Raw genomic sequence first — 55809 nt, 5'->3', positions numbered from 1 at the left:
ATCAGGTCGATGTTCCGCGACGGATCGCGCAGGCCGGGCCGCAGGTTGATGCGAAAGCCGCCCACGTCGTAGTCGGTCATGGCCGTCATCACGCGCTGCAGGCTGGCGGTGGTAAAGCTGCGGCCCGCGCGCCGCACCGCTTCGCCCACCACCTTGGCGGCAATGAAGCCTTCCAGGCCTTCGTACGAGGGCGTCTGGTCGGAGTTGTCGACGGCGGCACGGTATTCCTTGACGATGGGAATGGCCGAAGGCCGGGGCGACGGCACCACTTGGGAGATGACGATGCCGCCGATGTCCTTGCCGAGTTCGGCGTAGAGCGGATCGATGCCCACGATCGAGAACGCCATGAAGCTGCCCGTGTAGCCGCTCTTGCGCAGCTTGCGGATGGCGTTGGCCGTGGTGCCCGAAAGCGACACCAGCACGATGGCCTGGGGCGTCTGCTGCAGCACGGTCTTGAGCGCCGCGTCGAGCTTGTCGCCGCCCATGGGAACCATGGCGGTGGCGACCAGCGGCGGCACCTTGAGTTCGGTGATGGCCTGCTGCACGGCCGCCAAGCCGGCGCGGCCCATGGCGTCGTCGTCGCCCACCAGCGCAATGCGCGTCTGCCCCACAGTGGCGCACTGGCGCACGATCTTCAGCGCTTCGTCGATCATGCCGGGACGCACGTGAAACACGTTCGGATGGCTCGCCTCGCGCAGCGAGTCGGCTGCGGCAAAGGGCGCGAACAGCAGGTTGCCCTGCTGGGCGGCAACGCTGGCGCCGGCATCGCTGCTTGCGGTGCCCACAAAGCCGAACAGCATGTCGGCCTTGTCGGCACCCAGCAGCGTGCGGGCGTTGGCTGCGGCACGGGTGGCGTCGTAGCCGTCGTCGAGCTGCAGCAGCTTCAGCTGGAGCCCGCTGGCCGCGTTGCGCTCATTGAAGTCGCCCACGGCAAGCCGGCTGCCGGCCGCAAAGGCCAGGCCGATCTCGCCGGCCGCGCCCGTCAGCGGAACCGATTGGCCCAGCAGCACCACGCGCGCGCCTGCGGCGGCCTTGGTGGGTTGCGAGAGCGCCGGGAGAGAAAGGCCGCCGCCCAGCAGCAGTGCGCTGGACGTCTTCAGTACTTGCCTGCGAGAGCTGTTCATTTGCCACCCTTTGTCTACATTAGTAAAAAAGTGTAGCAATTTCGGTGCCCACCGGGAAGCGGCAGGGGTGTAAACCCTCTGCTAGGCGGGGCCGCGCCGGAAGACCAGGTCCCACACGCCGTGGCCCAGCTTGAGGCCGCGGTTCTCGAACTTGGTCAGCGGCCGGTACTCCGGCTTGGGCGCATAGCCCTCGGCCGTGTTGCGCAGCAGGGGTTCCGCCGAGAGCACTTCGAGCATCTGCTCGGCGTAAGGCTGCCAATCGGTGGCGCAGTGGAGGTAGCCGCCCGGGCGCAGGTGCTCGGCAAGTTTCTTCACGAACTCGGGCTGGATCAGCCGGCGCTTGTTGTGGCGCTTCTTGTGCCACGGGTCGGGAAAGAACACATGCACGCCGGCCAGTGAATCGGGCTGCAGCATGTGGTCGAGCACGTCGACCGCATCGTGGGCGCAAATGCGGATGTTGCCGATCGATTGCTCGCCGATGCGCTTGAGCAGTGCGCCCACGCCGGGCTCGTGCACTTCGCAGCAAAGAAAGTTGGTCTCGGGCATCACCGTGGCAATGTGCGCGGTGGCTTCGCCCATGCCGAAGCCGATTTCGAGCACGGTTGGCGCGGCGCGGCCGCCGAAGGCCGCCGTCAGGTCGAGCGGCTCGGGCTTGTAGGGCAGAAGGAAGAGCGGGCCCAGTTCGGCAAAGGCGCGCGCCTGGCCTTCGGTGGTGCGGCCGGCGCGCTTCACGAAGCTCTTGAGGCGGCGGTGCAGCGGGTGCGGTTGGTCGGCCGCGTCGTCGCTCGGCGGGGAATCGTTGGGCACGGTGTCGGGAAAGGTCATTACGGCCGCGAATTGTAGAGACCGCGCCATTCCGGCACCCAGCCAGCCAGTGCCGCAGCGCATGAGGCGCCTTGCGCAGCGCCTAGGCCGAGCACACGCGCGGCGGCCTCGAGCGAGGCCAGCGCGGCCTCGGGCGTCGCGGTGTCGATGGGGGTGGCGCCGTTCTGCTTTGAGAGCTTGTCGCCATCGGCGCCGCGCACCAGGGGCGTATGCAGGTAACTTGGCGTCGGCATGCCGAGCGCGCGCTGCAGCAGGATCTGGCGCGCGGTGTTGTCTGCCAGGTCTTCGCCGCGCACGACGTCGGTCACGCCTTGCTCCGCGTCGTCGACCACCACCGCGAGTTGATAAGCCCACGGGCCATCGGCGCGGCGCAGCACGAAGTCGCCGACCTCGCGGCTGACGTGCTGGCATTGGCGGCCGAGGCGGCGGTCAGCCCAGCAGAGTTCGCCCGACGGAAGCGCCGGTTGCATGGCTTCGAATTTTTCAGTGGCAAAGCGCCACGCCCGCGCGGGCTTGCCGTGCAGACCATTGCGGCAAGTACCGGGATAGACCCGCTCTCCATGTCGCGTGTGCGGCCGGCCGAGCCGGACCAGCGCCTCGTCGATGTCCTTGCGCGAACAGCCGCAGGGATAGGCGAGGCCGAGGGCCTGCAGCCTGGCAAGCGCCGCTTCGTAATTCACGGTGCGCTGCGTCTGCCACACCGGCGCTTCGTCCGGCAACAGGCCGCAGTCGGCCAGTTGCCGGAGGATGTGCTCGCCCATGCCGGGCAGGCAACGCTCGGTGTCCGCGTCTTCGATGCGGATCAGCCAGCGTGCCTCGGGTCCGCGGGCGCGCACGTCGAGCCAGCTTGCAAGTGCGGCAACCAGCGAGCCGGCGTGCAGCGGGCCGGTGGGCGAAGGCGCGAAACGGCCGGTCTCACGCATCCTCGAATCAGATCACTGCAAGCGCCAGCGAGAGGCCCGAGAGGAAAGCGTCTTCCACCCGGTGGCCGGTGCACCAGTCGCCCGCCACGCCGATGCGTGCCTTGGCGTCCCACAGGTGGCTCTTGCCCACCGGGACTTGCGTCTGGGCTTCGGTCCAGCAGCGTGCTTGCGCGTGCGTGGGCGCGGCATGGATGCCGGTGATTTCGGAGAACGCGCGCAGCAGCTTGGCTTCGACGCGCGCGGCGTCGTCGCGCAGGTGCTCTTGCGACCAGGTGGCGCTGGCCTGCAGCGTCCAGCGCTCGACGCGTTCGCGCCCGGGCTTGGACGATTCGCGCGCGAGCCACGCCACGCGGTGGTGGGTGCTGCGGGCCGCATTCCATTGCGGGCCGAGGTGCGACATGTTGGCCTGGTTGGCCTGCGGAAAGGCGATCATCAGCGTCCAGCAGGGCGCGATGCGCACGGGCTCGATCTTCTGGCTGATGCTGGCCGAGAGCTTGCCGTCGCCCAAGAGCGCACGCGTGCGCGAGGGCGGCACTGCCAGCAGCACGGCATCGAAGCCCGAGTACACATGCTGCGAATCGTCCGCACCCGCGGTGCGCAGTTGCCAGCGCTTCGGGTCGAGCGCGTCGGGTTCGATCTGCGTGACTTGCGTGCCGGTCACGAGGTTGCCGCCCAGCGGCCCGGCCCAGTAGGCCACCAGCGCATCCATGCCGGGCTGGGCGACCCAGTGCGATTCGCGGCCCGGCAATGCCGCTTCGGCCACGCGGCCGTGCGCGTCGAGCACGCGCACGAGGTTGGCGCTCCATGGGCGGCAAAGGCTGGGCGTGGCTTCGAGCGCCAGCGCAAAGCGGGCATCGCGCACGGTGAAGTACTGGGCGCCGCTGTCGAAGCGGCCGAAGGCCGTATCGATGCTCGCCATGCGCCCGCCGGGGGCGGACTCGCGTTCGAAGACCGTGACCTTGTGGCCGGCCTGCACCAGCGTGCGTGCGCAGGCCACGCCGGCTATGCCGGCGCCCACGACGGCGTAGTGGCGCGGGGCGGCGGGGGTTCGGTGGCGGTCGGTGGCCTTTGCCGTCTTGGCGGTTGCGCGAGTGGTCATGAGGGACTCTTTTCTTGTGTACGGGAAACGATGGATGTGGTTGCACTCTACATCGGTCTGGAAGCGGGGCCTCCGACCGGGCAGCCTCAGCGCCCGCGGTGCCGCTCGAGCAGCGCCCGCCGCGTGGCCTCATGGTCGAACTGCGCGAGCCACCATTCGAGCGCGCGACCCGGCCCGCCCGCGCTGCGCACGCGCCAGGCGCAATGCATGGTTGCGAGCGGCGGCTGGCGTTCGGTCTTGCGTTCGACGAGATGGCCGGCTTCGATGTAGGGCCGTGCCATGGGCTCAGGCAGAAAGCCGCCGCCCAGGCCGTGTAGTTGCGCGTTCAGCTTGGCATGCATGCTCGGTACCGTGAGCACGTCTTGTCCGCCGACCAGGTTGACCGTCATGCTGGGCCCGCTGCGCACCGAGTCGGCAGCGGCCACTGCACGGTGCTGGCGCAGCACCGCATCGGTCAATGGCTCGGGCAAGCGCGCGAGCGGATGGTGCGGCGCCACGGCATAGACGAAGCACAGCTCGCCGATCGGCCGGCTGCGGATACCGGTCGCAGTGAAGGCCAGGCTTGCCGCGTCGAGCACTGCGCCGATGGCGAGGTCGGCCTCGCCGCTGGTCAAAGCCTCGATGGTGCCGAGCAGCGTTTCATCGCGCAGCTTGAGCCGCGTAGGCGGGTTCAGCGCGAAGAAGGCGGTGGCCAGGTCGAGCAGCGGGTCGCGTGCAATCACGCTGTCCACGGCAATGGTGAGCATCGGCTCCCAGCCGGTGGCAACGCGCTTCACGCGGTTGGCCACGGCATCGATCTCGCCGAGCAGCCGCGCCGCTTCGCGCAGCAGTTCGGCGCCCGCTTCGGTGATGCGGGCCTGGCGGGCGCTGCGGTCGAACAGCAGCACGTCGAGCGCGTCTTCGATCTGGCGCACGCGGTAGCTGAGCGCGCTGGGCACCAGGTTGAGCGCGCGCGCCGCACCTGCAAAGCTGCCGGTGCTGGCCACGGTCTGGAGCATCGAAAGCGCGTCGGGGGTCAATACGTCTCTGGCGCTGGGCATGGCGGCTCCGTTGGATGCTCGATCGATTGATCAAATAATTTGAATGATGCCATCAAAACCCGGCGCTTTTACGGCTGGGGTGCGGACCTAAAGTTCTTCACATCCGCTGCGCATCCGGCGCGGCATACGAAAGAAGGCCCGAGCATCCCCACGGGGCAGGGCCAAAGGAGTTAGACGATGTTGCAAGTCCGTAAATCACAGGAACGCGGTTATGCCGACCATGGCTGGCTGCGCTCGTTCCACAGCTTTTCTTTTGCCGGCTACTACGACCCGGCCCACATGGCCTTTGGCAACCTGCGGGTGATCAATGAAGACCGCGTGGCCGCGGGCGCCGGCTTTGGCACCCATGGGCACAAGGACATGGAAATCATCAGCTACGTGCTCTCGGGCGAACTGGCGCACAAGGACAGCATGGGCAACGTGGAATCGATTCCGCCGGGCGACGTGCAGCGCATGAGCGCGGGCCGCGGCGTGATGCACAGCGAGTTCAACCACAAGGCCGACGAGACCACGCACTTCCTGCAGATCTGGATCGAGCCGAATGTGCGCGGCATTGCGCCCGGCTACGAGCAGAAGAAATTCAGCAATGACGAAAAGCGCGGCAAGCTGCGCCTGGTGGCCTCGCCCGACGGCGCCGACGGTTCGGTGACGGTGCACGCCGATGCGCGCCTGTTCGCCGGCCTGCTCGACGGTGACGAAAAAGCCAGCCTGACGCTCGATCCGCAGCGCAAGAGCTATGTGCACCTGGTGCGCGGCGAGCTCGAAGTCAACGGCCAGAAGCTGTCGGGCGGCGACGCCGCGATGCTGCAAGGCGAATCGCAACTGACGCTCGGCGCCGGCAAGGATGCCGAAGTGCTGGTGTTCGACCTGGCCGCTTGAGCAGGCGCGCTCTTTGCTCTTGTTTCTTTTCTCTCAATTTCACTTTCACAACCGAGGAGTTTCATCATGACAACCACTGCAATCAACGCAACCGCCACATCCAACCCCACCGCCGCGCAAGACACGCTGGCACTTGTAGGCCGCGTGCTGCTCGCGCTGCTTTTCGTGCCTGCGGGCTTCAGCAAGCTCATGGGCTTTGCGGGCACGGTGGGGTACATCTCGTCCGTCGGCGCGCCGTTGCCGCAGGTTGCGGCAGTCATCGCAATTGTCGTGGAGCTGGGCCTGGGCCTGATGCTGCTCGTCGGCTTCAAGACGCGCCTCGCGGCCGTGGTGCTGGCGGTGTTCACCGTGGCGGCATCGGTGCTGTTCCACAATTACTGGAGCATGCCTGCGGACAAGGCCTTCGTGAACCAGCTGATGTTCTTCAAGAACATTGCCATTTCGGGCGGTTTGCTCGCCTTTGTCGCCTTCGGTGCCGGCCGTTTCAGCATCGACAGGAAGTAAGCAGGCTTTTGCCCGGGCTTCGCATCAACGACCCTCGTCACCACTTCAGGAGAACCATCCAATGCCAAACATCGTTGTCGTCTTTCATTCCGGCTACGGCCACACCCAGCGCATCGCCCAGGCCGTTGCCGATGGAGCCGGCGCGCAACTGCTCGCCATCGATGCGGAGGGCAACCTGCCCGAAGGCGGTTGGGAAACGCTGGCCGCGGCGGACGCCATCGTCATGGGCTCGCCGACCTACATGGGCGGCGTGAGCTGGCAGTTCAAGAAGTTTGCCGATGCGTCGTCGAAGGTGTGGTTCACGCAGGGCTGGAAAGACAAGCTCTTTGCGGGCTTCACCAACAGCGCCACCATGAACGGCGACAAGGTCACGACCCTGACGTACCTATGGACGCTCGCGATGCAGCACAGCGGCATCTGGGTCAGCCTGGGCATCTTGCCGACCAACAACAAGGCGGCCACGCGCGACTCGCTGAACTACGTGGGCGGCTACGGCGGCCTGCTCACGCAGTCGCCGTCGGATGCGAGCCCGGCCGAGATGTTCAAGGGCGACTTCGACACCGCGCGCGCTTTCGGCGAGCGCGTCGCCGAAGTGGCAAGATCGCGAGTCTAGAACTTACCCCCCAGTCTTCGCGCACTTCGTGTCGCTTCGCCAACCCCCTTCCAGGGGGCGACACCAGTGGCCCGGCAAAGCCGGTTCCACGGTGTCTCACGAAAAGACAGTGACGAAGCTGGCATACAACGGAGCCCCCAGATGACCGACACCACCGCACAGACCCAACTGCTTCAACCGCACGACAAGGACCTGGGCGGTGGCTTCAAGGTGCGGCGCCTGCTGCCCGCGGCGCAGCGCCGATCGGTCGGGCCCTTCGTCTTCTTCGACCACTTCGGCCCGGCTACCGAGCAGCCCGGTGCCGAGCACGATGTGCGGCCGCACCCGCATATCGGCCTTTCGACGGTCACCTATCTTTTCGAGGGCGCGATGATGCATCGCGACAGCCTCGGCAGCGTGCAGGAAATTTTGCCCGGCGCCATCAACTGGATGACGGCGGGCCGCGGCATCGTGCACTCCGAACGCAAGCCCGAGCGGCTCAAGGCCGATACCTACGTGAACCATGGCCTGCAGCTTTGGGCGGCCTTGCCGCAGGCGCATGAAGAGGTCGAGCCGAGCTTCGAGCACACGCCGGCCAGCGCCATTCCCGAGCTTGTGGAGCAGGGCGCGCAAGTGCGCGTGCTGGTGGGCGAGGCCTTTGGAAAGCGCTCACCGGTCCAGACGCTGTCGCAGACGCTTTACCTCGACGTCGCGCTGCTCGCTGGCGGCCGCTTCGAATTGCCCGCGCTGGCACAGGAGTTGGCCGTCTATGCCGTCGATGCCGATGCGCGCGTCAACGGCGAGACCATTGCGGCACACACGATGGTTGTGCTGCCAGACGGCCAGGGCGCAGTGCTGAGCGCCGACACAGCGGTGCGTTTGATGGTGATCGGCGGCGAGCCGCTCGATGGCCCGCGCTACATCACCTGGAACTTCGTCTCCAGCCGGCGCGAGCGCATTCTGGAGGCCGGCTCCGACTGGGCCGCCCAGCGCATGGGCCATGTGCCCGGCGAGACCGAATTCATTCCGCTACCGGGCAAGCCCTTCGGCGTGCGCGAGCCGGACGTCGGCACCACGCCGGTCTGACGAGCTCGCAGCGAACAAGGCCCCGCGCCGCGGGGCTCAGTTCTTTCGTTCCAGGTCGGGATCTTCGGCAGCGCGCGCACTCGCATCGGCCGCACGCGCACTGAGGTCGGGTGCCAGCGCGCGCCGGCCGTCGAATACGAAACAGTCGCCGTGATAGTGCGCACCGCCGACTTCTTCGAAATATTTCAGGATGCCGCCTTCGAGCTGCAGCACGTTCTCCACGCCTTCCTCGCGCATCAGGATGGCGGCCTTTTCGCAGCGGATACCGCCGGTGCAGAAGCTCACGACCGTCTTGCCCGCGAATTCGGCGCGGTGGGCTTTCAGTGCGGGCGGGAATTCGGTGAACTTGGTGATGCGCCAGTCGATTGCGCCGTCGAAAGTGCCTTCGTCGACCTCGAAGTCGTTGCGCGTGTCGAGCAGCGCAATCTCGCGGCCGGCGTCGTCATGCCCCTGGTCGAGCCAGCGCTTGAGCGTGTGCGCGTCCACGCCGGGTGCGCGGCCGGCCGCCGGCTGGATGGCGGGATGGTCCATGCGGATGATCTCGCGCTTGAGCTTTACCAGCATGCGGCGGAAGGGCTGCGTGGCCGAGCAGCTTTCCTTGGTTTCGAGGTCTGCAAAGCGCGGATCGGCGCGCAGGCTGGCCACAAAGCTGTGAACGGCGTCGGCTGCGCCCGCCAAGAACAGGTTGATGCCCTCGGGCGCCAGCAGGATGGTGCCCATGAGGCCCAGCGCCTGGGCGCGCCCGCGCAGGTCTTCACGCAGCACGGGGCTGTCGTCGATGGCTACGAACTTGTAGGCCGCAATATTCAAAATCTCTTGCACGGGGCGGAATTGTAGGTGCCGCCGGGCCGCCCCAAGGCACCGAGCCTCCCCCTCGGGGGGTGGCGAAGCACACGAAGTGGCAAGCCGGGGGGCTCAATTTAGGGGATTGCCAACCCACATCGTGGAGTGCCGGTTTCTACAATGGGAGGATGTTTGTTCACCTGCGCCTGCACACCGAGTTTTCCGTCGTCGACGGCACCAACCGAATCGACGAAGTCGTCAAGGCCGCCGCTGCCGACAAGCAGCCCGCGCTGGCCATTACCGACCTGAACAACCTGTTCGGGGCGATCAAGTTCTACAAGCAGGGGCGCAGCAAGGGTGTCAAGCCGGTCATCGGCGCCGAAATTTTCGTCGAGGGGCTGGGCAAGGAGCCCGGCGTGCTTACGCGCATCGTGCTGCTGGTGCAGAACATGGAGGGCTACCTGCACCTTTCCGAGTTGCTGGCGCGCGCCTGGACGCAGAACGTGGGCCGGGGGCAATCCCAAGCCGCCTGCAAGCTCGAGTGGCTCGAAGAACTGCAGGGCGGGCTGATTGCGCTTTCGGGCGCGCAAGCCGGCCCGCTGGGCGCGCCGCTCTTGCAAGGGCAGGAAGAACGCGCCGCCGAATTGGCGCTGCAACTGGCGGGCATGTTCCCGCACCGCTTCTACATCGAACTGCAGCGCGCAGGCCGCCCCGAGGACGAGCCGCATGTGATTGCCGCCGTGAAGCTCGCGGCCCGGCTGCGCCTGCCGGTGGTCGCCACGCACCCCGTGCAGTTTGCCGAACGCCAGGACTACGAGGCGCACGAGGCACGCGTCTGCATCTCGGAAGGTGAAATCCTGGGCAACCCGCGCCGGGTGCGCAAGTTCACCGAGGAGCAGTATTTCAAGTCGAGCGCCGAGATGGAAGCGCTCTTTGCCGACGTGCCGAGCGCACTGGCCAACACGGTCGAGATTGCCAAGCGCTGCAACCTGACGTTGGTGCTCGGCAAGCCGCAGCTGCCCGACTTTCCGACGCCCTTCATCAGTGAAGGCGTGCGCATGCCGATCGACGAGTTCTTCCGCCAGGAGTCGTTCGCGGGACTTGAAGAGCGGCTGGTGCACCTGTATCCAGACCAGGCCAAGCGCGATGCCGAGCGGCCGCGCTATGTGGAGCGGCTGGAGTTCGAGATCAACACCATCTTGAACATGGGGTTCCCGGGCTACTTCCTGATCGTGGGCGACTTCATCAAGTGGGCCAAGAACAACGGCTGTCCGGTGGGGCCGGGCCGGGGCTCGGGCGCGGGCTCGCTGGTGGCCTATGCGCTGAAGATCACCGACCTCGATCCGCTCGAATACAAGCTGCTGTTCGAACGTTTCCTGAACCCCGAACGCGTTTCGATGCCCGACTTCGACATCGACTTCTGCCAGGGCAACCGCGACCGCGTGATCGACTACGTGAAGGACAAGTACGGCCGCGAGGCCGTGAGCCAGATCGCCACCTTCGGAACGATGGCCGCGCGCGCCGCCATTCGCGACGTGGGCCGCGTGCTGGACATGAGCTACATGTTCTGCGACGGCATCAGCAAGCTCATTCCGAACAAGCCGGGCCAGCCGGTCACTATCCAGTACCCGCCCGAGCCGAAGGTGGATGGTGACAAGAACAACTACGCCATCGAGATGGAGCCGCAGCTTGCGGCCCGCATCGAGAAGGAAGAAGAAGTGCGCATGCTGGTGGAGCTTGCGCAAAAGCTCGAAGGCATGACCCGCAACATCGGCATGCACGCGGGCGGCGTGCTGATTGCGCCCGGCAAGCTCACCGATTTTTGCCCGCTGTACCAGCAGCCCGGCAGCGACTCGGCCGTGAGCCAGTACGACAAGGACGACGTGGAGGCCATCGGCCTCGTGAAGTTCGACTTTCTGGGCCTGGCCACGCTCACCATTCTCGAGATTGCGAAAGAGTTCATCGTCAAGCGTCACAAGGGCCAGGAGAACTTCGCGTACGAGAACATCAAGCTGGACGACCGCGAGACCTACAAGCTGTTTTCCGAGGGCAAGACGGAAGCGGTGTTCCAGTTTGAAAGCCGCGGCATGCAGGGCATGCTGAAGGATGCGCGGCCCACGCGCCTTGAAGACCTGATTGCGCTCAACGCGCTGTACCGGCCGGGCCCGATGGACCTGATCCCGAGCTTTGTGGCGCGCAAGCACGGCCGCGAAGAGGTGGAGTACCCGCACCCGGCGGTGGCCGAAATGCTCTCCGAGACCTACGGGATCATGGTCTACCAGGAGCAGGTGATGCAGACCGCGCAGATCCTGGGCGGCTACTCGCTCGGCGGCGCCGACCTGCTGCGCCGCGCCATGGGCAAGAAAAAGCTCGAGGAGATGGCCGAGCACCGCGAGAAATTCCGCGCGGGCGCGCTCAAGACCCACGGCATTCCGCAGGACAAGGCCGACGAGATCTTCGACTTGATGGAGAAGTTCGCGGGCTACGGCTTCAACAAGTCGCACGCCGCCGCGTACTCGCTGCTGGCGTATCACACGGGCTGGCTCAAGGTTCATTACACGGCCGAGTTTTTCTGCGCCAACATGACCGTGGAAATGGACGACACCGACAAGCTCAAGGTGTTGTTCGAAGACGCGCAGAAAAACTTCGGCATTACCTTCGAGCCGCCGGATGTGAACCGCGGCAACTACCGCTTCGAGCCGGTTACCGACAAGGTGATTCGCTACGGCCTGGGTGCCGTCAAGGGCACGGGCCAGCTTGCGGTCGAGGCCATCGTTCGGGCGCGCGAAGAGGGCGGCCCGTTCAAGAGCCTGTTCGATTTTTGCGTGCGCATCGACCGCCAGCGCATCAACAAGCGCACGGTCGAGGCGCTCATCAAGGCCGGCGCGTTCGACGCCATTCAGCAGAACCGCGCTTCGCTCATCGCCTCGGTCGACCGCGCCTTCGAGTTTGCGGTGGCCACCGAAGCCAACGCGGCTCAGGTCGACATCTTCGGCGACAGCGAACACGGCTCGGCCACGCAGGAGCCCGAACTGGTCGACGCCACGCCTTGGGGCGTGAAGGAGCGGCTCACCTACGAGAAGACGGCCGTGGGCTTCTACCTCTCGGGTCATCTGTTCGACGAGGTGTCGCACGAGGTGCGGCGCTTCTGCAAGCGCGAGATCGGCGACCTGATGGACACCCGCGAGCAGCAGGTGATTGCGGGCATCGTGAGCGACTTCCGCGTGATCAATGGCCAGCGCGGTCGTCTGGCGATCTTCAAGCTCGACGACAAGTCGGACTCCATTGACGCGACAGCCGACGAGGCGCTGATCAACGCGAACCGCAACACGCTGAAAGACGATGAGTTGGTGATCGTGAGCGGCCGGCTGCAGCCGGGCCGCGGCGGTTTCGAGGCGCGCTTCCAGGTGCAGCAGGTGTGGGACCTGGCCACGGCGCGCTGCCGCTTCGGCAAATTCCTGCGCGTGGCGGTCAACGGCAAGGCACCGGACATCGCGCGCCTGGTGAAAGACTTTCCGCCACGCACGGAGCAAAGCGAACACGGCGATCTGGTGCAGGGGCTGCCGGTGCGCCTTTCGATGGCGCGGGGCGGTGCGCAGGTCGAACTGCAGCTTGGCGAGCGTGCCAAGTTCTTTCCGACCGATGCCGCGCTGGCAAGCTGGACGGCGCAGGCCGAAGCCGGAAAAGCCTCGGTCGTCTACGAGTGAGATGAACGAGGCGACCGACTGAGCGCCAAGGCGGCCAGGCGCGTGTAGCGCCAGCCCGCCCTTGTTAGCGCTTGGGCCGCAGCGAGACGATCAGCGACGGGAAGATGCGCCCGTCGGAGTCGCGCGGCAGCTTGTCGGTCTTGCGCAGGCCGCGTTCGGCGGCTTCGTCCCAGCTGGGCAGTCCGCTCGACCGGGTCAGCTTGACGCCGACGATGGTGCCGTCGGGCGCCAGATTCACTTCGAACTCGGCGGCAGGATTGCCATTGACCGTTTCCGCATCGGGGAAGGTGATGTTCGGACGAACGGCCGCTGCGATGCGCCCTGCATAGCCGCTCGAAGGCCCCGACGAACGCAGGGCGGTTCCCTTGGAATCGTCGCTGCCGCTCGCGCCCGCAAGGCCCTGCATGCGCTTGAGCGTGGCGGCGCGGTCGGCGGCGGCCTGCTTGGCTGCCGCTTCCTGCTGCTGTTTCTTCGCTTCGGCCTGCTTGGCCTCGGCTTCCTGCTGCTTCTTCTGCTGCTCGGCGAGCTTTTGCTGCTGGGCCTTCTTGCGCTCGGCCTCGTCTTCGGCGCGCTGCTTGGCTTCGAGCTCTTTCTTGCGCTGCTGTTGCTGGCGCTCGAGCTCGCGCTCCTTCTGCTCTTTTTCTTCCTTGAGCTTTTTCTCGCGCTCGAGCGCGATGTCCGGTGCGCGCGGCGGCGGTGCGGGCTCGGGAGCCTTCACCTGGGGTGGTGGCGGCGGCGGCGGGGGGGCCGGCGGCGGCGGTGCGGGAGCGGGCGTGGGCGCTTGCGGTGCGGACAGGCGCGGCGCGGCCTGCTGCACCGTGGAAGACCACAACTCGGCATCGACCGCGCCTTCGTCGGCGTCGCTGCGCCAGCGCACTCCCCACGTCAGCGCCGCGATCAGGAGTGCATGCGCGACCAATGCAAGCAGCACCGCGCGCGGCGTGCCGCGCTGCGGCGGTGGTGCGAACTCGGGGCGATCCAGGGCGAGCGACATGCCTTATTTGCCGCCCGTGGTGGTGACGGACAGGCCCACGCGCTCGATGCCGCTGCGCTTGAGTTGGTTCATCGCCTTCACGACGGTTTCGTACTTGACGGACTTGTCGGCGCTGATGACCACAGGGCGCTGGTCGTCGCCGCCCTGGGCGGTCTTGGCCGCGGAGCCGATCTGGGTCATGGGGATCGACGCGCCGCCGCTGCCGCTGGACGAGTCTTTCTTGATCTGCACTTCGTCATCGCTCTTGATGACGATCTCGATGGGCTTGTCGGGCTGCTTGTTGGCACGGTCGACCGAGGGCAGGTTGATCACGCTCGGCGTGATGAGCGGCGCGGTGACCATGAAGATGATCAGCAGCACCAGCATCACGTCGATGAACGGGACCATGTTGATCTCGTTGATCGTGCGGCGGCCTCGGCCCCGGGATGAAACGGCGGGCATGCGCTGGGCCTCCGTTCAGCGGTTGCCCGGAGTCGCCGAAGCTGCCGTCGCGCTCGCGGCCGGGTGGGCCGACAAGTTGCGCTGCAGGATGTTCGAGAACTCCTCGATGTAGGTCTCGAGCGCGATCGCGATCTTGTCGATCTCGCGCGCGAAGCGGTTGTAGCCCACCACCGCGGGAATGGCGGCGAACAGGCCGATGGCCGTGGCCACCAGTGCCTCGGCAATGCCGGGGGCCACGGTGGCCAGCGTCACCTGCGCGAGCGCGGCCAGACCGGTGAAGGCGTGCATGATCCCCCAGACGGTGCCGAAGAGGCCGACATACGGCGACACCGAGCCCACGGTGGCCAGGAACGACAGGTTCTGTTCGGCCGCATCGAGTTCACGCTGGAAGCTCGCGCGCATGGCGCGGCGGGCGCCGTCGAGCAGCGTGCTGGCATCGCTCACGTGGCGTTCGCGCAGCTTCTGGTATTCGCGCATGCCCGAAGCGAAGATGCGCTCCATGGGGCCGGCGAACTTGGCGTTCTGCGCGGCCGAGGCAAACAGCTCGTTCAGGCTGGTGCCCGACCAGAACTCGCGTTCGAAGTCATCGTTCAGCGCGCGCATGCGGCGCAGCGCAAAGTATTTGCGGATGATCGCGGCCCAGCTGGCAATCGAAACAATCACGAGCAGCAGCACGACCAGTTGGACCACGAAGCTCGCGTGGAGGAGGAGATTGATGATCGAGAGGTCTTGGTTCATGGCTTGAAAGGTTGAGTCATGGAGCCGCCGGAGCGCTCGAGGGTTCCCGAAACTTGGGTCGGTATGCGCGCGGGGCGCAATGTGGTGGCGTCCACCCAGCCGATGCGGATGGTGCCTTCGCACAGAAGGACGGGCGCCGGGGCGCCTGTTCGCTCTTGCTCTGTTTTTGATAGCACCTGCTGACCGATTATCAACGACGCCGTACCCATTTGTCGGAGATCGGCTGTAACCAGCAGTTCGTCGTCGAGACGGGAGGGGCGATGGTATTTGAGCTGCGTTTCGCTCACCACGAACTGGCCGCCGGTTTCCTCGCGCAGCTTTCGCTGCTCCACGCCCAGCGAACGCAGCCATTCGGTGCGCCCGCGTTCCATGAACTTGAGGTAGTTGGCGTAGAACACGATGCCGCCGGCGTCGGTGTCCTCCCAATACACGCGGATCGGAAACGCGTAGCTCATGGGGCCGGGTTCGCGATCATCGCCCGCAGGCGTTCGATGGATTCCTCGAGATGAGCCATCGAGCTGGCGGTGGAAAAGCGCACGAACTTGCCGGTTTCGGCGGTACCGAAATCGCGGCCGGGCGTCAGGGCCACATGGGCGCGCTTCATGGTTTCGAAGGCGAAATCCCAGCTGCCCGAAATGCCGAGCTTCTCGGCCACGCTGGTGCAGTCGGCCCAGGCGTAGAAGGCACCATCGGGCACCACCGGCACGCTGAGGCCCAGCGCATTGAGCTGCGGAATGAACCAGTCGCGTCGCGCCTTGAACTCGGCGCGGCGGCGTTCGTATTCGGCAATGCTCGGATCCTCGAAGCAGGCCAGCGCCGCGTATTGCGATACGGTGCTGGGGCAGATGAAGAGGTTTTGCGCCAGCCGCTCGACCACCGGCACCAGCGCTTCGGGCACCACCAGCCAGCCGAGGCGCCAGCCCGTCATGTTGAAGTACTTGCTGAAGCTGTTGATGCTGATGACGTTGTCGTCGATGGCCAGGGCGGTCTGGCCGAAGGCATCGTCGTATGAGAGGCCGAGGTAGATCTCGTCGATCAGCGTGATGCCGCCGCGCTGCGACACCACGTTGTGGATGCGGCGCAGTTCGTCGGGCGCAATCGAGGTGCCCGTGGGGTTGGAAGGCGAGGCGAGCAGCACGCCGCGCGTCTTGTCGGTCCACGCGGCTTCGACCTTGGCAGCGGTGAGCTGAAAGCGCTCGTCGGCCGTGGTCGGGATCATCACCGCGGTGCCTTCCGCGGCACTCACGAAGTGGCGGTTGCAGGGGTAGCTCGGGTCGGGCAGCAGGATTTCGTCGCCCGATTCGATGAGCGCCAGGCAGGCCAGCTGCAGCGCGGCCGATGCGCCGGCGGTCACCACGATGCGGCGCGCCGGCACGTCGACGCCGAAGCGCTGCGCATACCAGCCGCTGATGCGCTCGCGCAAATGGTCGAGCCCGGTGGCCTGCGTGTACTGCGTGGCGCCGGCACGCACCGCGCGTGCGGCGGCTTCCTGCACCAGCGGCGGTGCGGTGAAGTCGGGCTCGCCGATGTTCAGGAAGATCATCGGCCGATCGGTGTGGGCCAGCTCGCGCGCAAGCACGCCGGCGGCCTTGGCGACTTCCATCACATAGAACGGTTCGATGCGCTGCGCGCGCGCCGAAATTCTCACGTCCTGGCCTTGCCGGAAGTGCGGTCGGCCTCCACCTCGGCCGCGCGCAGTTGCGGCGCCAGGCCGTTGAGCACGGCGTTCACGTACTTGTGGCCGTCGGTGCCACCGAATTCCTTGGCAAGCTCGATGCACTCGTTGAGTACCACGCGCCATGGAACGTCCAGGCAGTGCTGAAACTCGTACACGCCGATCCACATCACGGCATGCTCGATGGGCGAGATCTCTTCGAACTTGCGGTCGAGCAACGGGCGGATCAGCGCGTCGAGCTGCTCCGCGCCTTCGATGGCGCCATGCAGCAGCGCGTCGTAATGTGCGGCGTCGGCCTTGTGGAAGCCCGCGAGGTCGCGCGTGAACTGGTCGATGGCGGCCGCGTCGTTGCGGCCCACCAGGTGCTGGTAGAGCGCCTGCAGCGCAAATTCGCGCGCGCGGCTGCGGTTGGACTTGGCCGAAGCCTTGCGTGCGCCGGTGCTGGTGAGGCCGGTGCGCACTTGCCGCACCGGGCGCGGCTTGGCGCCGGCTGCCTTGTTGTTGTCTTCGGTCATGTCAGGGAGGCCAGCAGCCGCGCCATCTCGACGGCGACCTGGGCTGCGTCGCGGCCCTTGTCGGTCTGCCGGGCGACGGCTTGTTCCAGGTTTTCGGTGGTGAGGATCGCGTTGGCGATGGGAATGCGATGGTCGAGCGCGATGCGGCTCACGCTCGCGCCCGATTCGTTGGCCACCAGTTCGAAGTGGTAGGTTTCTCCGCGGATGATGCAGCCCAGCGCCACGAGCGCGTGGTAGCCGCCGCGCACGGCCATCGCCTGCAGGGCCACGGGCACTTCGAGCGCGCCGGGAACCTGCACATGATGGATGTCGTCTGCCGCCACGCCGAGCTTTTCGAGCTCGGCCAGGCAGGCCGCGGCCAGCGCGTCCGTGATGTCGGCGTTGAAGCGTGCCTGGACGATGCCGATGCGCAGCCCTTTTCCGTCGAGCGGCTTTGCATCCGCTCCCTTGTTTGCATCTTGCATGTCGTGTCAGTCTTTCGTGAGGTAGCCGGCAATTTCGAGGCCGTAGCCCGCAGCCATGCTCGGCATGCGGCGGGGCGTGCCGAGCAGGTTCATCTTGTGCACACCGCATTCGCGCAGGATTTGCGCGCCGATGCCATAGCTGCGCAGGTCCATGCGGCCGCGCTCGGGGGCTTGCGCGGGGCGCGCGGTGCCGTCGAACTGGGCCAGCAGTTCGCCGGCGGTTTCGCCGCAGTTCAGCAGCACGGCCACGCCCTTGCCTTCGTTCGCAATGTGCGCCAGGCTGGCGTCAAGGCTCCACGAGTGCAGCGAGCGGTTGATTTCGAGCGCGTCGAGCACCGAGAGCGGCTCGTGCACGCGCACCGACACCACGTCGTCCGGCGCCCACGTGCCGCGCACCAGCGCAAGGTGCACGCCGCGGCTGGGCTTGTCGGTGAAGGCGTGGGCGGTAAAGCTGCCCCACGCGGTCTGGATTTCGCGGCAGCCGACTTTTTCGACCAGCGATTCGGTGCGGCTGCGGTGCTCGATGAGCGCGGCAATGGTGCCGATCTTCAGACCGTGCTCGGCCGCAAAAATCTGCAGGTCGGGCAGGCGCGCCATGGTGCCGTCTTCGTTCATCACCTCGCAGATCACCGAGGCGGGCGAGCAGCCGGCCATGGCTGCCAAATCGCAGCCGGCTTCGGTATGGCCGGCGCGCATCAGCACGCCGCCGTCCACCGCCTGCAGCGGAAAGATATGGCCCGGCTGCACCAGGTCGCTGGCCACGGCATTGCGCGCCACGGCGGCCTGCACGGTGCGGGCGCGGTCGGCGGCCGAAATACCGGTGGTCACGCCTTCGGCCGCTTCGATCGAAACGGTAAAGGCTGTCGAGTGCTTGGCGCCGTTGCGGGAGACCATGGGCGGCAACTGCAGCCGCTCGCACATTTCGCGCGAGAGCGTGAGGCAGATCAGCCCGCGCGCGTGGCGGGCCATGAAGTTGATTGCCTCGGGCGTGATGTGGTCCGCCGCAATGACGATGTCGCCTTCGTTCTCGCGGTCTTCCTCGTCCACCAGGATCACCATGCGGCCGGCGGCAAGCTCGGCCACGATCTCCTCGACCGGGGAAATCGGCGCGGGTGCCCGCGAGCCGCGAGGCGCACCGATAGGGGTGACGGAGGCGTTCATTCGGCGGTGTCCTTGGAATACGTGGAAGGAGTTGGCACCAGGACGCCGGCCTGGAGCATGCGCTCCACGTAGCGCGCCACGGTATCGATTTCGAGATTGACCTTCGAGCCGGCCTGGAGGCTGCCGAGGGAGGTGTTGTCGACGGTGTGCGGAATCAGGTTGATGCTGATTTCCGCGCCGTCTTCGATGTCGCTCACGCTGTTGACCGTCAGGCTCACGCCGTTGATCGTGATGGAGCCCTTGTAGGCCAGAAAGCGCGCCAGTGCGGGCGGTGCGACCACGCGCAGCTCCCAGCTTTCGCCCACGGGCGCAAAGTGGCTCACCGTGCCGATGCCATCTACATGGCCCGAAACGATGTGCCCGCCCAGCCGGTCGCTGGCGCGCAGCGCCTTCTCAAGGTTGATGCGGGCGCCTTGCTCGGTGAGGCCGGCGGTCTTGTCGAGCGATTCGGCCGAAATGTCGATGGTGAACAGCTGCTGCGCCGGATCGAGGGTGGTCACGGTCATGCAGGCGCCGTTGAGCGCAATGCTGTCACCGAGGCCTACATCGTCGAGATATCCGTCGGGCACCGAAATGCCGAGTCTTTTGCCGTAGGAGGAGGAGGGGCCGAGGTCGTGGATGGCGGCGATGCGCCCCACGCCGGTAATGATTCCGGTGAACATTTGCACATTTTCGCAGATGCGGGGGCCCTCGGCCTTTCCGCGGCGCTTTGGCCGTGCAATCGGCCTCAGCTTGCCCGAGCCGGGCCGCTAGAAGCTGTCGCGCCCACGCACGCGCGAGACGACCCGCAGGTCGGGCCCGAGCATCTGCACAGACTTGAATTCGAGCGCCAGTGCGCCCTCCAGCGTGGTGAGCGGCCCTTCGGCGTGCAGGTGGCTCGCCATGTCGAGGCCGCTGCCGATCAGCTTGGGCGCCAGGTAGACCAGCAATTCGTCGACGCAGCCTTCGCGGATGAGCGAGCCGTTGAGCTTGTGGCCGGCTTCGACGTGCAGTTCGTTGACGCCGCGCGCTGCCAGGTCTTGCAGCATGGCGGCCAGGTCGACCTTGCCGCCTGCATTGGGCAGGCAGGTCACGGTGGCGCCGCGTGCCTCCAGGGCGGCAGCGCGAGCTTCGTCGCGGACAGCCGTGTAAATCCATACGGGGCGGCCTGCTATGAAAACATGAGCGTCAGGCGGGGCCTGCAAATGGCTGTCGACGATCACCAGATGCGGCTGGCGCGGCGTCTCGACCATGCGCACGTCCAGCCGAGGGTTGTCCTCGAGCACCGTGCCGACGCCGGTCAGCACCGCGCTGGCGCGAGCGCGCCATGCGTGGCCGTCGGCGCGGGCGGCCTCGGACGTGATCCATTGGCTGACGCCGTTGGCAAGGCCTGTCTTGCCGTCGAGCGAGGCCGCCACCTTGAGACGCACCCAGGGCAGCTTGCGGACCATGCGGCTGAAGAAACCAATGTTGAGTTCACGCGATTCGGCCGCGCCGGGGCCGGTTTGCACTTCGATGCCAGCTGCCCGAAGGCGGGCGAAACCCTGTCCAGCGACCAGCGGGTTCGGGTCTGCAAGCGATGCCACGACCCTGCCGACGCCGGCCGCGATCAGCGCGTCGCAGCAGGGGCCGGTGCGCCCGTGGTGCGAGCAGGGTTCGAGCGTGACGTAGGCCGTGGCACCCACAACCGAATGGCCTTTGGCCGCAGCGTCGCGCAGTGCCATCACTTCGGCATGCGGTCCGCCGGCTTGCTGCGTATGGCCCTGGCCCAGCACGCGGCCCTCTGCATCGCACAGCACGCAACCCACGCGCGGGTTGGGATCGGTCAGCAACAGCGCATCGGAAGCCAGTCGCAATGCGGTGGCGATGTGCTGCGCGTCTTGTTCGGGGAAAGGCATGGGCTGCGAGAAGAATTATTTAACACCGGGGCCGCTGGATCATACGAGCGGCGGTCAAAAGCGGATGAACGGCAAACGGTCTGCAGAGAGCCGCACCTACGCTCCAGTTTCGATGCAGGAATAAAGAAGCAACCGAAGTTGCAGCACAGGGGAGGACATCGAAAAAATGGCTACATCAAGGCAGGCCGCCACGGGCTTTTCGCTCGTGGAGGTGCTCGTTTCCATCGCGGTGCTGAGCGTCGGCTTGCTCGGCTCCATCGGCATGCTGCTCACGGCTGTGCGCACGGGCAAGGAAGCCGCAACTTTCGCTGCGGCAGTCAACCTCGCTCGCGACCTCTCCGAAAAGGTTCGAATGAACCCGGGCGTCGCGGCAAGGAACGACGCGGCCAATACTTACCTCGTCGTTAACTGGAGCGCGGATGCCGGCACGGGCACCGCCCCGGGAGAATGCGCGGCGGCAGGCGCGGCTTGCGATCCTGAAAGCCTGGCTGCCTGGGACATGAGCGAATGGAAGCGCCGCGTTGCCAAGGCATTGCCTGGTGCCCGCGTCAGCGTGTGCTTCGACGACAACCTTTGGAACGCGTCGGCCGGTGAATACACATGGCCATGCAGCCAGTCAGGCCGCAACGTGGTCGTCAAGCTCGGCTGGGTGCCGCACGTCGATGCCGCGGACGCGAAGCACGACGGCAAGCCGCAGCGGGAGTTGCCGCCTCGACTGGTGATGCAGCTGGTTTCCGGCTAGGGAGCGGCGGGCATGCGAGTTCCTTGTTACCCAAGACGCCGGCGCCAGTGCGGGATGACCTTGGTCGAGCTGATGGTCGCCGCCGCGATCGGCCTGGTGGTGGTGCTGGCCGCCATGGCCACCTTCCTTGGTAGCCGGCAGCTCTTTACCGCCAATGCAGAAGCGCAGGCGGCGGAAGATTCGCTGAGGTTCGCGGCTGCCGTCGTCAGGGGCATCGTGCGGCAAGCCGGCTATTCCGACTACGCACCGGACCGCTTGGGCTCCGACGGCACCGTGGTCATCGGCAGCAGCGCAAACCTGATGGCCTCGCATGACGATCCATCCGACCTGGACATCGTCGGCGCGAGCAATGCTCGGGTCGGTTCCATGGATGAAAGCCACGGCAGCCACAACAGCAGGGGCGTGAACGGGAGCGACTCGCTGCGGGTGCGGTTTTTCGGCCGCAGCCGCGCCGGAGGCGGCGACAGCGAACCCGACGGCACCATGGTCGATTGCATGGGCATTGCCCAAGCTGGGCCTGCGGACGACGTACCGTCGCTCGACGATCGTGCATGGAGCTTCTTCTTCGTGGCGGAAGCCACCGACAAGGAGCCCGAGCTTTATTGCAAGTACCGCAGCGACAAGCAAGGCGCGTTCAGGTCCGAGCCGCTTGCGCGCGGCATCGAGGTATTCAAGGTCGTCTACGCCTACGACGGCAATGGCGACGGCGTGCCTGAACGCTGGCTCGATGCGGTGCAACTGGAGGCGCTGGCGGGCTCCACCGCCGGCATCAACGACGAGTGGCGCAAGGTGGTCGGTCTTCGCATCGGCATGGTTGCGCGCAGCGGCCCTGGCATTGGCGGAGCACGAACGCAGGTTGAGCTTCTCTATCCACTCGGCGCCGACTTTCCTGGCGCGAGCTTCATGCCGCCGGCGGATGGCAGGTTGAGGCGCACCTCCACTTTCACGGTCATGCTGCGCAACGTCATGAAGGAGCCGGCGCCATGAGCCGGAGCGGCCCTTCGCCGCAGCGAGGCTTCTCGTTGATCGTGGTGCTGCTGATGCTGCTCATCGCGATGGTGCTGGGCATCGGTGCGGCGCAGGTCTCGCTGGTCGGCGAGCGAAGCGCACGCAACGACCGCGACACCGAGATCGCGTTCCAGGCCGCCGAAGCGGCGCTGGTCGACGCCGAGCGAGACCTTCTCGGCCCGAACCCAAGCGCGGCGCAGCGACTGTGTGTCTTCAACGGCAAGGATGTCTCGGCCTTTGTTGCGGGATGCGGCGGCACGGGCATTCACCAAGGGTTGTGCGCCCAAGCCGAGGACGGCGCCAACCCGGCCTGGATGACGGCTGACTTCGCAGCCGAAAGCACAACCTCGGTCGCCTACGGCACCTTCACCGCGCAAACCTACGCAACGGCCGGTGCGGCCGCAGGCGCTCGCGGCGGCGCGCTCTCCGCACGCGCTCCGCGCTACATCGTGGAAGCGGTGCGCAACCTCGGCGGGTGGCAGTCCAGCCAGCTCCAAAGCGCAAGCGCGCGAAACGCCTCGCATCTTTTTCGCGTCACGGCCATCGGCTACGGCGTACGAGACGAGACGCAGGTGGTGCTGCAAACCAATTTGTACAAGCCGGCCGCCAGCCCAGGTTGCCCGTCCTGACTTTCCCCTCTTTTGCTGAAACGGAATCCGAATGCGTTCTCCTGAAAGTCGCGTGCGCTTGGCGGCAGCTGTTGCTGCATGGGTGCTCTGCATCGGTACCTCGGTATTTGCAGCGGAGAGCGGCGTGGCGCCGGCTGTAGAGCTCCCGAGCGAGCCGCTGTCTTCCATGGCGTCGCGCGTCGACCCGAACATGGTGCTCGACCTTGCCCTGGAGTTCTCGAACACCGGGGCGGCTTATCGCGGCAGCTTCGACTGGAAGAGGGCCTACCTGGGCTATTGGGATCCGATGGCCTGCTACGGCTACGCCCCCGCCGATGGCCACTTCAAGCGCCTGTCCCCGGCAACCCGGCTCGCCGGCGGCGAGATCGCGTGCGCGCATCAATGGAGCGGCAACCTGTTGAACTGGGCCGCGACGTCCACCGTCGACGTGCTGAGGCTTGCATTGACAGGTGGCGACCGGGTGGTGGACGAAGCCGACCGTACCGTGCTGCAACGCGCAGTGCTGCCGCAAGACTTCTATCGGAGCAGCCACTTTCCCGACAAGACCGTGGCCGGCAACCTTGACAAGCTCACGCCGCTGGTGGCGGGCAGCAGTAGCGGGTTGCGCTCGGCGGGCACGCTTCACTTCAATCATTGCGGTGACCGCATGTTCGTCGGACCGAGCGCAAGCGGCAGCTGCGCCAGCCCCGGCACCGACCAGAAATACGGCCCTGGCGCGGTGAGCGCTCCGTACTTCGCGCGGGTCGAGGTCTGCACCGCGGCCGAAGCGGCGGCGCGCGGCGACCTGTGCCTCAAGTACCCGAGCGGCAATTTCAAGCCCGCCGGAGAGATACAGCGCTACGCCGACAGGCTTCGCTTCGCCGTGTTCGGCTATCTGCTCGACAACGACCAGGCCCGTTATGGAGGCGTGTTGCGCGCCCCGATGAAATACGCCGGGCCGAGAAAGCTGGAGGCCAAGCTCGACAGGGTGGACAACCCCCAGACCGAATGGGATGCCAGGACCGGCGTCTTTCTCGGCGATCCGATATCCACCGCGCAGGGCGGCCGCTCCGGCGGAATCATCGGCTATCTGAACCGCTTCGGACGCGCCGGTGCGTACAAGAAGTTCGACCCAGCGGGTGAGCTGTACTACGAGTCGCTGCGCTATCTGCAAGGCAAGGTGCCCACGCGGGATGCAATCGCGGGCGTCGCAGCTGGCGACGATCCGCGCAAGGACGGGCTGCCGGTCTACAACGACACTGCGCAGTGGCGCACTGACGGCCACAAGAGCTGGGACCCAGTGGGTGCGAGCTGCCGCAAGAACTTCATCCTGGCGATCGGAGATCTCGAAACGCACGGCGATCGTTCCTTGCCCGGGCTGCCGGGCGGGGGCCGCAGCTTCAGCAACGCGTCGTTCGAGCCCGACACTTCCTACTGGACCCGCCTGGTCGGCGCTTTCGAGAACCGCGAGTCGCTGTCCTATACCCACCCTTCGGGAAAGGCCGGTCTTGCAACGACCGGAAATCGCGGCCTTCCTGCCTTCAACTACAAGGGCGGCGCGCAACTGACGGCGAGCACCATCGCAGCTGCGGAAACAGGCGCCGACAAGGGGTCGTTCGGCATGGCGGGCCTGGCCTATTGGGCGAACACCCAGAAGATTCGCGCCGACTACCCCGACGTGCGGGTCCAGACCTTCGGCATAGACCTGGACGCGGGCGGGCAGGGGACCATCGGGCAAGCGCAGCGCGGCAGCGCGCTTCATCTGGCGTCGAAGTACGGGGGCTTTGCAGACAGCAACGCGGACGGCAATCCGTTCAGGGCCTCAGGCGGCGGTGGCCAGACCGACGTGGCGGGCAATTCCGAATGGGCCGAAGGCATCGACGACGATGGCCAGCCCAAGCCGTCCAACTACTTCCTGGTGGGCGAGCCGCGGCAATTGCTAGGTGCGATCCACCGGATTTTCGAGTCGGCAGCAGCGCCATCAGGCGGGAGCACGGCGAACGCGGCCGTTTCGTCGGACCGCATCGCGGAAGCCGGAAGCAGCCTCTACGTGCCGCGGTTCAGCGGACGCCGCTGGTCGGGCACGCTGCTGTCGTATCCATTGGCTTACGACGCCGCTGCGGGCACGGTGCGCCAGGCCGATGAACCCGCATGGGACGCGGGAGCCCTGTTGACCGGCAATGCATCCGCTCAGCCGGCACTTGTGGCGCGCGATCCCTCGGACAGGAACATCTTCACCCTTTCGTCGGCAGGCAGAGGCACGCCTTTTCGCTGGGAGTCGCTCGACAACCTAGCGCGAGGCCATTTGAACTCCACGCCTTATGCGGTGCCCGCGGCATCCGATGCACTGGGAGCCGACCGGGTGGCTTATTTGCGCGGGGACCGCCGCAAGGAACTGTCGGCGCCGGGTGGAACATTCCGCGTGCGTGACTCGGTCATGGGCGATGTTGCCAATTCGAACCCGCTGTTCATGGGCGCGCCGGGCCCGCATGTGCAGGATGCCGGCTATCGCCTGTTCCTGGAGGCGAACAAGGCGCGGCCCCCGGCGGTGTACGTCGGCGCCAACGACGGCATGCTGCACGCCTTCTCGGCCGCCACGGGAAGCGAGCTCTTCGCCTACGTGCCACGCGCCGTGTTGCCGAAGCTCGGGGGCTACAGCTCGCCAGACCATGTGCATCAGTCCTATGTCGATGGGTCCCCCGCCGCAACGGAAGCCAGGATGGCCGATGGCAGCTGGAAGACAGTGCTGGTTTCCGGAATGGGTGCTGGGGCAAGCGGCGTCCTTGCGCTCGATGTCTCGAACCCCGCTGCGTTTTCAGCTGACAAGGTTCTGTGGGAGTTCACCGGTCTCGACGACGAGGACATGGGCCATGTGCTCCACGCGCCGCGCATCTTGAAGTTCCGCCTTTCCGCAGCCACACGCACCGGGGCCGCGGCCTATGGGTGGTTTGCCGTGGTTCCCTCCGGCTTCAACAACGCCAATCCGGACCGGCGCGGGGCGCTGTTCCTGCTCTCGCTCGACAAGCCCGCTGGCGCTGCCTGGAAGCGGGGCGTCAACTATCACAAGGTCGTGCTGCCGGCTCCAGCGGACAAGACGCTGGCAAATGCCCTTGGCACGCCCGGCGACTACGCAGCAGCGGACGGATCGGTGCGCTGGCTGTACGCAGGCGATACGCAAGGCAACCTGTGGAAATTCGATTTCACCGGCCGTGCGCCATGGAACGAGGACAACGCACTCGGGTTGAAGGGCCTGCCGCTCATGGTTGCGATGTCATCCGGTGCGGGCGCAAAGCGCCAACCGATCACCGTGGCGCCGGAGGTGGGGGCAGGGCCGAACGGCGGCGCCATCGTGCTCTTCGGCACCGGCAAGTTCGTGAGCGCCGAAGACATCGGCAGCGCCAGCCATGCGGTGCAAACGCTCTACGGCGTGTACGACTCGGGCACCGCCATTTCCGCGCACGAAACGCGCACCCAGCTTCAGGCGCGCACCGCGGCCGCTGCGGCCGGCCAGGCACTGCCGGCCATCGTGGGCGAACCTTTCGTCTACGGCACCGGAAACCGCAGCGTGGCAAGCCGCCGCGGCTGGTACTTCGATCTTCCCGGGTCGCTCGACTCTGGCGAGCGGCAGGTGACCCGGCTGGCGCTCAGCGATGGCTACCTGTTTTTCAACACGCTGATACCGAATGGCAATGCCTGCGACGCAAGCGGCGGCGGCCGCAGCTGCGCGGTCAATGCAATGACAGGGCTTTCGAAGGGCGGGACCTGCGTGCCTTCAACGGTGGGTTTGTTGTCGTCGCCTTTGCTCGTTGCGCTTGGAGAAGGGGCGTATGCCTCACCTGATGCGTTCGGGCGCCGTTCGGCCACGAAGAAGCTCTCGGCAATCAACGTCGGCTCTGGAGGCAGCCCTGGCGGGGCCGCCATTTCGACTGTGCAGCCGGTGGAAGGCGGCCAGGTTTCGCAGGTAGCCGGGCGCCTGAACTGGCGCCAGATCGTCGATTTTCAGGGAGCAAAGCCATGAAAGCCGCCACGCCGGCAAACGGCACCGCCACTCGCATTCGCGGCTTCACGCTCATCGAATTGATGATCGTGGTCGCGATCCTCGCCATCCTGGCCGCCATCTCCTATCCGTCGTACATGGACTTCATGCGCAAGGGCTGGCGCACCGAAGCGCGCTCCGCCCTGATGCAGCAGATGCAGCAGCAAGAGCGGCAATACACCATGGCCGGGCAGTACAAGCGCTACGAAGGCGGATCCGGCGAGGGAGGTGCGGGCGGCAAGTACCTCGTCGAGAGCGGCAATTGCGAGGGGCAGGGCACCATCGAGCGCTGCATCAGGCTCACGGCAACCCCGAAGCCCGGCTACGCCGATCCGGAGGTCGGAGCCCTCTGGATCGACAGCATGGGAGACAAGGGCTGCAATGGCACGGCGGGCGCCAGGTGCTGGCAATGAGGAGTGGCCGGCGATGCGCCATGTGCGCGAGCGTCGCATCAGGCGGATTCACCCTCGTCGAATTGATGGCCGTGGTGGCCATCATGACGATCCTGGGCTCGCTAGCCGTTCCCGCGTTTCGCGATCTGCTGCTCAACCAGCGGCTTGCCGCAGCTTCGAGCGGTTTCGTGGCCGCGCTGAACCTGGCCCGCACCGAGGCCATCCAGCGTTCGCAGAAGGTGCATGTGGGCGCCCTCGCGGGCAGCGACTGGTCGAGCGGCTGGGCCGTGCAGGCCGGGCCGGAAAGTGCAATGCAAACGGTGCGCAAGTTCGAAAAGCTTCCGAACGGGGTGAGCGTCGACGCAGCGCTTGGAGATGGATTCGTGCGGGGGCTGGACTACGACAGCAATGGCTTCTCGCGCCGGGCGGGCGGCACGGGCTTCGGCGCCGGATGCCTGACGCTGAAAGCCGAGTCGGGCCGCAGAGCTTCGATTGTGGTGTCCGCGTCGGGCCGCGCCAGGGTCTGCAACCCGGATGTCCGGGGTGAGTGCGGAAGCGGCGTGTGCGGCAGCGTCGGCAAATGAACGGGCGCCGGGGCTTGCCGCGACGCCGCTTGCTCAAATGTCCCGCAGCAGCTGCCTGAACTCGTCCACGTCCTCGAAGCTGCGGTACACCGAGGCAAAGCGCACGTAGGCCACCTTGTCGAGCTTCTTGAGCTCGCGCATGACAAGCTCGCCAACCTTGGTCGAATCGATTTCGCGCAGGCCGCTGGCCAGCAGCTTCTGCTCGATGCGCAGCAGCGCGTTGTCGATCTGCTCGATGCTCACCGGCCGCTTGCGCAGCGCCAGCATCATCGAGGCGCGTACCTTGGTCGAGTCGAAGTCGGCGCGGCTGCCGTCCTTCTTCACAACGACCGGAAAGTTCACGTCCGGGCGCTCGTACGTTGTAAAGCGCTTGTCGCAGGCGCTGCACTGGCGGCGCCTGCGCACGAAGTCGGCGTCTTCCGAAACACGGGTCTCGACGACCTGCGTTTCAAGATGACCGCAAAAAGGGCATTTCATGCGGCCAGGTCTTGCGGACGATCAGCGGTAGACAGGGAAGCGGCTCGTGAGCGCATGCACCTTGGCGCGCACCGCATCGATGTTGGCCGCATCGCGCGGGTTCTCGAGCACGTCGGCCACCAGGTTCGCCGTGATGCGGGCTTCTTCGTCCTTGAAGCCGCGCGTCGTCATGGCGGGTGTGCCGATGCGAACGCCGCTGGTCACCATCGGCTTTTCAGGGTCGTTGGGGATCGCGTTCTTGTTGATCGTCATGTGGGCGGCGCCCAGCACGGCTTCGGCTTCCTTGCCGGTAATGCCCTTGGAGCGCAGGTCGACCAGCATCACGTGGCTTTCGGTGCGCCCGCTCACGATGCGCAGGCCGCGCTCGGTGAGGGTGTCGGCCACGATCTGGGCGTTCTTGACCACCTGCTGCTGGTAGGCCTTGAACTCCGGCGTCATGGCTTCCTTGAAGGCGACAGCCTTGGCGGCAATCACGTGCATCAGCGGGCCGCCTTGCAGGCCCGGGAAGATGGCGCTGTTGATGGCTTTCTCGTGCTGCGACTTCATCAGGATGATGCCGCCGCGCGGGCCGCGCAGGCTCTTGTGCGTGGTGGAGGTCACCACGTCGGCATGCGGCACAGGGTTGGGGTAGACGCCCGCGGCCACAAGGCCTGCGTAGTGGGCAATGTCGACCATGAAGATCGCGCCCACGTCCTTGGCTACCTTGGCGAAGCGTTCGAAATCGATGCGCAGCGAATAAGCCGAGGCGCCGGCGATGATGAGCTTGGGCATGTGCTCGTGCGCCTTGCTCTCCATTGCGTCGTAGTCGATGGCTTCGTTGGCGTCCAGGCCGTAGCTCACCACGTTGAACCACTTGCCGCTCATGTTGAGGGGCATGCCGTGCGTGAGGTGGCCGCCTTCGGCCAGGCTCATGCCCATGATGGTGTCGCCGGGCTTCAAAAAGGCCAGCATCACGGCCTCGTTGGCCGATGCGCCGCAATGCGGCTGCACGTTGGCGGCGTCGGCGCCGAAAATCTGCTTGATGCGGTCGATGGCCAGCTGCTCGGCCACGTCGACATGCTCGCAGCCGCCGTAGTAGCGCTTGCCCGGGTAGCCTTCGGCGTATTTGTTGGTGAGCTGCGAGCCCTGCGCGGCCATGACGGCCGGCGAGGCGTAGTTTTCGCTCGCGATGAGCTCGATGTGGTGTTCCTGGCGTGCGTTTTCGGCCTGGATGGCAGCCCAGATTTCGGGATCGGTCTGTTCGACCAGGATATTGCGTTGGTACATGGCAGTCCTTTGAAGACGAGGTCCTTGTTCTTCAACCAAACAAGGGCTGCCCAGGCGAACGGCTGAACGCCTGAATGGATGCCAGGCGGCACGCTTCCCAGTGGTATTCCACGTCAGCGCATGGCACCTTTGGAGGTGCTGCGCCTATCGCCAGTCGCGTACGGAACGGAGTGTAGCTCACCCCATGGTTTTGCCCATGGGGCAGGGGCTCAGGAAACCTCGGAAAGCAGTGCGACTTTTTGAGGATCGGCCACCACCGGCTCGGCAGCTTGCTCCGGCTTCGGCGGTACAGCGATGGGGATCGGCTGTGCGCGGACGATGGGCGCGGTCGTGGTCGGCGGGTTGCGGCCGTTGGCCACCTGCAGCAGCCGCTCGTGCTCGGCCAGCACCTTGTTGGCATAGCCGCCGTCGTCGTCGAGATTGGCTGCGCCCACGTAGTAGCGCAGGCCGCCTTCGAGCGAACCGGCGCGGGCGATGCATTCCTGCAGCACTTTCACGCCGACGCGCATGTTGGTCACGGGGTCGAAAGCGGTGAGCGTGCCGCCGGCGCTTTCATATTTGTCGCCGTGAACGCGGGTCATGACCTGCATCAGGCCCTGCGCGCCCACGTGGCTCTGCGCGAACGGGTTGAAGCTCGATTCGACCGCCATGATGGCCAGGATCAGCGTCGGGTCGAGCTTGGTGCGCTTGCCCAGTTGGTACGCCTCTGCGACGAGCACGCTGAGCGGCTCGGCCGCCACGCGGTACTTCTTGCTGAGCCAGTAGGCCACCGCGGCTTGCTGCTTGGGCAGGTCGCCGGGGCTCGCGGCCGTGGTGCGCACGATGGCCGTCGGCTCCAGGTCGGTTGGCTCGGGCGCAGGCTTGCGCGACTGGAGCCAGCCCATGAGCTGCTCTTCGCCGGTCTGGCGCAGATCAGGCCGCGCCACCAGGGCGAGAGCCGCGAACACAATAGCCAGGCCGACCAGTGCAAACCCGTTGTGGGTGATTTCAAAAAAGCCGTCTGCCACATCGGACGCAAAGGTCCTTAGCCCGCGGGCTGTGGCATCAAACGCCTTGTTCATCGCTCTTCCTTTCTATGCGGCACCTGATCGCAGCGCCCGGAGGACGACGGATGAGGCAGCGGCGCTTGATTGGTACGAATCAGGCTCCGCGCGTGGAGGTGTAGGGGTGAGGGCGCGGCGACCTGATCAAGCCGTGGGAATTCGGCAGCGGGTTCAGGGGCCCCTGCTGGGTCTGGGGCAGGCCAGGGGCAGGCGGATTCTAGCGTGGCTAAATACTCGGTCAAGCATAAGGATTCATTCCCTTATGTGATTACATATTTAAACAAATCCAACTTTTTGATTCGAAGCAACAGGGAAATCCCTTGGATGCGGGCATTGCAATGCAAGCGTGCGGCGCCTAATCTGAACACGCCTGAGTTCTCAGGCGGTTTTCCGAAATCCGGCAGCCCGAGGTGCAAGTCAAGGGCTCGAACGATGGAGGATCCACGGCGGCAATCTCTTGCTGCCAGCACGGCAGGAACCATTGACTTCCGGTCGCGCGAAACGATGGCATGGGTCTTATGCCCGCCATCAAGCCCGGTAATGAGACTTTCGTCGAATTGCCGGGCTTTCTTGTTTCTGGCTTTGCTTCTCTTTGCGGCACACTCCCGCGATGGATGTAGCTTCGCTCAAACAAAACAAATGGATGCGGCGTGGGATCGCCGCCTTGCTGGTTCTTCTGGCCTTGTGGGCCATTGCGTGGCTCGCTGTTCCGCCCATCGCCAAGAGCCAGATCCAGAAGATCGCAAGCGAGAAGCTCGGCCGGCAGGTCACCGTGGGCAAGATCGACTTCAAGCCCTGGACCCTCGAACTCGCGCTGAACGATCTGAGCATTGCCACGGCCGACGGCAGCCGGCCCCAGGTGGCCGTCAAGCGCATCTATGCCGACGCCGAGCTGCAGTCGCTCTTGCGCCTGGCGCCGGTGATCGATGCGGTGTCGGTCGAGTCGCCGGCCATCCTCCTCACGCACCTTGCCGACGGCAAGTACGACATCGACGACATCGTGGCCAAGCTCGCGGCCGGCCCGCCGCCCGACCCCAAGACCGAGCCCGCGCGCTTCGCGATCTACAACATATCCATCAAGAACGGCGCGGTCGATTTCGACGACCAGACCGTCAAGCGCAAGCACGAGCTGCGCGACTTCGTGCTCAACGTGCCGTTCCTGAGCAACCTGGCTTCCAAGCGCGACATCAACACCGAGCCCAAGCTTGCCTTCACCCTCAACGGAAGCAAGTTCGATTCGGCTGCGCTCACAACCCCGTTCGCCGAAAGTCGCAAGACCGACGCCCATGTGCAGTTCAAGGGGCTCGACCTGGTGCCCTACCTGGGCTACATACCCGGCGGCTTGCCGGTCAAGCTGCAGGCCGGCAGCCTGGATGCCGACCTGAAAATCGACTTTGCCCAGGCCGCCGCGCCCGGCCTGAAGATCACCGGCACCATCGAAGCCCGCGGCGCGAAGCTGGGCGATGCACGCGGCCGAGACTTGCTCGGCTTCGAGTCGCTCAAGCTGGCGCTGGCCGACGTACGGCCGCTGGAATCGGTATTTCATCTGAGCGAAGTTGCGCTCTCCGCTCCGCAGCTTGCGGTCGCCCGCGATGCAAAGGGCCAACTCAACCTGCTGGCCACCGATCCGACCACGGGGGCCGCCGAAAAAGTAGCGGCTCCTCCCGCCGCCGCGGCAAGCGCTCCGGACGGCAAGGCACCTGAAAAACCGAAGCTCAAGGTCCAGGTCGACAAGCTCGCGCTCAGCGGCGGGCGCATCGGCTGGCGCGACGAGACCGTCAATCCCACCGCAGCCATCGACCTGAGCGCTCTCGGCCTCGATGTGACCGGCGTCACCTGGCCCATGGAAAAGCCGGCCAAGTTCAACGGCAGCACCGCCGTCGCCGGCGCAACCCTCAAGTTCCAGGGCAGCGCCACCGACAAGATGGCCGATGTGCAGACCGAAGTCGACGCGCTGCCGCTGTCGCTGGCGGCTCCCTATCTGGCGCAAAGCCTGGAGCCCACGCTCGACGGCAAGCTCAGCGGACAGATCGACATCGCCTGGGCCCAGCCCGACCTCAAGTTCAAGGCCCGGCGGCTGGCTGCCGACGGCCTGGCGCTCACCCAGGCGAAGACCGCCCTGGCGAGCGTCGGCCGCTTCGAACTGGTCGACGCCGAGGTCGACATGACGAAGCACACGCTGAACGTGGCTTCTTTCACCGCCACCAATCCGAAGGTTCATATAGAGCGCGACAGCGAAAAGCGCTGGATGTTCGAGCGCTGGCTGAAGGCGCCCACCGGTGGCGCGACGGCAGAGGCCAAGGTGGCCGCGCCCAAGCCCGCGGGCGCCGGGTCGGCGGCCGCAGCGCCGGGCGCCAACACCAGGCCGTGGGCATTGACCATCGGCACGCTCGCGGTCGACAACGGCACGCTTTCCTATGCGGACAAGGCCAGCGCAACGCCTGTGGCGGTCGAGATCACGGCGCTCAACCTGAACGCGCAGAAGGTCGCGCCCGAGACCAGCACGGTGTCGCCGCTGCAGATTTCAGGGCGCATCGGCTCGCGGCGGGCCGAGCCGGGCCGCTTCGACTACAAGGGCCACGTGGTGCTTAAGCCGCTTTCGGCTGAAGGCCGGCTCGAGGTGGCGTCTTTTCCCGCCCATGCCTTCAAGGCCTACTACGCGGATGCCCTCAATGTGGACATTCGCCGCGCGTTCGCGAGCTATCGCGGCACCGTGCGCTATGCAAGCGCACCGGCCGGCATGACCCTGAAGCTGGCCGGGGACACCGCGCTCGACGATTTCCGCGCCAACAGCATCTCGCTGACCCAGTCGCCCGGTTTCGACCGCAACACCAACCAGCTGCTGAGCTGGAAGACGCTGAGTCTGCGCGGCCTCCAGGTGAGCATGGCGCCCAACGCGCCGCCGGCGGTGGACGTGCGCGAAACCACCCTGACCGACTTTTTTGCCCGTGTGATCGTCGACCCCACCGGGCGGCTGAACCTGCTGAACCTGACCAAGAAGGGTGAGGCGGAAGGCAATGCCGCGGCGGCAACCAGTGCCGAGGCAAAGACCCGCAGGAGCCTGGGCGGAACCAGCACCACCACGGCGCCCTTGCCGCAGTCCGGCGGCGCCCCGGCGTCGGCCGAGGCCATGGTCGGCGGCAGCCCCGAGCCGGCCAGGCCGGCCTCGGCGCCTGTTGCAACGGCGCAGGCCGAAGCCGACACTGGGCCCAAGCCGGTCATCAACTTCGGCCCGATGAGCCTGGTCAACGGGCGGATCGACTTCACCGACCTGTTCGTCAAGCCCAATTACTCGGCCGACCTGAGCGAACTGACCGGCAAGCTCAGTTCCTTCTCGTCGAACCCGCCCAAGGGCGAGAGCGGCCGCCCGGCGCTGGCCGACCTGGAACTGCGCGGCAAGGCGCAGCAGACGGCGGCGCTGGAAATCACCGGCAAGCTCAACCCGCTGGCCAAGCCGCTCGAGCTCGACATCACGGCCAAGATGCGCGATCTCGACCTGGCGCCGCTGTCGCCATATTCGGTGCGCTATTCGGGCCATGGCATCGAGCGCGGCAAGATGAGCATGGACGTCAACTACAAGATTGCGGCCGACGGCCAGCTCACGGCCACCAACAAGCTGGTGCTCAACCAGCTGCAGTTCGGCGACGAAGTGCAGGGCGCACCCAACAGCCTGCCAGTGCGGCTGGCGGTAGCCCTGCTGGCCGACCGCAACGGCGTGATCGACGTCGACCTGCCGCTGCGCGGCTCGCTCAACGATCCGCAGTTCAGCATCGGTCCGCTGATCTTCAAGGCCATCGTCAACCTCATCGTCAAAGCGGCGACATCGCCGTTCAGCCTGCTGACCGGTGGGCTCGGCGGGGGCAGCGGTGAATCGAGCACCATCACCTTCGAACCCGGCAGCTCGGTGCTCAGCGCGAGCGCCAAGGAAAGTCTGGACAAGGTCGCCAAGGCCCTGGCGGAGCGTCCGACTCTCCAGATGACGGTGGTCGGCACTTCCAGCCTCGAGCAGGAGCGCGATGCCTACCAGCGCCAGCGCCTGCGCCAACTGGCCCAGGCCGAGAAGCGGCGTGCGGCCGTGCGCGGCGGCCAGGCGGGCACCGACGTGCCGCCAGTCACCGATGCCGAATACCCCGAGCTCCTGACCGCCGTATACAAGCGCGCCGACATCACCAAGCCGCGCAACATGGTCGGGCTGGCCAGGGACTTGCCGGTGAAGGAAATGGAAAACCTGCTGATCACCAGCATTCCGGTCGATGAAGAGTCGATGCGGCAACTGGCCGTGGAGCGCGGCGCCGTGGTGCGCGACTACCTCCTGGCGCAAAAGCTCCCGAGCGAACGCCTGTTCCTCGGCGCCGTGAAAACCAAGGCAGGCGGCGCCGATTGGAAACCGGGCGCCGAACTCAACTTGGCTATGAAGTAGCTCAGAAGAGCACTTGGTTTTTTGCGCCGGCTCTCTATATATGTAGGCCGCCGCCCGGGCCTTCCAGCAGCTATTTGGCTGCTGTCCCGGCATGGAATTCAACCGCCCGCCACAACTGGGTGAAAATGTCGATGTGCGCCGGCCTTTGCCGGCGCCTTCGCTTTCTCTCTTCAGACAACGATCTCGCGCAAGTGACCTCTACTTCTTCCAAGCCACACGACCTCCAGGCCCTCGACACGCTCACCGGCGGCGCCTTCACCGCGCCAACCTCGGGCGAGCGCGCCGCGCGCATCCGCGACTGGCTCGCGGGCAACCCCGCGCCCGAGCAGATGCAGGAAGTCTTCAAGGAGCTGAGCGGCCGCGACAAGGGCGCGGCGCGCCTCTTGCGCGAAAAGCTCGACGAACTCAAGCGCGCCAAGGGCCAGGAAGCGATTGCCGCCGAATGGGCGCAAAAGGCCGAGGCGTTGCTGGGCCAATCCAAACTCAACATTGCCGATGCGCTCGCCTGGCAGCGCGACGCCGCCAAGGCCGGCGCGCCGCTTTCGCGCGAGCCGCTGGCCGGTTTCAAGGTGCAACTTGCCGAGCGCGTGAAGGGCATCGAAGACCTGCAGCACCGTGCCCAGGTGCACCGCGAAGCCGCCGTGCTGCTCGCGCAGCGCTTCGAAGTGCTCTCGACCAAGGGCTGGCAGGACGCCCAGGCCGCCGAGGAATCGCTGCGCGCCGACGTGACCCACTGGCAGCAACAGGCCGCCGACATCACAGCCGATGCCAACTGGAGCAGCCTGGATGCCAGGTTTGCCCCGCAGCTCGAATCGTCGAAGGCGCAATTGCTGGTCGTGTCCGATGCGTTCCATGCGGCGTTGGCCCAGGCGCAGGCCGCGGCGGCAGACGCTGCGGCACCCCTGCCGCCGGTGCCCGTGTGGGCCGACGAGCTGCGCGCCGCGCGCGGTGAGGTGGTGGCGCCCAAGGCCGCGCCCGCCAAGCCGGCCGCACCCAAGGTCGATCCGGCCGTGCGCGCAGCCGCGCAAGACGCCGTGCAAGCGGCCCTTGCCAAGCTCGAGCAGGAAACCGCCGAAGGCCACGGCAAGGCCAGCGCCGGTGCGGCCGCGGCACTGCGCGCGGTGCTGAAGGAACACGGCAAGCTCGTCGATGCCCCGCTCGAAGCGCGCGTGCATGCGGCGCTGGTGGCAGCCGGCGAACTCGAAGGCTGGCAGCGCTGGAGCGCCGACAAGGTGCGCGAAGACCTCGTTGCCAAGGCTGAAGGCCTGCTCAAGCGCCCTGAAGGCCAGGCCCTCGGCGGCCGCAAGATGCAGGAAACGCTGCGTTCGCTGCGCGACCAATGGAAGCAGGCCGACCAGGGCGGCGTGCCCAACCATGCGCTGTGGAAGCGCTTCGACGAAGCCTGCAACGAAGCCCACAAGGTGGTCGAAGCCTGGCTCGAAAAGGTTCGCGCCGACGCGGCCGAGCACCGTGCCCACCGCGTGGCGCTGATCGAAGAGGTCAAGGCCTGGGCGGCCGAGCATGCCACCCCCTCCGACCTGAAGGCGCACAACCGCGCGCTGCACCAGTTTGCCGACCGCTGGCGCGATGCCGGCCACGTGGGCGAGAAGGTCTTCGCCGAGTTGCAGCCGCAGTGGAACGAAGCATTCGGCGCCGCGCGCGCACCTTTCGAGACGGCGCAAAAGGCCAGCATCGAACGACGCCAGGCCATGATCGCCGAGGCCGCCGAGCTTGGTGCCCAGCCCATGCTGCGCATCGATGCCGTCAAGGCGCTGCAACAGCGCTGGCAGGCGGAGGCCCAGAGCGTGCCGCTCGACCGCCGCCACGAACAGAAGCTGTGGGACGCGTTCCGCGCACCCATCGACGAAGCCTTCAATCGCAAGACCGCGGAGCGCGAGAAGTCCGCGACCGCGATGAGCGAACACGACCGCCATGTGCTCGAGGCTTCCAAGGCGCTCGACGCTGCCAATGCCGGCGGCGACGTGCAGAAGATTCGCGCCGCCATTGCCCGGCTCGAAGCCGCGCTGCGCGGCGAGGCGCCCCCACCGGCACCCGCGCCCTCCAGCGACGGACCTTCGGTCGGCGCTACCGAGGTGATCGCACCCGGGCAAGCCGCGGCCGAGTTTGGCGAGAGCGCCGAACAGGCCCCGGGCCCGAGCGACGCGGAAGCCTTGCCCGGCACGCGCGCCGAATCGGCGCCAGCCGCCAACCCCGATCTGGTGGCCCCGGCCGACGGCGCAGATTCTTCGGCGCGAGCCGACAGCGCGGCACACGAAGGCAGCGAACCTGCTGCGGCCGAAGAAGCCAAGGCACCGCCCGCACCGCCGAAGCCGGCCCCCAAGCCGGTGGTTGCCGTGCGCGGCGACGACCGTCCCGGTAACAAGAAGGCCGAAGCGGCCCCGGCAGCCCGTGCAGGCGGCAGGTTCGGCGACCGGCGCGATGGTGCCCGTCCGGGCCCGGGCGGCCCCGGTCGTCCTGGCGAGCGCGGGGCACCTCGCGCTGATGGCCGTGGCGACCGCGGCGATCGCGGTGCACCGGCGGGCCGCTTCGGCGACCGTCCGCCGCGCTTCGAAGACCGAGGTCCGCGGCTCGGCGATGCCGCTTTCCGCGCGCAGCGCGAAGCCCTCGAGCGTGCGGACATGGCGCTGCGCAAGCTGGCGGCCCAGGCCCACGGCGAAGCGCTCACGCAAGTGCTCGGCGCATGGGAGCAACGCGATGCCTCCAAGCTGCCCAGCGTTCAGGAACTGGGCCGCGCGGTTACGCCAGCGGTGCGCACCGGCTGGTCCCAAGCCATCGGTTCGGCGCCCAAGGCTGCACCCGATGAAGCCGCCGAAGCACTGCTGCGCCTCGAAATGGCCGCCGAAGTGCCGACGCCTGCGGAGCAACTCGACGCACGCCGCGCGCTGCAGCTCAAGCTGCTGACGAAGCGCGGCGATCCGGCTCCGGCGCAAACCTGGGGCCAGGACGCTGGCAAGGTGCTGGCTGCCGCGCATGATGCGGCCAGCGCGCGACGTTTGCAGAACGCGTTGAAGGCGCTGCTGCGCAAGTAAAACGCATCGGCTGATGGCCACGCATGAAAAAGGCGCCCCGCGGGGCGCCTTTTTAATGTTGCGATGAAATCGCGTGGATCAGACTTTCTCGCCGATCACGGGCGTCTGGACGGTGGCCGCCTGCTCGGCCGCATGGCCGCTCGCCATCCGGCGGCGGACGAACAGCCCGCCAATGCCCAGCAGCAGGGCGATGGCGCCGACGATCAGGGTGATTTTGTCCGTGGCCATCGATGCCGCGACCTTGTCCTTGTTCTCCATGATCTTCTGCACGTCGGCCAGGGCGACCACCGGTCGGCCCTTGAGCTTGGCCTCGTAGACGAGGTTGTTGTCCGAGGGATCGATGCGCACTTCGATGGCTTCGTCGATCAGCGGCTCGACCTTGCTCCGGCCGATGGCGTGGTCGACGCGCCATTTCTCGGTGCTGCCGTCGGCGAGCTTGGCGTCGAGCACGAAGTAGTGGCGCGTCGTGGTGCCGCCGCGGCGGCGCTTGGTGGTTTCGGTGATCTCGCTGCCGCTGACGATCGTGCCGCTCTTGGCGACCAAGTCTTCCACCGCGGTGCCGTGCGTCTCGGCGCCCGCCTTGAACTGCGCATAGCCTGCCCATCCCAGGATGCCAATGCCGAACAGCAGCGCGATCCATGCCTTGCCCGTGAGCTGATAGAACCAATCCCTCATGTTGTTGACCTTTTTCGGTGAGTTGATAACCCACCGATACTAAGGGGCAAACTGCTACTGAATAGGTAGCAAAGAATGAAGAATTGGCGGGCGATCAGCCCTGTTTAGGAAGAAAGAATTCATCGAACAGCGCCACCACCGCAGGGAAGTCCCGCGCGAAGTTCGGACGGTTCACGAAGTAGGCCTCGCAGGCCACCGCGAAGAACTCGCTGATCGATGTCGCGCCGTAGTCGTCGAGCCATGGCGGCTCGGCGCCAAAGCGGTCGGCGAGGATCGTCTTCTCGCGAAAGTCTTCGTATGCCGGCTGCAGCACCGCGAGCCAGGCGGCGCGAGCCTCCCGCGCGCTCTTCTTGCCCGCAAAGCCCGGCGGCAGCGGCGGACAGCCGTCGGCATCGCCTGCGCGCATGTCGATCTTGTGTGCAAACTCGTGGATCACGACGTTGTAGCCGCCGCCCGTGGCGATGCCGCTTGCGAGCACATCCTGCCAACTCAGCATCACCGGGCCGCGGTCCATGGCCTCGCCGGCCACCACCTCATCGTATTCGTGCACCACCTGTGCTTCGTCGACGATCTTGCGCCGCGCAACGACCTCGGACGGATGCACCACGATGCCGACAAAATCGTCGTACCAGTCCAGGCCGCCCTTCAGGTTGAGAACCGGCAGCACCGCCTGCGCGGCAATTGCCAGCGCGACCTCGTCAGTGATGACGAAGCCCTGCGTGCCATGAAATTCCTTGTCGCGCAGGAATTCAGCCGTAAGGGTGCGCAGCCGTTGCTGTGCGGCGTGAGGCAATTCGCCCAGAAAGGCATAGCGCTCGAGCGTTGCCTGCCAGGCCGCTTCGGGAATTGGGGGCAGGGCGCGCAACCGGCGCAGCCACTTGAACATTGCGTCGGTTAGCGCAGATCGACGCGTTGCGCGCCGGCGGGTGAAAGGCACAGCAGCTGCGCACGCGGCGGATGGGCCGCCGCGTCCCAGTCGCTCAGCACCATGCGCTTGAGGCCGTCTCCCAGATCGTGATCAGCGGGCCGGTGCGTGTGGCCGTGCACCAGCGTGCGCGCGCGCGCCTGCTCAAGCCATTGGCGTGCGGCGCCGCCATCCACATCGGCCCAGAGCGCCGACGGGTCGCGCTTTCGGTCTTCGCTTTGCGTGCGCATCGCGCGTGCGAGCGCCCGGCGTTCGGCAAGCGGCCTGGCCAGAAATGCAGCCTGCCATTCGGGCGTGCGCACCTGGGCGCGAAACTTCAGGTACTCGGTATCGTCCAGGCAAAGAATGTCGCCGTGGCTCAGCAGCCAGCGTTCACCGTGCAGCACCAGCACCGTGGGGTCGTCCAGCAGCGTGAAGCCGCATTGGGCCGCAAGCGCAGGGCCCACGAGGAAGTCGCGGTTGCCGTGCATGAAGTACACCGGCAGCCGTTCGGCCGTGCGGCGCAGCAGCTCGGCGCACTGCGCCTCGAAGCCCGGCGGGGCGGCGGCATCGTCTCCCACCCACACTTCGAACAGGTCGCCGAGGATGATCAGCGCATCGGCCGGTGTGGTCTGCAAATAACCCTGCCAGGCCTCGAAGGTGGCGGGCTCGCCGGCCTGCAGATGCAGGTCGGAAATCAGGTCGACGGTGCGCCACGTGGGCGGGGCGAGCAGCTCCTTGAAAGCCGGATTTGCCGCCATGCCGATGTCGTGCCCCGCCTGGTCTTGCCGGTCGTTATTCGGAGACGACGACAGCCTTTTCGATCACGACGTCTTCGAGCGGCACGTCGTCATGGAAGCCCTTGCGGCCCGTTTTCACGGCCTTGATCTTGTCGACGACATCGGTGCCGCCGGTGACCTTGCCGAACACCGCGTAGCCCCAGCCTTGGGCCGAGGGGGCGGTGTGATTCAGGAAGCCGTTGTCGGCCACGTTGATGAAGAACTGGGCCGTGGCCGAGTGCGGTGCGCTCGTGCGGGCCATGGCCACGGTGTAGTTGTCGTTCTTGAGGCCATTGTTGGCCTCGTTCTCGATTTCGGCGCCGGTGGGCTTTTGCTTCATGCCGGGTTCGAAGCCGCCGCCTTGCACCATGAAGCCCGGAATCACGCGGTGGAACACCGTGTTGTCGTAGTGACCGTTCTTCACATAGTTGACGAAGTTCTCGGCCGACTTGGGGGCCTTGGCGCTGTCGAGCTCGAGCGTGATCACGCCGTAGTTCTTGATGTGCAGTTCGACTTTGGGGTTGCTCATGAGGGAGTCCTTCTTTCGGATGTTCGGAAATTACTTCGCCAGTGTGGCGGACTTGATGATGATGGGCTCGAGCGGCACGTTCTGCATGCCGCCCTTGTTACCGGTTTGAACAGCGCGGATCTTGTCGACCACGTCGGTGCCGGACACGACGCGGCCGAACACGGTGTAGCCGTAGCCGTCCGGGTTGGGCGCGTTGAGCGAGTCGTTGTTCTTCACGTTGATGAAGAACTGCGACGTGGCCGAATTCGGGTTGCCGGTGCGCGCCATGGCAATGGTGTACCTGTCGTTCTTCAGGCCATTATTGGCTTCGAGGGCAATGGGCGCGCGCGTGGGTTTTTGTTGCATCTCGGCCGTGAAGCCGCCGCCCTGGATCATGAAGCCGTCGATCACGCGGTGGAACACCGTGCCGTCGTAGTGCTTGTCGTTGACGTACTGCAGAAAATTCTCGACTGTCTTGGGGGCCTTGGCCTGGTCGAGTTCGACCAGGATGTCGCCAGCCGAAGTGGCGAGCTTCACGCGCGGACCCGCCTGCTGCGCATGCACGGCACCGGCAAAGGCGAGGGCTGCGGCCAGCGCGAACGCACCGCGACGGCTGAACCGGGTGGACGGGGAAGTGAAGAAGGCTTGGATCGTCAAGGAAAGCTCCGTGTGCGAATGATGTGGGGTGCGGGCCCGGCAACGCAAGCTGCCGTGGCCAGGGTGCCCGTGCGGCCGGTTACTTGCTCGGGCGGCCGACCGGTTTGCGAACTTCCGCCGGAGGCGGTGGCAGCGTTGCGGCTTGTGCCTCGGTCTTCGGGTTGAAGATCTGGCGGATCAGCGAGAGCTTCGGCGCAACGCTGGCGTTGGTGCTGGCGAATTGCTGCGCCCGCACATATTCCTGGGCGGCAAGGCGCGCATACACGTCGCCGAGATTTTCATGCGCGGTGGCGTAGTTGGGGTTGAGCTTGAGCGCTTGTTCCAGCGCGGCGCGTGCCTGGTCGAACTTGCTCTGCGCCGCATACAGCGCGGCCAGGTTGTTGTAGGGCTCGGGCAACTCGGGGAAGTCTTGCGTCAGCTGCGTGAAGGCGGCAATGGCCTCGTTCTGCTTCTTTTGCTCGGTGAGGATCACGCCCCGCAGAAAGCGCATCTGCGGATCGCGCGGCTTGCCGGCAATGTACGCGTCGGCCTTGGCCAGCGCCTCGTTCGACTTGCCCTGGCGCAGCAGCGTGTTCACGTCGTCGTAGTCGTTGGCGTACGCGGCGGAACCCCACAGGCTGAAGAGCAGTGCAAAGGCGAAGGAGAGTTTGGAGAACGCGACGTGCTTCATGAAGCCTCGGCAAGATTGGGAAGTGCGGGCCTCGAAAACACCCGGAATGTACACGGCAGCAGCCGTTTATACTGCGGTGCATTGTAGCCGAGGGGCCATGTCCAACCCCTCGCGGCCACTGTCCCCGTCACCCCTGAAATCCAACGTCGTTCGCCCGTGCCGCACGTGCGCGAAGCGACGTTTTCCGAGCCTCATGAGTCTGCGCATCTACAACACGCTTTCGCGTGAACTGGAGGAGTTCTCCCCATTGCAACCGGGCCGGGTGCGCATGTACGTGTGCGGCATGACGGTTTATGACCTGTGCCACATCGGTCATGCTCGCATGATGATGGCCTTCGACGTGGTGCAGCGCTGGCTGAGAGCGAGCGACTATGCCGTCACCTACGTGCGCAACATCACCGACATCGACGACAAGATCATTGCGCGCGCGGTGCAGCGTGGCATCACGATCCGTGAGCTGACCGATGAAGTGATTGCGGGCATGCATGAGGACATCGGCGCCCTCGGCATCGAGCCTCCCACCATCGAGCCGCGCGCCACCGAGTACGTGCCGCAGATGCTGGGCATCATCGAGAAGCTCGAAAAAAAGGGCCTGGCCTATCGTTCGGACAACGGCGATGTGAACTACGCGGTGCGCAAGTTCCCGGGCTACGGCAAGCTGTCGGGCAAGTCGCTCGACGAGTTGCATGCGGGCGAACGCGTTGCCGTGCTCGACGGCAAGCAGGATCCGCTCGACTTCGTGCTCTGGAAGGCTGCCAAGCCGACCGAGCCTGCTGACGCCAAATGGGAAAGCGCCTACGGCACCGGCCGGCCAGGCTGGCACATCGAGTGCTCGGCCATGAGCTGCGCCACTCTCGGCGAAACCTTCGACATCCATGGCGGGGGCGCTGATCTCCAGTTCCCGCACCACGAGAACGAGATCGCGCAGAGCGAAGGCGCCAACGGCCAGCCCCTGTCGCGCTTCTGGGTGCACAACGGCTTCGTGCGCGTGGACAACGAGAAGATGTCCAAGAGCCTGGGCAACTTCTTCACCATCCGCGAGGTGCTGCAGAAGTACGACGCCGAGAGCCTGCGCTTTTTCCTGGTGCGTACGCACTACCGCAGCGCACTCAACTACAGCGACGCACACTTGGACGACGCCCGCAATTCGCTGAAGCGCCTTTACACCGCGCTCGATTTGGTCGCTCCAGCCGAAGTGATGATCGACTGGACGCAGCCCTATGCCGCGCGCTTCAAGGCCGCCATGGACGAAGACTTCGGCACGCCCGAGGCTATCGCCGTGCTGTTCGAGCTGGCCGGCGAGGTCAACCGCACCAAGTCCGCAGAAACAGCCGGCTTGCTGAAGGCGCTGGCCGGCTCGCTGGGCCTGCTGCAAGGCGACCCGCGTGCGTTCCTGCGCGCAGGCACTACGCTGGACGAAGCCACCATCCAGGCGCAGATCGATGCACGCGCGGCCGCCAAGGCCGCGAAGAACTTTGCCGAGGCCGACCGCATCCGCAACGACCTCTTGGCGCAAGGCATCGTGCTCAAGGATTCGCCCACCGGCACGACCTGGGCCGCAGCGCAGTGAACGGAACCACCAACCCCATGCCTGCAACCAGGAAATCGAGCGTCCAGATCTTCACGCCCGATTACTGGGAGGAGGCCTGCAAGCACTTGGCGAAGAAGGACCGCGTGATGAAGCGGTTGATTCCGAAGTTCGGCGATGCCTGCCTCGAGTCGCGCGGCGATGCGTTCACCACGCTCGCGCGCAGCATCGTGGGCCAGCAGATTTCGGTGAAGGCCGCGCAGACCGTATGGGACAAGTTCGCGGTGTTGCCGCGCAAGCTGACGCCGGCCAACGTGCTCAAGCTCAAGGTTGACGACATGCGCGCGGCAGGGCTGTCGGCGCGCAAGGTCGAATACCTGGTCGACTTGGCCATTCACTTCGATTCCGGCGCGGTGCACGTCGATGCCTGGAAGGACATGTCGGACGAGCTCATCATCGAAGAGCTCGTGGCCATTCGCGGCATTGGCCGCTGGACGGCTGAAATGTTCCTCATCTTCCACCTGATGCGGCCCAATGTGCTGCCGGTGGACGACCTGGGCCTGCTCAACGGCATCAGCGTGAACTATTTTTCGGGCGATCCCGTGAGCCGCAGCGATGCCCGCGACGTCGCCGTGGCCTGGGCACCATTTTGCAGTGTGGCAACTTGGTATATTTGGCGCTCGCTCGACCCGGTACCGGTCGCATACTGAACAACAGGAGAAGACGTTGGCGAAACGAACCTTCCTCGACTTCGAGCAGCCCATTGCTGAACTCGAATCCAAGATCGAAGAACTGCGCTATGTACAGACCGAATCGGCGGTCGACATCTCGGAGGAAATCGACCAGCTGGGCAAGAAAAGCCAGCAACTCACCAAAGACATCTACAGCGACCTGACGCCCTGGCAGATCACCAAGATCGCGCGGCATCCGGAGCGTCCGTACACGCTCGACTACGTCAACGAAATCTTCACCGACTTCGTCGAACTGCACGGCGACCGGCATTTCTCGGACGACCTTTCGATCGTCGGCGGTCTTGCGCGCTTCAATGGCACGCCCTGCATGGTGCTGGGCCACCAGAAGGGGCGCGACACTAGGGAGCGCACCGCGCGCAACTTCGGCATGAGCAAGCCCGAGGGCTATCGCAAGGCATTGCGGCTCATGAAGACGGCCGAGAAATTCAAGCTGCCGGTCTTCACCTTCGTCGATACGCCCGGCGCCTATCCAGGCATCGACGCCGAGGAGCGCGGACAGTCCGAAGCCATCGGCCGCAACATCTACGAGATGGCGCAGCTCGAAGTGCCGATCATCGTCACCATCATCGGTGAAGGTGGCTCGGGCGGCGCACTCGCAATCTCGGTGGGCGACCAACTCCTGATGCTGCAGTACTCCATTTACTCGGTCATCAGCCCCGAAGGCTGCGCTTCCATTCTCTGGAAGACCAGCGACAAGGCGCAGGAAGCGGCCGATGCCCTCGGCATTACCGCGCACCGCCTGAAGGCGTTGGGCCTGGTCGACAAGATCGTGAACGAGCCGGTCGGCGGCGCGCACCGCGACCATCGCCAGATGGCCGCTTTTCTCAAGCGCGCGCTCAACGACGCCTTCCGCCAGGTCAGCGACCTGAAGCCGAAAGAGCTGCTCGATCGCCGCTACGAACGCCTGCAAAGCTACGGGCGCTTCAACGACACCAAGGCCGACACCGGCAGATAAGCAAGCGCCCCATGAACGAAGCCTTCGAACGCGCGATGGCCGCGTTCGAGCCGGCGCATCTGCCGCTGGCGGTGGGCTTCAGTGGTGGGGCGGATTCCACTGCCTTGCTGGCCGCTTGCGCATCGGCTTGGCCGGGGCAAGTGGTGGCCTTTCACGTGCACCACGGGCTGCAAGTTGCGGCCGACGATTTCGAGCGGCATTGCACCGAGGTGTGCGAGCAGCTGGGCGTGCCGCTGGTGGTGCACCGTGTCGATGCCCGGCACGCGCAGGGCGACAGTCCTGAAGATGCGGCACGGCGGGCCCGCTACGAGGCCTTCGCAGCGATGGCCGGCTCGGGCGAACCGGCCGGCACTATCAAATCGCTTGTTCTTGGGCACCACGCAGATGATCAGGTCGAGACACTGCTGCTCGCCTTGTCCAGGGGGGCGGGGCTGCCGGGCCTCGCGGCCATGCCGGCCCATGCGCGGCGCAATGGGCTCGACATTTACCGGCCCTTGCTGGGCGTGCCCGGCTCAGATATCCGTGCTTGGCTGAAAGGCCTCGACCTTCCCTGGATCGAGGATCCGACCAACCAGGACGAGCGCTACACCCGCAATCGCATCCGCGCCGTGCTGTTGCCCGCGCTTGCGCAGGCTTTTCCGCAATTCCGCTCCACCTTCACCCGCAGCATCGGCCATGCCGCACAGGCTCAGGAACTGCTGGGCCAACTGGCGGAGCAAGACTTGGTCACGGTCGGCGATCCACCGCGCATTGCCGCGCTGCGGCTGCTTTCACAAGCGCGCCAGGGCAACGTGGTGCGGCACTGGCTGATGCAGGCGCACGGCTGCGCCCCCAGCACGGCGCAACTGGACCAATTGCTGAGCCAGTTGCAGGCCTGCACCACGCGCGGCCATCGCATCCACCTCAAGGTGGCCAACGGTTTCGTCGAGCGGCGGGGCGATTTCCTGCATTGGTACAATTCCAGGCCCTCGCCCAAGGCTTCGCGCTGACGGCTTGCAGGGCGCCGCGTTGGCACTCGGGAGTGCAGCGGCCCTTTCTTTTTCTCTGAATTCACCCATGGCATTGATCGTTCACAAATACGGCGGTACGTCGATGGGCTCGACCGAGCGCATCAAGAATGTCGCCAAGCGCGTCGCCAAGTGGGCGCGCGCCGGCCACCAGATGATCGTGGTCCCGAGTGCCATGAGCGGCGAAACCAATCGCCTGCTCGGCCTGGCCAAAGAGTTGGCCCCGAGCAAACCCAGCGACGCCCACGGCCGCGAACTCGACATGCTCGCCGCCACCGGCGAACAGGCTTCGTCGGCGCTGCTGGCGATTGCGCTGCAGGCCGAAGGCATGGAGGCCGTGAGCTACGCGGGCTGGCAGGTGTCGGTGCGCACCGACAACTCCTACACCAAGGCCCGCATCGAGAGCATCGACGACGAACGCGTGCGCGCCGACCTGGACGCCGGCAAGGTGGTCGTCATTACCGGCTTTCAGGGCGTGGACGATAGCGGCAACATCACCACGCTGGGCCGCGGCGGCAGCGACACCTCGGCCGTGGCCATTGCCGCCGCCATGAAGGCGCACGAGTGCCTGATCTATACCGACGTGGACGGCGTCTACACCACCGACCCGCGCGTGGAGCCCGATGCGCGCCGCCTCTCGACCGTGAGCTTCGAAGAGATGCTCGAAATGGCGAGCCTGGGCTCCAAGGTGCTGCAAATCCGCTCGGTGGAATTCGCCGGCAAATACAAGGTTCCCCTGCGTGTGCTTTCGAGCTTCACGCCCTGGGACATCGACATCAATGAAGAGGCCAAGTCCGGCACGCTGATCACTTTCGAGGAAGACGAAAACATGGAACAAGCCGTCGTATCCGGCATCGCTTTCAACCGCGACGAAGCCAAGATATCGGTGCTCGGCGTGCCCGACAAGCCGGGCATCGCGTATCACATCCTCGGTGCCGTGGCGGACGCCAACATCGAAGTCGACGTGATCATCCAGAATCTCAGCAAAGACGGCCGCACCGACTTCAGCTTTACCGTGCATCGCAACGAGTACGCGAAGACGGTCGACCTGCTGCAATCGAAGGTCATGCCCTCGCTGGGCGCGACCGAGATCGTGGGCGACACCAAGATCTGCAAGGTCAGCATCGTGGGCATCGGCATGCGCAGCCACGTGGGCGTGGCCAGCAAGATGTTCCGCGTGTTGAGCGAAGAGGGCATCAACATCCAGATGATTTCGACCAGCGAGATCAAGACCTCGGTGGTCATCGACGAAAAATATATGGAATTGGCAGTGCGCGCGTTGCACAAAGCCTTCGATCTGGACCAACCTGCCGCCTGACAGTGGCATAATCTCGGCTTCTTTCAGGAACTGTGACCGAGTGGCCGAAGGTGCTCCCCTGCTAAGGGAGTATGGGGTGTAGAGCCTCATCGAGGGTTCGAATCCCTCCGGTTCCGCCAAGCTGATGAAGCCCTGTTGATCTTCGGATTGACAGGGCTTTTTTCATGCTCGGGAAATGCTGCGAGCATCGCTTTAAAGCCAGCGGCTGCTTTTTTCGTCTGCGTTTTCCGATGCCTCAAGGTCTCCGGCCATAGCTGCGATGAGGTCGGTACATGCTGGCATATCGTGGCACGGCCGAAGCAGTGCCATGAACGGCGGTGGAGTTGAAAGGCTGTCCAAAGTATTCAAATCCACTGCATCGCAGCTTGCGCGCGGGCGCATTGATCTGCCCAGATCAGAAACGAGCGTAAATAAATCTCGTGCAAGCACCCGAGCCGTAGCAGCTTTGCGACAAAACTGGGGCAAAAGTAACGATCTGTATGGTTAAATTGCCCGAACTATCGCGAAGAGGACGAGGGAATCTCCATGAAGCTGCTGCTGAGCGTCGTGTGCGCCGTTGTTGCATTGGGCGGGTGCGTCAGCACGCCGCCGACACCGACGGAGCCTGGAACAGGGTCGGGGCTTTCCTATGTGCCCATGGTGGCCATGCAAGGCGTCGACAAGGCCCGATACGACAGCGACGTGGCCGATTGCCGCACCGCGGCGACGCGGATCACCGCGCGCAGCGAATCGGGCGACGCCATGTGGCTGGCGCTGGGCCTGGGCTTGGTCGTGGTGCACGGCCAGGGCATCGTGGTGGCTGCTGCCAAGGGCGGTATTGCGGCTGCGGCAATCGACATGAGCTACCAGCCCGACGCGAGCGTGATTGCCGAGCACCAGCAGATTGCGATCGTGCACTGCATGGCGAAGCGCGGGTATCACAACCTCGACCCGAACGTGCGCGACACCTTCTACGGTCATTCCTTCAATCCCGAAGTCGTGATGGCGCCGCGCCGCACCGGCGTGGATACCTACAACGCCGAACTCGTCGCTAAGGCCGGGCAGTGCAGCATTCAGCCGCGCGCGGAGCTGACGGCCAAGGGCCCCGGCTACGAGGCCTACAACGTGCCGTGCTCCAACGGCGCCACCTGGGCCGTGCGCTGCGAATTCGGCAAGTGCCGCGTGCTGGGCCAGTCGGCCGTTCGCCGCTCCTGATTCGCGACGGTGTCGGCGCCGCGTGCGCCGACGACCCGCGCCCGCTCGATCACTTGATGATCATTCCCTTGAGCGCCGGATCCGCGGGCGGCGCCTTGAGCTTCATCTCCCGCAGGGTTTTCATGAGCAGCTTGGCAATCATGAGATTGCGGTGCCGCTTGTGGTTGGCGGGTATCACGTACCAGGGCGCGTGATCGGTGGAAGTGGCGCGCAGCGCCTTGTCGTAGGCCTGCTGGTAGGCGCTCCACTTGGTGCGCACTTCGAGGTCACCCATGCTGAACTTCCATTGCTTGCCGGGCGTATCGATACGCGCCTGAAGGCGTTCGCGCTGTTCGTCCTTGTCGATGTGCAGCATGCACTTGACGACCACCGTGCCGGTTTCGACCAGCAGGCGCTCGAAGTCGTTGATTTGCGCATAGCGCCGCTTGGCCTCGGCCTTGTCGATCCAGCCTTCGACCACCGGCACCAGCACGTCTTCGTAGTGGCTGCGGTTCCACACAGCGATTTCTCCCGTGCGCGGCACGACCGCATGGCAGCGCCAGAGGTAGTCGCGCGCGCGTTCGTCGTCGGTGGGTGCCTTGAAGGCCGTCACGCGAACGCCGAGCGGCGAGGTGCGTGAAAAAACCCAGCGCACCGTGCCGTCCTTGCCGCTGGTGTCCATGCCTTGCAGCACCAGCAGAACCTTGCGGCGGCCTTCGGCATGCAGCAGGTCCTGCATTTCGTCGAGTTCGCCGGCCAGCTCGTCTATTTCGGCGATTTGTGCGGCTTCGTTGCCCTCGAGAAACGGCGTTTCTCCGGGGCTCACCTGCGAGAGTTGGAAGCTGCTGCCGACGCGGTATTTTTTAAGGCTGGCCATGAACCGGAGCTCCGTGCAAAAACACGCAGCGTACGCGATCGGCGGTCAGCGGTCGGACTCATCCGGATCGATGGATGCGCTCCAGCGGTTGTCCCAGTCGGCGTGCCGCGCCGCGCCGTCGAGCTCCCGGCGGTCGCGCTTGGTCGGCCGGCCCTGCTCGATGGCCAGCGCCGGCTCGCTGCCCATGCGGCGCTGTTCGCGGGCTGCGGCCTGCGCGGCAATGCTCTCCGCCGTCTCTTCATAGAGCTGCTGCGCCACAGGCGCGGGGCCGCGCTGTCCGCTCAGGCCGCGCACCGTCACAGTCCGCGTGATGGGGCCGAGGCGGATGGCCACGGTGTCGCCCGCCTTGACCTCGCGGGACGCCTTGGCAACGTCGCCGTTCACTTGCACACGGTTCTTGCCGATCTCTTCCGCGGCCAGCGACCGCGTCTTGAAGAAGCGGGCGGCCCAAAGCCATTTGTCGATGCGCAAGCGATCCATATTCAGGAATTGTGGTGGTAGACAGGGAGCCGCACGACAGCGTCGAGCCCGACCACCTGTGCGGAATTTTCCTGCATGCCGCGGTTGTCGAGGTTGATGCGGCCGCCGAGCGCCAGCACGATTTCGCGGCAGATGGCCAGGCCCAGCCCGGAGCCGCTGCCGGTGTCGCCGGCGGAGAACGGCGCAAACAGGCGCTGGCGAAGCTCGGCCGAAATGCCGGGGCCTTCGTCGCGCACCGTCAACACTGCTTCGCCGCCGGTAGACTGGACCATGACCGAAAGAGCACCGCCCCGGGGGCTCTGCTTGATGGCGTTGTGCAGCAGGTTGCGCGTGAGCTCCTGCAGCATCCAGCGGTGCGCGCGCACCGTCACAGGTTGGTCCACCGCCAGTTCGAAGTCCAGCGCCTTGTCGGCGATGAGCGGCGAGAGGTCCAGCGCAATTTGCCGCACGACTTCGCCGAGTTCGAGCGGAACCGATTCCGGCTGCTGGCGCAGCTGCTCGACCTTGGCGAGCGAGAGCATCTGGTTGGCGAGCGTCGTGGCGCGCTCCACGGTGTGGCTGATTTCGCTCAGCGCCTGTTCGGGCGCCACGTCACCGCGCCGCGCCGACTGCACCTGCGCCTTGAGCACCGCCAGCGGTGTGCGCAACTGATGAGCGCTGTCGCGCACGAATCGCTTTTGATGGTCGAGCAGGCGCTGCAGCCGGCCCATGACTTCGGTGGTGGCATCGACCAGCGGGCGCAGTTCGCGCGGCGCATCGGGTGCATCGATGGGCGAGAGGTCGTCGGCCGCGCGCTTCTCGATGGCCTCGCCGAGCTCCCGCACCGGACGCGTGGCGCGCTGTACCACGAGCACGGTAACCAGCGCGATCACGCCCATCAGCAGCAGCTGGCGCCACAGCATGTCGGTGAGCAGCTTGCGCACCAGCGTCTCGCGCAGCTCGAGGGTTTCGGCCACCTGCACCACCGCCATGCCGCGGCCCTTGGCGCTGGCGACGGGTTGCAGCAAGACGGCCACCCGCACCGGCTGGTTGCGAAAACGTGCGTCGTAGAAATCGACCAGCGCCGAATAGGCGCCGCGGTCAGGAATTTGGCCGCGCCAGAACGGCAGCTCGGCAAAGCCCGAAACCATTTCGCCGTCGAGCGCGGAAACGCGATAGAAAAGCCGGCTGCGGTTGTCGGCCTCGAAGGCCTCGAGCGCGGAATAGGGCACGATGGCGCGCAGCCGCGCCGCTTCGTCGTAGCCTTCCACGTCGAGCTGCTCGCCGATGGTCTTGGCCGAGGCGAGCAGGGTGCGGTCGTAGGCCGTGGTGGCCGCGGCCAGGCTCTGCCGGTACAGGCTCACGCTGTTGATCACAATGAACAGCGCCACCGGCGCGAGAATGCCGAACAGCAGCCTCGCGCGCAGCGACAAGGCCTTCTTCATGGCTCGGCGCGCAACAGGTAGCCCAGGCCGCGCAGCGTCATCAACGCCGCGCCCGTGCCCGCCAGCTTCTTGCGAAGGCGGTACACCACCACTTCCACGGCTTCGTACTGCACATCGGTTTCGCCCGGAAACACCAGTTCGAACAGGCGCTCCTTGCTCACGGCGTGGCCCGGTTTCATCATCAGCGCCTTGAGCAGCGCCAGCTCGCGCGGGGTGAGCTCCAGGATGCCGCCGCGGTGGTAAACGGCGCCGCTTTCGGGCTCGAAGCGCAGGCCGCCCACCTCCTGGGGGTTCAGGCCCATGTCGGGGCCGGCATTCTGGTGGCGCCGGCGCAACGCCCGGATGCGGGCTTCGAGTTCGTCGAGGTCGAAGGGCTTGGGCAGGTAGTCGTCGGCCCCGGCGTTCAGGCCCATGATGCGGTCGCCCACCGTGCCGCGGGCGGTCAGCAGCAGCACGGGCGTGCGCAGCCCCGCAGCGCGGGCCTGGGCCAGCACCTGGAGGCCGTCCAGGTTGGGCAGGCTCAGGTCGAGCGCCACCACGTCAGGCTCCAGCTCGCGCCATTGCTCGACGGCCAGGGCGCCGTCGCCGCAGATGCGCACGTCGATCTTGCTGCGGGCGAGGGCGCGCTGCAGGGTGACCTGCATCGAGGGATCGTCTTCGACCAGCAGCAGCTTCATGGGGTGAGGTGGGGGAATGGTACTTCGGTGTTTTCCCCAGTCCGGCGGACAGCCAACTGACAGCGGGGCGGCGCATGATAGCGGCTCAGGTCCAAGTCAGGTTTTCTTTAGTTCTCAGGAGACAACGATGCGTCGCGACACCTTTTTGAAGTCATTGGCCGCGCTGGCCGCCGCCGGAGCCCTGCCGTTGTCGGCGCGCGCCGCTGCCAACGTCAAGATGATGATTCCAGCCAACCCGGGCGGTGGCTGGGACACCACGGGCCGCGCGCTGGGCAAGGCACTGACCGACGCCAAGCTGGCCGACACGGTCACCTATGACAACAAGGGCGGCGCCGCGGGCGCACTGGGCCTGGCCCAATTCGTGAACGGCTCCAAGGGCGACCCGAACGCGCTCATGGTGATGGGCTCCGTCATGCTCGGCGGCATCATCACCGGCAAGCCGCCGGTCAACCTGTCGCAGGCCACGCCGCTGGTGCGCACCACCACCGAATACAACGTGTTCGTGCTGCCGGCCAACTCGCCCTTCAAGACCATGAAGGATGTGGTCGAGCAGCTCAAGAAAGACCCGGGCAGCGTGAAGTGGGGTGGCGGTTCGCGCGGCTCCACCGAGCACATTGCCGCGGCCATGATCGCGCAGAAGGTCGGCGCCGATCCGTCCAAGATCAACTACGTGGCCTTCCGCGGAGGCGGTGAAGCCACCGCCGCCATCCTGGGCGGCAACGTCACCGTCGGCGGTAGCGGCTACAGCGAATTCGCCGAATACATTGCCGCCGGCAAGATGAAGGCCATTGCGGTCACGTCCGCCCAGCGCCTGCCGGGCATCAACGTGCCCACGCTGAAGGAGCAGGGCATCGACGTCGAGATCGGCAACTGGCGCGGCGTGTACGGCGCCCCCGGCATTACCGCCGAACAGCGCAAGGCGCTGACCGACATGGTGCTGGCCGCTCTCAAGAGCCCGTCGTGGGCCGAGTCGCTCAAGAAGAACGACTGGACGCCGGCCGTGCTATCGGGCGAGGCTTTCGCCAAGTTCGTCGACGACGACTTCGCCAGCCTGCGCGCCATCATGGCCAAGTCCGGAATGATCTGATTTCGCTCGCCCCAATCTTCGCGTACTTCGGAGATTGGGGGCTCTTTCGATAGTGGGGCCCTTCAATGGGCCCCATTCCTTTCCCTGACTGTGGGAGAAAAAATGACAACTCCAGAATCCTCGGTCTCGCCGCAACCCGCGGCCACGTGGCCGCAAACCCTGGTCGGGGCGGGCGTGCTGCTGACCGGCCTGGCGCTGGGTTTCGGCGCCATTGGCATTTCTTCAGAAGCCGGCTACGGCGGCGTCGGCCCCAACTTTCTGCCTTGGCTGGTGTCGGGCGTGCTCACCTTGTGCGGCGCCTGGATTCTCTGGGAAGCACGCACCGGCGGCTTTCGTGAACTCGACGCCCCCTCGGGCGCAGAGCATGCCTACTGGCCGGGCTTCGTCTGGGTATCGGCCGGCCTGCTGCTCAACGCAGCGCTCATCACCACGCTCGGCTTCATCCTGAGTTGCATGCTGTGCTACCTGCTCGCCGTGCAGGGCCTGCGCCGCGCGAGCGGCCAGCCTTCGGCCAGCGCGCCGCGCACCTGGGCCATCGATCTGCTGACGGGCGCGCTCATCTCGGCCCCCGTGTTCTGGATGTTCACCAAGTTCCTGGCCATCAACCTGCCGGGCCTCACAACGACCGGGTGGCTCTGACATGGAAATCTTCAACGCACTCATGGCGGGTTTCACCGCGGCGATCACCCCCGTCAATCTGCTCTGGTGCCTGGTGGGCTGTGCACTGGGCACGGCCGTCGGCGTGCTGCCCGGCATCGGCCCGGCCGTCGCTGTGGCCATGCTGCTGCCCATTACCGGCAAGGTCGATATCACGGCCTCGATGATCTTCTTCTCGGGCATCTACTACGGCGCCATGTACGGCGGCTCGACCACATCGATCCTGCTCAACACGCCCGGTGAAACAGCCAGCATGGTCACCGCAATGGAGGGCAACAAGATGGCCAAGAGCGGGCGCGCGGGCGCCGCGCTTGCCACCGCCGCCATCGGCTCCTTCGTGGCGGGCACCATCGCCACCGTCATCGTCACGTTGTTTGCGCCGTTCGTCGCCGAGTTCGCGGTCAAGCTCGGGCCGCCCGAGTATTTCCTGCTGATGCTGCTGGCCTTCACCACCGTGAGTGCGGTGCTCGGCAAGAGCACGCTGCGCGGCATGACGGCTCTGTTCGTCGGCTTGGCGGCGGGCTGCATCGGCCTCGACCAGATCTCGGGCCAGGGCCGCTATACCGGCGGCGTTCCCGAGTTGCTCGACGGCATCGAGATCGTGCTGGTGGCAGTGGGCCTCTTTGCGGTGGCCGAGGTGCTGTATGCCGTGCTCTACGAAGGCAAGGTGGTCGAAGGCCAGAACAAGCTCACCCGCGTGCACATGACAGCGCGCGACTGGAAGCGCTCGATTCCCGCGTGGCTGCGCGGCACTGCCATCGGCACGCCGTTCGGCTGCATTCCGGCCGGCGGCACAGAGATTCCGACCTTCCTGAGCTATGCCACGGAAAAGAAGCTGGCCAAGGATGCGGACGCCAAGGCCGAGTTCGGCACCAAGGGCGCCATCGAAGGCGTGGCAGGCCCCGAAGCGGCCAACAACGCCACCGTGACCGCAGCGCTGATTCCGCTGCTCACGCTGGGTATTCCCACGTCGAACACCACAGCCATCTTGCTGGGTGCATTCCAGAACTACGGCATCCAGCCGGGCCCGCAGTTGTTCACTACCTCCGCCGCGTTGGTGTGGGCACTGATCGCGTCGCTCTACATCGGCAACGTGATGCTGCTGGTGCTGAACCTGCCGATGGTGGGCCTGTGGGTCAAGCTGCTGAAGATTCCCAAGCCGCAGCTCTACGCAGGCATCCTGATCTTTGCAACGGTGGGTGCCTACGGCATGCGCCAGAGCGCGTTCGACCTGTTCCTGCTTTACGCCATCGGCCTGCTCGGCGTGGTGATGCGGCGCTTTGACTTCCCGACCGCTCCAGTGGTGGTGGGCATGATCCTCGGGCCGCTTGCGGAAGCGCAACTGCGCAATGCCATGTCGATTGGCGAAGGGAGCGCTTCGGTGTTCTTCCAGCGGCCGATGTCGATCACGCTGGTGGTCATCATCGTGGCTGTGCTGGTGTTGCCGCGCGTTGCCAAGCGGATGAGCGATCGGAAGCTGGCGCGGCTGGCGGCTCAGTAATTTTCTTGCGCCGTCAGATTGGCGTGAGTCGTGCGGGGCGCTCTTCAGGGTGCGCACCCGCCGACGGGGTGCCTTTCTCCGCGAATGTCCCCCGGCCTTCGGCCTCCTCCTTTATTTCGCTGCGCAA

At 65.9% G+C, this 55809-nt stretch carries 51 protein-coding genes, 1 tRNA gene and 1 riboswitch (1 of these 53 only partly in view); of the genes, 23 read left to right on the top strand and 29 right to left on the bottom strand.

All coding sequences use genetic code 11. The features are described 5' to 3' along the window. The 5 genes from V9L21_RS12405 to V9L21_RS12385 all read right to left on the bottom strand — a co-directional run. Positions 1–1124, bottom strand: partial view of an ABC transporter substrate-binding protein gene (locus V9L21_RS12405; protein ID WP_337312214.1) — the 5' portion only. The gene continues 34 nt to the left of window position 1, outside the view; the window shows 1124 of its 1158 coding nt (coding positions 1–1124); it begins with the start codon at positions 1122–1124; its stop codon lies beyond the left edge, outside the window. Between the two features lie 81 nt (positions 1125–1205). Next, positions 1206–1949: a tRNA (guanosine(46)-N7)-methyltransferase TrmB gene (trmB, locus tag V9L21_RS12400; protein ID WP_337312212.1), complete on the bottom strand. Its 744-nt coding sequence runs from the start codon at positions 1947–1949 to the stop codon at positions 1206–1208. Next, positions 1949–2872 carry a tRNA glutamyl-Q(34) synthetase GluQRS gene (gene gluQRS, locus V9L21_RS12395; protein WP_337312210.1) on the bottom strand — a complete coding sequence of 308 codons (924 nt, stop codon included), beginning with the start codon at positions 2870–2872 and terminating at the stop codon, positions 1949–1951. Before gluQRS ends, trmB begins: the two co-directional genes overlap by 1 nt. A 7-nt stretch (positions 2873–2879) precedes the next feature. Further along, positions 2880–3971 (bottom strand): NAD(P)/FAD-dependent oxidoreductase, encoded by a 1092-nt coding sequence (locus V9L21_RS12390; protein ID WP_337312208.1) that lies wholly within the window; start codon positions 3969–3971, stop codon positions 2880–2882. An 86-nt stretch (positions 3972–4057) separates the two neighbouring features. Continuing rightward, on the bottom strand, positions 4058–5011 hold the full coding sequence (locus tag V9L21_RS12385; protein WP_337298542.1) for a LysR family transcriptional regulator: 954 nt from the start codon (positions 5009–5011) through the stop codon (positions 4058–4060). 177 nt (positions 5012–5188) lie between these two features. Here V9L21_RS12385 and V9L21_RS12380 point away from each other — a divergent pair, with 177 nt between their 5' ends. From V9L21_RS12380 to V9L21_RS12365, 4 genes are all read left to right on the top strand, one after another. Further along, positions 5189–5890 (top strand): pirin family protein, encoded by a 702-nt coding sequence (locus V9L21_RS12380; RefSeq protein ID WP_337312206.1) that lies wholly within the window; start codon positions 5189–5191, stop codon positions 5888–5890. A 66-nt stretch (positions 5891–5956) separates the two neighbouring features. Next, the gene (locus V9L21_RS12375; protein WP_258507019.1) at positions 5957–6394 is read left to right on the top strand and encodes a DoxX family protein; all 438 of its coding nucleotides are present in this window, start codon (positions 5957–5959) and stop codon (positions 6392–6394) included. A gap of 61 nt (positions 6395–6455) precedes the next feature. After that, positions 6456–7007 (top strand): flavodoxin family protein, encoded by a 552-nt coding sequence (locus V9L21_RS12370; protein WP_337312204.1) that lies wholly within the window; start codon positions 6456–6458, stop codon positions 7005–7007. 141 nt (positions 7008–7148) lie between these two features. Continuing rightward, entirely contained in the window at positions 7149–8072 is a 924-nt protein-coding gene (locus V9L21_RS12365) for a pirin family protein (protein ID WP_337312202.1), read from the top strand. 36 nt (positions 8073–8108) lie between these two features. Here V9L21_RS12365 and V9L21_RS12360 read toward each other — a convergent pair whose 3' ends face one another. Further along, positions 8109–8894, bottom strand: a complete 786-nt coding sequence (locus V9L21_RS12360) for a sulfurtransferase (protein WP_337312200.1) — start codon at positions 8892–8894, stop codon at positions 8109–8111. Between the two features lie 149 nt (positions 8895–9043). Between V9L21_RS12360 and dnaE the strand changes: the two genes are divergently transcribed. Next, on the top strand, positions 9044–12562 hold the full coding sequence (dnaE, locus tag V9L21_RS12355; protein ID WP_337312198.1) for a DNA polymerase III subunit alpha: 3519 nt from the start codon (positions 9044–9046) through the stop codon (positions 12560–12562). A 64-nt stretch (positions 12563–12626) separates the two neighbouring features. Here dnaE and V9L21_RS12350 read toward each other — a convergent pair whose 3' ends face one another. From V9L21_RS12350 to ribD, 10 genes are all read right to left on the bottom strand, one after another. After that, positions 12627–13556 (bottom strand): cell envelope integrity protein TolA, encoded by a 930-nt coding sequence (locus V9L21_RS12350; protein WP_337312196.1) that lies wholly within the window; start codon positions 13554–13556, stop codon positions 12627–12629. 3 nt (positions 13557–13559) lie between these two features. Beyond that, a complete protein-coding gene (locus V9L21_RS12345; RefSeq protein WP_337312194.1) occupies positions 13560–13997 on the bottom strand; it encodes a biopolymer transporter ExbD in 438 nt (145 codons plus the stop codon). Between the two features lie 15 nt (positions 13998–14012). After that, on the bottom strand, positions 14013–14735 hold the full coding sequence (gene tolQ / locus V9L21_RS12340; protein ID WP_126750007.1) for a protein TolQ: 723 nt from the start codon (positions 14733–14735) through the stop codon (positions 14013–14015). Continuing rightward, positions 14732–15190, bottom strand: coding sequence for a YbgC/FadM family acyl-CoA thioesterase (locus tag V9L21_RS12335; RefSeq protein ID WP_157614416.1), 459 nt, complete (start codon positions 15188–15190; stop codon positions 14732–14734). Before V9L21_RS12335 ends, tolQ begins: the two co-directional genes overlap by 4 nt. Next, positions 15187–16383 (bottom strand): pyridoxal phosphate-dependent aminotransferase, encoded by a 1197-nt coding sequence (locus V9L21_RS12330; RefSeq protein ID WP_337312192.1) that lies wholly within the window; start codon positions 16381–16383, stop codon positions 15187–15189. The genes V9L21_RS12335 and V9L21_RS12330 overlap by 4 nt, the downstream gene beginning before the upstream one ends. Beyond that, positions 16380–16925 (bottom strand): transcription antitermination factor NusB, encoded by a 546-nt coding sequence (gene nusB / locus V9L21_RS12325; RefSeq protein ID WP_337312190.1) that lies wholly within the window; start codon positions 16923–16925, stop codon positions 16380–16382. Before nusB ends, V9L21_RS12330 begins: the two co-directional genes overlap by 4 nt. Beyond that, positions 16922–17389 carry a 6,7-dimethyl-8-ribityllumazine synthase gene (gene ribH / locus V9L21_RS12320; protein WP_337312188.1) on the bottom strand — a complete coding sequence of 156 codons (468 nt, stop codon included), beginning with the start codon at positions 17387–17389 and terminating at the stop codon, positions 16922–16924. Before ribH ends, nusB begins: the two co-directional genes overlap by 4 nt. 6 nt (positions 17390–17395) lie before the next feature. After that, positions 17396–18550: a bifunctional 3,4-dihydroxy-2-butanone-4-phosphate synthase/GTP cyclohydrolase II gene (gene ribBA, locus V9L21_RS12315; RefSeq protein WP_337312185.1), complete on the bottom strand. Its 1155-nt coding sequence runs from the start codon at positions 18548–18550 to the stop codon at positions 17396–17398. Next, positions 18547–19212: a riboflavin synthase gene (locus tag V9L21_RS12310; RefSeq protein ID WP_337312183.1), complete on the bottom strand. Its 666-nt coding sequence runs from the start codon at positions 19210–19212 to the stop codon at positions 18547–18549. Before V9L21_RS12310 ends, ribBA begins: the two co-directional genes overlap by 4 nt. Positions 19213–19299: 87 nt before the next feature. Beyond that, on the bottom strand, positions 19300–20427 hold the full coding sequence (gene ribD, locus V9L21_RS12305; protein WP_337312181.1) for a bifunctional diaminohydroxyphosphoribosylaminopyrimidine deaminase/5-amino-6-(5-phosphoribosylamino)uracil reductase RibD: 1128 nt from the start codon (positions 20425–20427) through the stop codon (positions 19300–19302). 166 nt (positions 20428–20593) lie between these two features. On the opposite strand from ribD, the gene pilV reads away from it, so the two are divergent. Genes pilV through V9L21_RS12275 form a run of 6 tightly spaced genes read left to right on the top strand, consistent with a single transcriptional unit; the run spans position 20594 to position 27797 of the window. After that, a complete protein-coding gene (gene pilV / locus V9L21_RS12300) occupies positions 20594–21169 on the top strand; it encodes a type IV pilus modification protein PilV (RefSeq protein ID WP_337312179.1) in 576 nt (191 codons plus the stop codon). A 12-nt stretch (positions 21170–21181) separates the two neighbouring features. After that, positions 21182–22156: a PilW family protein gene (locus tag V9L21_RS12295; RefSeq protein WP_337312177.1), complete on the top strand. Its 975-nt coding sequence runs from the start codon at positions 21182–21184 to the stop codon at positions 22154–22156. Continuing rightward, positions 22153–22806, top strand: a complete 654-nt coding sequence (locus tag V9L21_RS12290) for a pilus assembly PilX family protein (protein ID WP_337312175.1) — start codon at positions 22153–22155, stop codon at positions 22804–22806. The genes V9L21_RS12295 and V9L21_RS12290 overlap by 4 nt, the downstream gene beginning before the upstream one ends. A gap of 31 nt (positions 22807–22837) precedes the next feature. Next, on the top strand, positions 22838–26803 hold the full coding sequence (locus tag V9L21_RS12285) for a pilus assembly protein (protein ID WP_337312173.1): 3966 nt from the start codon (positions 22838–22840) through the stop codon (positions 26801–26803). Continuing rightward, positions 26800–27234 (top strand): type IV pilin protein, encoded by a 435-nt coding sequence (locus V9L21_RS12280; protein ID WP_337312171.1) that lies wholly within the window; start codon positions 26800–26802, stop codon positions 27232–27234. The genes V9L21_RS12285 and V9L21_RS12280 overlap by 4 nt, the downstream gene beginning before the upstream one ends. A 20-nt stretch (positions 27235–27254) precedes the next feature. Beyond that, complete coding sequence (locus V9L21_RS12275; protein WP_337312169.1) at positions 27255–27797, top strand: GspH/FimT family pseudopilin; 543 nt, start codon at positions 27255–27257, stop codon at positions 27795–27797. A gap of 33 nt (positions 27798–27830) precedes the next feature. Here the strand turns inward: V9L21_RS12275 and nrdR are convergent, their stop codons facing one another. The 3 genes from nrdR to V9L21_RS12260 all read right to left on the bottom strand — a co-directional run bounded on the left by nrdR (position 27831) and on the right by V9L21_RS12260 (position 30601). Continuing rightward, on the bottom strand, positions 27831–28274 hold the full coding sequence (gene nrdR / locus V9L21_RS12270) for a transcriptional regulator NrdR (RefSeq protein ID WP_007836918.1): 444 nt from the start codon (positions 28272–28274) through the stop codon (positions 27831–27833). A 21-nt stretch (positions 28275–28295) separates the two neighbouring features. Continuing rightward, positions 28296–29540 (bottom strand): serine hydroxymethyltransferase, encoded by a 1245-nt coding sequence (glyA, locus tag V9L21_RS12265; RefSeq protein ID WP_337312166.1) that lies wholly within the window; start codon positions 29538–29540, stop codon positions 28296–28298. 41 nt (positions 29541–29581) lie between these two features. After that, a riboswitch (ZMP/ZTP riboswitch) is annotated at positions 29582–29708 on the bottom strand. 41 nt (positions 29709–29749) lie between these two features. Continuing rightward, positions 29750–30601 carry a lytic transglycosylase domain-containing protein gene (locus V9L21_RS12260; RefSeq protein ID WP_337312164.1) on the bottom strand — a complete coding sequence of 284 codons (852 nt, stop codon included), beginning with the start codon at positions 30599–30601 and terminating at the stop codon, positions 29750–29752. 592 nt (positions 30602–31193) lie between these two features. Between V9L21_RS12260 and V9L21_RS12255 the strand changes: the two genes are divergently transcribed. Further along, on the top strand, positions 31194–35003 hold the full coding sequence (locus V9L21_RS12255) for a DUF748 domain-containing protein (protein WP_337312162.1): 3810 nt from the start codon (positions 31194–31196) through the stop codon (positions 35001–35003). Between the two features lie 131 nt (positions 35004–35134). After that, entirely contained in the window at positions 35135–38053 is a 2919-nt protein-coding gene (locus V9L21_RS12250) for a DUF349 domain-containing protein (protein ID WP_443304754.1), read from the top strand. Between the two features lie 78 nt (positions 38054–38131). Here V9L21_RS12250 and V9L21_RS12245 read toward each other — a convergent pair whose 3' ends face one another. The 6 genes from V9L21_RS12245 to V9L21_RS12220 form a co-directional block, all read right to left on the bottom strand. Next, positions 38132–38728, bottom strand: coding sequence for a hypothetical protein (locus V9L21_RS12245; protein ID WP_337312158.1), 597 nt, complete (start codon positions 38726–38728; stop codon positions 38132–38134). 94 nt (positions 38729–38822) lie between these two features. Beyond that, complete coding sequence (locus V9L21_RS12240; RefSeq protein ID WP_337312156.1) at positions 38823–39614, bottom strand: zinc-dependent peptidase; 792 nt, start codon at positions 39612–39614, stop codon at positions 38823–38825. A gap of 8 nt (positions 39615–39622) precedes the next feature. Beyond that, positions 39623–40393, bottom strand: a complete 771-nt coding sequence (locus tag V9L21_RS12235; RefSeq protein ID WP_337312154.1) for a UDP-2,3-diacylglucosamine diphosphatase — start codon at positions 40391–40393, stop codon at positions 39623–39625. 34 nt (positions 40394–40427) lie between these two features. Beyond that, the gene (locus V9L21_RS12230; RefSeq protein ID WP_157614400.1) at positions 40428–40940 is read right to left on the bottom strand and encodes a peptidylprolyl isomerase; all 513 of its coding nucleotides are present in this window, start codon (positions 40938–40940) and stop codon (positions 40428–40430) included. Positions 40941–40970: 30 nt separating this feature from the next. Further along, positions 40971–41576: a peptidylprolyl isomerase gene (locus V9L21_RS12225; protein ID WP_337312150.1), complete on the bottom strand. Its 606-nt coding sequence runs from the start codon at positions 41574–41576 to the stop codon at positions 40971–40973. A 79-nt stretch (positions 41577–41655) separates the two neighbouring features. Then, positions 41656–42246 carry a tetratricopeptide repeat protein gene (locus V9L21_RS12220; RefSeq protein ID WP_337312148.1) on the bottom strand — a complete coding sequence of 197 codons (591 nt, stop codon included), beginning with the start codon at positions 42244–42246 and terminating at the stop codon, positions 41656–41658. Positions 42247–42439: 193 nt separating this feature from the next. On the opposite strand from V9L21_RS12220, the gene cysS reads away from it, so the two are divergent. The 7 genes from cysS to V9L21_RS12185 all read left to right on the top strand — a co-directional run bounded on the left by cysS (position 42440) and on the right by V9L21_RS12185 (position 49000). Next, positions 42440–43816, top strand: coding sequence for a cysteine--tRNA ligase (gene cysS / locus V9L21_RS12215; protein WP_337312146.1), 1377 nt, complete (start codon positions 42440–42442; stop codon positions 43814–43816). Between the two features lie 17 nt (positions 43817–43833). Further along, a complete protein-coding gene (locus tag V9L21_RS12210) occupies positions 43834–44484 on the top strand; it encodes a DNA-3-methyladenine glycosylase family protein (RefSeq protein ID WP_157614396.1) in 651 nt (216 codons plus the stop codon). 16 nt (positions 44485–44500) lie between these two features. Next, positions 44501–45481, top strand: coding sequence for an acetyl-CoA carboxylase carboxyltransferase subunit alpha (locus V9L21_RS12205; protein WP_258506946.1), 981 nt, complete (start codon positions 44501–44503; stop codon positions 45479–45481). Positions 45482–45492: 11 nt separating this feature from the next. Continuing rightward, positions 45493–46470: a tRNA lysidine(34) synthetase TilS gene (gene tilS, locus V9L21_RS12200; protein WP_337312144.1), complete on the top strand. Its 978-nt coding sequence runs from the start codon at positions 45493–45495 to the stop codon at positions 46468–46470. A gap of 67 nt (positions 46471–46537) precedes the next feature. Continuing rightward, positions 46538–47806, top strand: coding sequence for an aspartate kinase (locus V9L21_RS12195; RefSeq protein ID WP_337312141.1), 1269 nt, complete (start codon positions 46538–46540; stop codon positions 47804–47806). A 26-nt stretch (positions 47807–47832) separates the two neighbouring features. Further along, positions 47833–47925: transfer RNA gene (locus V9L21_RS12190), tRNA-Ser, on the top strand. 406 nt (positions 47926–48331) lie between these two features. Further along, positions 48332–49000: a hypothetical protein gene (locus V9L21_RS12185; protein WP_337312139.1), complete on the top strand. Its 669-nt coding sequence runs from the start codon at positions 48332–48334 to the stop codon at positions 48998–49000. A 49-nt stretch (positions 49001–49049) separates the two neighbouring features. Here V9L21_RS12185 and V9L21_RS12180 read toward each other — a convergent pair whose 3' ends face one another. Genes V9L21_RS12180 through V9L21_RS12165 form a run of 4 tightly spaced genes read right to left on the bottom strand, consistent with a single transcriptional unit; the run spans position 49050 to position 52437 of the window. Further along, positions 49050–49856, bottom strand: coding sequence for a PPK2 family polyphosphate kinase (locus V9L21_RS12180; RefSeq protein ID WP_337312137.1), 807 nt, complete (start codon positions 49854–49856; stop codon positions 49050–49052). Between the two features lie 45 nt (positions 49857–49901). Continuing rightward, on the bottom strand, positions 49902–50336 hold the full coding sequence (locus V9L21_RS12175) for an RNA-binding S4 domain-containing protein (RefSeq protein WP_157614338.1): 435 nt from the start codon (positions 50334–50336) through the stop codon (positions 49902–49904). 2 nt (positions 50337–50338) lie between these two features. Next, on the bottom strand, positions 50339–51760 hold the full coding sequence (locus tag V9L21_RS12170) for a sensor histidine kinase (RefSeq protein WP_337312133.1): 1422 nt from the start codon (positions 51758–51760) through the stop codon (positions 50339–50341). Further along, positions 51757–52437 carry a response regulator transcription factor gene (locus V9L21_RS12165; protein ID WP_258506938.1) on the bottom strand — a complete coding sequence of 227 codons (681 nt, stop codon included), beginning with the start codon at positions 52435–52437 and terminating at the stop codon, positions 51757–51759. Before V9L21_RS12165 ends, V9L21_RS12170 begins: the two co-directional genes overlap by 4 nt. 127 nt (positions 52438–52564) lie before the next feature. On the opposite strand from V9L21_RS12165, the gene V9L21_RS12160 reads away from it, so the two are divergent. The 3 genes from V9L21_RS12160 to V9L21_RS12150 all read left to right on the top strand — a co-directional run bounded on the left by V9L21_RS12160 (position 52565) and on the right by V9L21_RS12150 (position 55682). After that, on the top strand, positions 52565–53524 hold the full coding sequence (locus tag V9L21_RS12160) for a Bug family tripartite tricarboxylate transporter substrate binding protein (protein ID WP_157614336.1): 960 nt from the start codon (positions 52565–52567) through the stop codon (positions 53522–53524). Between the two features lie 102 nt (positions 53525–53626). Continuing rightward, positions 53627–54163, top strand: coding sequence for a tripartite tricarboxylate transporter TctB family protein (locus V9L21_RS12155; RefSeq protein WP_337312131.1), 537 nt, complete (start codon positions 53627–53629; stop codon positions 54161–54163). 1 nt (position 54164) lies between these two features. After that, the gene (locus tag V9L21_RS12150) at positions 54165–55682 is read left to right on the top strand and encodes a tripartite tricarboxylate transporter permease (RefSeq protein WP_337312129.1); all 1518 of its coding nucleotides are present in this window, start codon (positions 54165–54167) and stop codon (positions 55680–55682) included. Positions 55683–55809: the final 127 nt, after the last annotated feature.

Source organism: Variovorax sp. CCNWLW235 (genome assembly GCF_037204085.1).
Lineage (GTDB): Bacteria > Pseudomonadota > Gammaproteobacteria > Burkholderiales > Burkholderiaceae_C > Variovorax.
Note: the sequence above shows the minus strand (reverse complement) of the source record. Positions and strands in the feature narration are given on the sequence as shown.

Bases quoted from the DNA above. Each gene is read 5' to 3' on its own strand.
- V9L21_RS12370 (WP_337312204.1), top strand. From the start codon at position 6,456: ATGCCAAACATCGTTGTCGTCTTTCATTCCGGCTACGGCCACACCCAG.
- V9L21_RS12155 (WP_337312131.1), top strand. From the start codon at position 53,627: ATGACAACTCCAGAATCCTCGGTCTCGCCGCAACCCGCGGCCACGTGG.
- V9L21_RS12280 (WP_337312171.1), top strand. From the start codon at position 26,800: ATGAAAGCCGCCACGCCGGCAAACGGCACCGCCACTCGCATTCGCGGC.
- V9L21_RS12210 (WP_157614396.1), top strand. From the start codon at position 43,834: ATGCCTGCAACCAGGAAATCGAGCGTCCAGATCTTCACGCCCGATTAC.
- V9L21_RS12365 (WP_337312202.1), top strand. From the start codon at position 7,149: ATGACCGACACCACCGCACAGACCCAACTGCTTCAACCGCACGACAAG.
- V9L21_RS12245 (WP_337312158.1), bottom strand. From the start codon at position 38,728: ATGAGGGATTGGTTCTATCAGCTCACGGGCAAGGCATGGATCGCGCTG.
- ribD (WP_337312181.1), bottom strand. From the start codon at position 20,427: ATGCCTTTCCCCGAACAAGACGCGCAGCACATCGCCACCGCATTGCGA.
- trmB (WP_337312212.1), bottom strand. From the start codon at position 1,949: ATGACCTTTCCCGACACCGTGCCCAACGATTCCCCGCCGAGCGACGAC.
- V9L21_RS12175 (WP_157614338.1), bottom strand. From the start codon at position 50,336: ATGGATCGCTTGCGCATCGACAAATGGCTTTGGGCCGCCCGCTTCTTC.
- V9L21_RS12185 (WP_337312139.1), top strand. From the start codon at position 48,332: ATGAAGCTGCTGCTGAGCGTCGTGTGCGCCGTTGTTGCATTGGGCGGG.
- V9L21_RS12240 (WP_337312156.1), bottom strand. From the start codon at position 39,614: ATGTTCAAGTGGCTGCGCCGGTTGCGCGCCCTGCCCCCAATTCCCGAA.
- cysS (WP_337312146.1), top strand. From the start codon at position 42,440: ATGAGTCTGCGCATCTACAACACGCTTTCGCGTGAACTGGAGGAGTTC.
- V9L21_RS12290 (WP_337312175.1), top strand. From the start codon at position 22,153: ATGAGCCGGAGCGGCCCTTCGCCGCAGCGAGGCTTCTCGTTGATCGTG.
- V9L21_RS12160 (WP_157614336.1), top strand. From the start codon at position 52,565: ATGCGTCGCGACACCTTTTTGAAGTCATTGGCCGCGCTGGCCGCCGCC.
- ribH (WP_337312188.1), bottom strand. From the start codon at position 17,389: ATGCAAGATGCAAACAAGGGAGCGGATGCAAAGCCGCTCGACGGAAAA.
- V9L21_RS12350 (WP_337312196.1), bottom strand. From the start codon at position 13,556: ATGTCGCTCGCCCTGGATCGCCCCGAGTTCGCACCACCGCCGCAGCGC.
- V9L21_RS12250 (WP_443304754.1), top strand. From the start codon at position 35,135: ATGTGCGCCGGCCTTTGCCGGCGCCTTCGCTTTCTCTCTTCAGACAAC.
- ribBA (WP_337312185.1), bottom strand. From the start codon at position 18,550: ATGAACGCCTCCGTCACCCCTATCGGTGCGCCTCGCGGCTCGCGGGCA.
- V9L21_RS12195 (WP_337312141.1), top strand. From the start codon at position 46,538: ATGGCATTGATCGTTCACAAATACGGCGGTACGTCGATGGGCTCGACC.
- V9L21_RS12255 (WP_337312162.1), top strand. From the start codon at position 31,194: ATGGATGTAGCTTCGCTCAAACAAAACAAATGGATGCGGCGTGGGATC.
- gluQRS (WP_337312210.1), bottom strand. From the start codon at position 2,872: ATGCGTGAGACCGGCCGTTTCGCGCCTTCGCCCACCGGCCCGCTGCAC.
- V9L21_RS12375 (WP_258507019.1), top strand. From the start codon at position 5,957: ATGACAACCACTGCAATCAACGCAACCGCCACATCCAACCCCACCGCC.
- V9L21_RS12345 (WP_337312194.1), bottom strand. From the start codon at position 13,997: ATGCCCGCCGTTTCATCCCGGGGCCGAGGCCGCCGCACGATCAACGAG.
- dnaE (WP_337312198.1), top strand. From the start codon at position 9,044: ATGTTTGTTCACCTGCGCCTGCACACCGAGTTTTCCGTCGTCGACGGC.
- tolQ (WP_126750007.1), bottom strand. From the start codon at position 14,735: ATGAACCAAGACCTCTCGATCATCAATCTCCTCCTCCACGCGAGCTTC.
- V9L21_RS12150 (WP_337312129.1), top strand. From the start codon at position 54,165: ATGGAAATCTTCAACGCACTCATGGCGGGTTTCACCGCGGCGATCACC.
- V9L21_RS12385 (WP_337298542.1), bottom strand. From the start codon at position 5,011: ATGCCCAGCGCCAGAGACGTATTGACCCCCGACGCGCTTTCGATGCTC.
- V9L21_RS12390 (WP_337312208.1), bottom strand. From the start codon at position 3,971: ATGACCACTCGCGCAACCGCCAAGACGGCAAAGGCCACCGACCGCCAC.
- V9L21_RS12285 (WP_337312173.1), top strand. From the start codon at position 22,838: ATGCGTTCTCCTGAAAGTCGCGTGCGCTTGGCGGCAGCTGTTGCTGCA.
- V9L21_RS12165 (WP_258506938.1), bottom strand. From the start codon at position 52,437: ATGAAGCTGCTGCTGGTCGAAGACGATCCCTCGATGCAGGTCACCCTG.
- glyA (WP_337312166.1), bottom strand. From the start codon at position 29,540: ATGTACCAACGCAATATCCTGGTCGAACAGACCGATCCCGAAATCTGG.
- V9L21_RS12275 (WP_337312169.1), top strand. From the start codon at position 27,255: ATGTGCGCGAGCGTCGCATCAGGCGGATTCACCCTCGTCGAATTGATG.
- nrdR (WP_007836918.1), bottom strand. From the start codon at position 28,274: ATGAAATGCCCTTTTTGCGGTCATCTTGAAACGCAGGTCGTCGAGACC.
- V9L21_RS12220 (WP_337312148.1), bottom strand. From the start codon at position 42,246: ATGAAGCACGTCGCGTTCTCCAAACTCTCCTTCGCCTTTGCACTGCTC.
- tilS (WP_337312144.1), top strand. From the start codon at position 45,493: ATGAACGAAGCCTTCGAACGCGCGATGGCCGCGTTCGAGCCGGCGCAT.
- V9L21_RS12380 (WP_337312206.1), top strand. From the start codon at position 5,189: ATGTTGCAAGTCCGTAAATCACAGGAACGCGGTTATGCCGACCATGGC.
- V9L21_RS12180 (WP_337312137.1), bottom strand. From the start codon at position 49,856: ATGGCCAGCCTTAAAAAATACCGCGTCGGCAGCAGCTTCCAACTCTCG.
- pilV (WP_337312179.1), top strand. From the start codon at position 20,594: ATGGCTACATCAAGGCAGGCCGCCACGGGCTTTTCGCTCGTGGAGGTG.
- V9L21_RS12230 (WP_157614400.1), bottom strand. From the start codon at position 40,940: ATGAGCAACCCCAAAGTCGAACTGCACATCAAGAACTACGGCGTGATC.
- V9L21_RS12295 (WP_337312177.1), top strand. From the start codon at position 21,182: ATGCGAGTTCCTTGTTACCCAAGACGCCGGCGCCAGTGCGGGATGACC.
- V9L21_RS12260 (WP_337312164.1), bottom strand. From the start codon at position 30,601: ATGAACAAGGCGTTTGATGCCACAGCCCGCGGGCTAAGGACCTTTGCG.
- V9L21_RS12335 (WP_157614416.1), bottom strand. From the start codon at position 15,190: ATGAGCTACGCGTTTCCGATCCGCGTGTATTGGGAGGACACCGACGCC.
- V9L21_RS12310 (WP_337312183.1), bottom strand. From the start codon at position 19,212: ATGTTCACCGGAATCATTACCGGCGTGGGGCGCATCGCCGCCATCCAC.
- V9L21_RS12235 (WP_337312154.1), bottom strand. From the start codon at position 40,393: ATGGCGGCAAATCCGGCTTTCAAGGAGCTGCTCGCCCCGCCCACGTGG.
- V9L21_RS12170 (WP_337312133.1), bottom strand. From the start codon at position 51,760: ATGAAGAAGGCCTTGTCGCTGCGCGCGAGGCTGCTGTTCGGCATTCTC.
- nusB (WP_337312190.1), bottom strand. From the start codon at position 16,925: ATGACCGAAGACAACAACAAGGCAGCCGGCGCCAAGCCGCGCCCGGTG.